The organism is Gimesia aquarii (assembly GCF_007748175.1).
Classification (GTDB): Bacteria; Planctomycetota; Planctomycetia; order Planctomycetales; family Planctomycetaceae; genus Gimesia; species Gimesia aquarii_A.
Genome location: NZ_CP037422.1, coordinates 4,764,362 through 4,822,032, shown reverse-complemented (window position 1 = coordinate 4,822,032; position 57,671 = coordinate 4,764,362). Strand labels below are relative to the sequence as shown.

The 57,671-nt window shown below is 45.3% G+C and carries 39 protein-coding genes (2 of these 39 running past the window's edge); 29 read left to right on the top strand and 10 right to left on the bottom strand.

What is annotated here, in order from left to right; translation table 11 throughout:
- The 5 genes from V202x_RS18385 to V202x_RS18365 all read left to right on the top strand — a co-directional run.
- On the top strand, positions 1 to 2,460 hold the 3' portion of the coding sequence (locus tag V202x_RS18385; RefSeq protein WP_145178048.1) for a neutral/alkaline non-lysosomal ceramidase N-terminal domain-containing protein. It extends 36 nt beyond the left edge of the window; only the last 2,460 of its 2,496 coding nucleotides appear in the window; its start codon lies beyond the left edge, outside the window; the stop codon is at positions 2,458 to 2,460.
- Positions 2,461 to 2,463: 3 nt separating this feature from the next.
- Complete coding sequence (locus tag V202x_RS18380; protein WP_145178046.1) at positions 2,464 to 3,519, top strand: sialidase family protein; 1,056 nt, start codon at positions 2,464 to 2,466, stop codon at positions 3,517 to 3,519.
- Positions 3,520 to 3,755: 236 nt separating this feature from the next.
- Complete coding sequence (locus V202x_RS18375; RefSeq protein WP_145178044.1) at positions 3,756 to 4,250, top strand: hypothetical protein; 495 nt, start codon at positions 3,756 to 3,758, stop codon at positions 4,248 to 4,250.
- Positions 4,251 to 4,321: 71 nt separating this feature from the next.
- Positions 4,322 to 4,960 carry a hypothetical protein gene (locus V202x_RS18370; RefSeq protein WP_145178042.1) on the top strand — a complete coding sequence of 213 codons (639 nt, stop codon included), beginning with the start codon at positions 4,322 to 4,324 and terminating at the stop codon, positions 4,958 to 4,960.
- A gap of 283 nt (positions 4,961 to 5,243) precedes the next feature.
- The gene (locus V202x_RS18365) at positions 5,244 to 6,554 is read left to right on the top strand and encodes a DUF1501 domain-containing protein (protein ID WP_145178040.1); all 1,311 of its coding nucleotides are present in this window, start codon (positions 5,244 to 5,246) and stop codon (positions 6,552 to 6,554) included.
- A gap of 67 nt (positions 6,555 to 6,621) precedes the next feature.
- On the opposite strand, the gene V202x_RS18360 is transcribed toward V202x_RS18365, so the two are convergent.
- Entirely contained in the window at positions 6,622 to 7,683 is a 1,062-nt protein-coding gene (locus V202x_RS18360; RefSeq protein ID WP_197992952.1) for a prenyltransferase/squalene oxidase repeat-containing protein, read from the bottom strand.
- Positions 7,684 to 7,913: 230 nt separating this feature from the next.
- Entirely contained in the window at positions 7,914 to 9,491 is a 1,578-nt protein-coding gene (locus V202x_RS18355; RefSeq protein WP_145178036.1) for a sulfatase, read from the bottom strand.
- A 591-nt stretch (positions 9,492 to 10,082) separates the two neighbouring features.
- Here V202x_RS18355 and V202x_RS18350 point away from each other — a divergent pair.
- The 8 genes from V202x_RS18350 to V202x_RS18315 all read left to right on the top strand — a co-directional run bounded on the left by V202x_RS18350 (position 10,083) and on the right by V202x_RS18315 (position 23,682).
- Positions 10,083 to 14,912: a beta strand repeat-containing protein gene (locus tag V202x_RS18350; RefSeq protein ID WP_145178034.1), complete on the top strand. Its 4,830-nt coding sequence runs from the start codon at positions 10,083 to 10,085 to the stop codon at positions 14,910 to 14,912.
- A gap of 241 nt (positions 14,913 to 15,153) precedes the next feature.
- On the top strand, positions 15,154 to 15,972 hold the full coding sequence (locus tag V202x_RS18345; protein ID WP_145178032.1) for a class II glutamine amidotransferase: 819 nt from the start codon (positions 15,154 to 15,156) through the stop codon (positions 15,970 to 15,972).
- A gap of 100 nt (positions 15,973 to 16,072) precedes the next feature.
- Positions 16,073 to 16,465 carry a BlaI/MecI/CopY family transcriptional regulator gene (locus V202x_RS18340; protein ID WP_145178030.1) on the top strand — a complete coding sequence of 131 codons (393 nt, stop codon included), beginning with the start codon at positions 16,073 to 16,075 and terminating at the stop codon, positions 16,463 to 16,465.
- 17 nt (positions 16,466 to 16,482) lie between these two features.
- Positions 16,483 to 19,437: a M56 family metallopeptidase gene (locus tag V202x_RS18335; RefSeq protein WP_197992951.1), complete on the top strand. Its 2,955-nt coding sequence runs from the start codon at positions 16,483 to 16,485 to the stop codon at positions 19,435 to 19,437.
- A 70-nt stretch (positions 19,438 to 19,507) separates the two neighbouring features.
- A complete protein-coding gene (locus V202x_RS18330) occupies positions 19,508 to 20,095 on the top strand; it encodes a DUF1990 family protein (protein ID WP_145178026.1) in 588 nt (195 codons plus the stop codon).
- A 431-nt stretch (positions 20,096 to 20,526) separates the two neighbouring features.
- Complete coding sequence (locus tag V202x_RS18325; protein ID WP_145178024.1) at positions 20,527 to 21,171, top strand: EF-hand domain-containing protein; 645 nt, start codon at positions 20,527 to 20,529, stop codon at positions 21,169 to 21,171.
- Between the two features lie 568 nt (positions 21,172 to 21,739).
- Positions 21,740 to 22,273 carry a cupin domain-containing protein gene (locus V202x_RS18320; protein ID WP_145178022.1) on the top strand — a complete coding sequence of 178 codons (534 nt, stop codon included), beginning with the start codon at positions 21,740 to 21,742 and terminating at the stop codon, positions 22,271 to 22,273.
- A 47-nt stretch (positions 22,274 to 22,320) separates the two neighbouring features.
- Positions 22,321 to 23,682 carry a DNA-3-methyladenine glycosylase 2 family protein gene (locus tag V202x_RS18315; protein ID WP_145178020.1) on the top strand — a complete coding sequence of 454 codons (1,362 nt, stop codon included), beginning with the start codon at positions 22,321 to 22,323 and terminating at the stop codon, positions 23,680 to 23,682.
- A 71-nt stretch (positions 23,683 to 23,753) separates the two neighbouring features.
- Here the strand turns inward: V202x_RS18315 and V202x_RS18310 are convergent, their stop codons facing one another.
- Positions 23,754 to 25,409: an FAD-dependent monooxygenase gene (locus tag V202x_RS18310; protein ID WP_145178018.1), complete on the bottom strand. Its 1,656-nt coding sequence runs from the start codon at positions 25,407 to 25,409 to the stop codon at positions 23,754 to 23,756.
- Positions 25,410 to 25,658: 249 nt separating this feature from the next.
- Between V202x_RS18310 and V202x_RS18305 the strand changes: the two genes are divergently transcribed.
- Both V202x_RS18305 and V202x_RS18300 read left to right on the top strand, forming a co-directional pair.
- Positions 25,659 to 28,934 (top strand): DUF6797 domain-containing protein, encoded by a 3,276-nt coding sequence (locus V202x_RS18305; protein ID WP_145178016.1) that lies wholly within the window; start codon positions 25,659 to 25,661, stop codon positions 28,932 to 28,934.
- Between the two features lie 233 nt (positions 28,935 to 29,167).
- Entirely contained in the window at positions 29,168 to 30,187 is a 1,020-nt protein-coding gene (locus tag V202x_RS18300) for a hypothetical protein (protein ID WP_145178014.1), read from the top strand.
- Between the two features lie 17 nt (positions 30,188 to 30,204).
- Here the strand turns inward: V202x_RS18300 and V202x_RS18295 are convergent, their stop codons facing one another.
- The 3 genes from V202x_RS18295 to V202x_RS18285 form a co-directional block, all read right to left on the bottom strand.
- A complete protein-coding gene (locus V202x_RS18295; RefSeq protein ID WP_145178012.1) occupies positions 30,205 to 31,383 on the bottom strand; it encodes an acyltransferase family protein in 1,179 nt (392 codons plus the stop codon).
- A gap of 244 nt (positions 31,384 to 31,627) precedes the next feature.
- Entirely contained in the window at positions 31,628 to 32,191 is a 564-nt protein-coding gene (locus V202x_RS18290) for a DUF2007 domain-containing protein (RefSeq protein WP_145178010.1), read from the bottom strand.
- A gap of 256 nt (positions 32,192 to 32,447) precedes the next feature.
- Positions 32,448 to 33,872 (bottom strand): arylsulfatase, encoded by a 1,425-nt coding sequence (locus tag V202x_RS18285; RefSeq protein ID WP_232098561.1) that lies wholly within the window; start codon positions 33,870 to 33,872, stop codon positions 32,448 to 32,450.
- A 377-nt stretch (positions 33,873 to 34,249) separates the two neighbouring features.
- Here V202x_RS18285 and V202x_RS18280 point away from each other — a divergent pair, with 377 nt between their 5' ends.
- From V202x_RS18280 to V202x_RS27875, 4 genes are all read left to right on the top strand, one after another.
- Positions 34,250 to 34,951, top strand: coding sequence for a hypothetical protein (locus V202x_RS18280; RefSeq protein ID WP_145178006.1), 702 nt, complete (start codon positions 34,250 to 34,252; stop codon positions 34,949 to 34,951).
- A 54-nt stretch (positions 34,952 to 35,005) separates the two neighbouring features.
- Entirely contained in the window at positions 35,006 to 35,743 is a 738-nt protein-coding gene (locus V202x_RS18275; RefSeq protein WP_145178004.1) for an NAD(P)-dependent oxidoreductase, read from the top strand.
- A gap of 170 nt (positions 35,744 to 35,913) precedes the next feature.
- Entirely contained in the window at positions 35,914 to 36,783 is an 870-nt protein-coding gene (locus tag V202x_RS18270) for a DUF3472 domain-containing protein (protein ID WP_145178002.1), read from the top strand.
- A gap of 39 nt (positions 36,784 to 36,822) precedes the next feature.
- Positions 36,823 to 38,874, top strand: a complete 2,052-nt coding sequence (locus tag V202x_RS27875; protein WP_232098560.1) for a GDSL-type esterase/lipase family protein — start codon at positions 36,823 to 36,825, stop codon at positions 38,872 to 38,874.
- A gap of 253 nt (positions 38,875 to 39,127) precedes the next feature.
- On the opposite strand, the gene V202x_RS18260 is transcribed toward V202x_RS27875, so the two are convergent.
- The gene (locus V202x_RS18260; protein ID WP_145178000.1) at positions 39,128 to 40,321 is read right to left on the bottom strand and encodes an acetate/propionate family kinase; all 1,194 of its coding nucleotides are present in this window, start codon (positions 40,319 to 40,321) and stop codon (positions 39,128 to 39,130) included.
- 9 nt (positions 40,322 to 40,330) lie between these two features.
- Complete coding sequence (locus tag V202x_RS18255) at positions 40,331 to 42,700, bottom strand: phosphoketolase (RefSeq protein ID WP_145177998.1); 2,370 nt, start codon at positions 42,698 to 42,700, stop codon at positions 40,331 to 40,333.
- Positions 42,701 to 43,855: 1,155 nt separating this feature from the next.
- On the opposite strand from V202x_RS18255, the gene V202x_RS18250 reads away from it, so the two are divergent.
- Positions 43,856 to 44,761, top strand: coding sequence for an SMP-30/gluconolactonase/LRE family protein (locus tag V202x_RS18250; protein WP_145177996.1), 906 nt, complete (start codon positions 43,856 to 43,858; stop codon positions 44,759 to 44,761).
- A 167-nt stretch (positions 44,762 to 44,928) separates the two neighbouring features.
- On the opposite strand, the gene V202x_RS18245 is transcribed toward V202x_RS18250, so the two are convergent.
- Positions 44,929 to 45,648: a class I SAM-dependent methyltransferase gene (locus V202x_RS18245; RefSeq protein WP_197992950.1), complete on the bottom strand. Its 720-nt coding sequence runs from the start codon at positions 45,646 to 45,648 to the stop codon at positions 44,929 to 44,931.
- 182 nt (positions 45,649 to 45,830) lie between these two features.
- On the opposite strand from V202x_RS18245, the gene V202x_RS18240 reads away from it, so the two are divergent.
- Both V202x_RS18240 and V202x_RS18235 read left to right on the top strand, forming a co-directional pair.
- A complete protein-coding gene (locus V202x_RS18240) occupies positions 45,831 to 46,424 on the top strand; it encodes a hypothetical protein (RefSeq protein WP_145177992.1) in 594 nt (197 codons plus the stop codon).
- Between the two features lie 455 nt (positions 46,425 to 46,879).
- Entirely contained in the window at positions 46,880 to 47,227 is a 348-nt protein-coding gene (locus V202x_RS18235) for a hypothetical protein (protein WP_145177990.1), read from the top strand.
- Between the two features lie 80 nt (positions 47,228 to 47,307).
- Here the strand turns inward: V202x_RS18235 and V202x_RS18230 are convergent, their stop codons facing one another.
- Positions 47,308 to 48,618, bottom strand: a complete 1,311-nt coding sequence (locus V202x_RS18230; protein WP_145177988.1) for a hypothetical protein — start codon at positions 48,616 to 48,618, stop codon at positions 47,308 to 47,310.
- A gap of 233 nt (positions 48,619 to 48,851) precedes the next feature.
- Between V202x_RS18230 and V202x_RS18225 the strand changes: the two genes are divergently transcribed.
- The 7 genes from V202x_RS18225 to V202x_RS18195 all read left to right on the top strand — a co-directional run.
- Positions 48,852 to 49,307, top strand: coding sequence for a nuclear transport factor 2 family protein (locus tag V202x_RS18225; RefSeq protein WP_197992949.1), 456 nt, complete (start codon positions 48,852 to 48,854; stop codon positions 49,305 to 49,307).
- An 87-nt stretch (positions 49,308 to 49,394) separates the two neighbouring features.
- Positions 49,395 to 50,177, top strand: coding sequence for an alpha/beta fold hydrolase (locus V202x_RS18220; protein ID WP_145177984.1), 783 nt, complete (start codon positions 49,395 to 49,397; stop codon positions 50,175 to 50,177).
- Between the two features lie 192 nt (positions 50,178 to 50,369).
- Positions 50,370 to 54,092 (top strand): HEAT repeat domain-containing protein, encoded by a 3,723-nt coding sequence (locus V202x_RS18215; protein ID WP_145177982.1) that lies wholly within the window; start codon positions 50,370 to 50,372, stop codon positions 54,090 to 54,092.
- Between the two features lie 667 nt (positions 54,093 to 54,759).
- Positions 54,760 to 55,419 (top strand): MarR family winged helix-turn-helix transcriptional regulator, encoded by a 660-nt coding sequence (locus V202x_RS18210; RefSeq protein ID WP_145177980.1) that lies wholly within the window; start codon positions 54,760 to 54,762, stop codon positions 55,417 to 55,419.
- Between the two features lie 58 nt (positions 55,420 to 55,477).
- Positions 55,478 to 56,221, top strand: a complete 744-nt coding sequence (locus tag V202x_RS18205) for a hypothetical protein (protein WP_145177978.1) — start codon at positions 55,478 to 55,480, stop codon at positions 56,219 to 56,221.
- A gap of 209 nt (positions 56,222 to 56,430) precedes the next feature.
- Positions 56,431 to 56,721 (top strand): DUF1330 domain-containing protein, encoded by a 291-nt coding sequence (locus tag V202x_RS18200; RefSeq protein ID WP_145177976.1) that lies wholly within the window; start codon positions 56,431 to 56,433, stop codon positions 56,719 to 56,721.
- A gap of 200 nt (positions 56,722 to 56,921) precedes the next feature.
- A protein-coding gene (locus V202x_RS18195; protein WP_197992948.1) for a right-handed parallel beta-helix repeat-containing protein crosses the window boundary here: on the top strand, positions 56,922 to 57,671 show its 5' portion. Its footprint extends 456 nt past the window's final position; only the first 750 of its 1,206 coding nucleotides appear in the window; its start codon is at positions 56,922 to 56,924; its stop codon lies beyond the right edge, outside the window.

Sequence of the window (57,671 nt, the reverse complement as noted above, 5' to 3'; positions counted from 1 at the left end):
TTATTCCTGATGTCATCTGTTACCGCCTCTGGGGCAGATCCCTTAGAGATTGAGTCCCCGAAAACCTCACAGGTCATTCAACGAACGGGCGTTGCACCCAGAGTCGGATTTGCTGATGTTAAGGTCTCAGGTAGATTACCCGATGTAATAGACAATGTCACGTGGGAATATCGTGTTGTGCCGCTCGCTGACAAACCAGCAATGAGCACTGCCTGGACGATCTTTAAGCCGAACAGGAAAGGTAAAAAGTTTGAGGGGACAGCGAGGATCAAAGCTGGTGGCTGGTATCGTCTGGAAGTTCGCTGCCGCAAGAAAGACAATGTTTTAAATGTTGGTGCGGTGGAACCAATGGGAGTTGGTGAAGTCTTTCTCGTAGCTGGCCAATCGTATGCGACCAACTGCAACGATGAACGGCTGAAGGTCACAGATCCACAACAGCGCGTGGTTGCTTTCAATGGGGCGAAGCAAACTTGGACTGTCGCCAATGATCCCCAGCCTGCCCCCGATGGAAGCAACGGTGGTTCCATCTGGCCCCCCCTTGGAGATGCACTGGCAGCTGAACTACAAGTACCAGTTGGTTTCGCGAATGTCGGCGTGGCTTCGACTTCATCGAAGCAATGGATGCCTGATGGAAATCTGCATCCTCGATTGGTCTCAACAGGTAAGGCTCTGGGAGGATTTCGAGCCGTCTTGTGGCAGCAGGGAGAATCAGACGTCCTGGGAAAGACTTCAACCGCGCAATATGTCAAGAACCTGCAGTCGATCCGCAACACTGCAATAGAGGTGTGGGGATTTGAACCTCCGTGGCTGCTGGCAAAATCGACTATTCATCCAACAGTTTACAATGATCCTGCTGGAGAAAAACGTATTCGTGACGCCATCGATAGCTTGGTTAAGCAGCCCGGCTTTTTTTCCGGACCAGATACGGATACCCTCAAAGGAGAAAACCGGGGTGATGTTAAATCACGCCGTCACTTTTCCGGAATTGGTCAGCGCAATGCAGGCAAAATGTGGTTAACCGCAATTCGACGTGAAGCGATTCCCGATAAGAAAGCACATAGCGGCTTGCGAGTCGGCGTTGCGGAAGTCGACATCACACCCCCCAGGGGTTTCCCAATGGCAGGTTACTACCATGAACGACTGGCAGAAGGGAGCATTGATCCTCTCAAAGCCAAAGCCATCGTGTTTCGTGACGATGATACATCAGCGGCACTCGTCGTCTGCGATTTAGTTGGGATCGCCACAGATTTCTCAAAAGAAGTTCGTCAAATTGCTTCCGCGAAAACGGGTATTCCAGTGAACAATATTGTGATTGCAGCAACGCACTCACACACTGCCCCTGACTACATGAAAGAACTCTATTTGTATCTCGGTAAAGAGAAACAGCAGGATCTGCGGCTGAAGTATATTGAAAAACTGATTCACGGCCCGGTAAGTGCAATCATGCAAGCTAATCAAAGTGCGAAACCTTCAATACTGCAAGCTGGTTCTGCACAGCAAAAGACTAAAGTTGCATTTAACCGACGATTTGTAATGCGCGATGGAAGTGTGCGCACCTGGCAATCTTTCAGTAATCCTGATGTCGTCCGCGCTGCTGGCCCCATTGATGACGAAATTGGTTTGCTCTCAATACGGAATCCGGAGGACGGAACGCATCGATGTGTACTCAGCAACTTTGCCCTACATCTCGACACAGTTGGTGGGACGAAGTGGAGTGCAGACTATCCTTATTTCATCGAACGTATGTTGCGTGATGAACTAGGTTCCGAACTGATTTCGATTTTTGGAACCGGATGTTGTGGCGATATCAATCATGCCAATCCTGCAACGCCGGTTAGAAATAAGGCGGACTTTATCGGGCATTCTCTTGGCGAATCGATCAGCAAGCAACTCTCAAAATTGAAACTGGTTGAAAACACTAATCTGACAGTTCATTCGAAGGTTGTAAAATTACCGTTACAGGATGCGACGCGTGAAGAAGTCGATCGTTCTATAAAACTTCTCAAGATTGCCAATCAAGGTGGAAAGGTGGATTTTTTTGACCATGTCACCGCTTACAAAAAATTAATACTCGATCAACTTCGTCATCATCAACCACTAGCCAAAACAACCGATCATATCACGTGGGGGCTGAGTCGTTCGTTATCCGGTATCGGGGAGACACTACCAGTTGACGTAACCGTGATGACGGTTGGGACTGACGTCGCGATTGTCTGTCTTCCCGGTGAGGTCTTCGTCGAATTGGGCCTGGCAATCAAGCAGGCTTCGCCGTTCCCGACAACAATCATTGTCGAATTATCGAATGCTGTTGAGACAATCTATATCCCACACCGGGCAGCTTATGCAGGTGGCAGCTATGAAGTGACTAACTCGGCAGTTCAACCCGGTAGTGGTGAAATACTGGTTGAAACCGCTCTGACACTCCTGCGACAAGCGGCAACAGAAAACAAGGCGCATTAAGAAATGTTATACAATCACAAATTCGCTTCTATCCTCACAATCACACTGCTTTTGATAAATCTCTGCGCCCAGGCAGATGAAAAACCAGTCTCCATCATTTCTAAACCGATCAAAGGCCACATCCATCCGTCTATCTGCCGTGCCAGGAACGGAGCATTGATCGTCGTTTTTAAAGGGGACAATGTGTTGATGTGTTCTCATTCAACAGATGCAGGCGAGACCTGGTCAGCCCCTAAGCAGATTCCCACTTCTGCAAAACGTCCCCCAGTTATTCGTAAAGTAAAGAAGTTTGAAGTCTATCCTGGCACAGCCGATACCCTGCCAGACGGCCGCATTCTTGTTACCTGGAACTATATTGCCGACGACAAATCCAATGACGGGTATTACGAACGTGCATTACTTTACACGCTCAGTGAAGATCAGGGACAAACCTGGAACGAACAACAATTGATTGGCCCTATCGATGGCAAGCATCTCGGAGCCGTTCGCCACAACGTACTACCATGGAGCGACGAACGATGGCTATTACCGCTACGTGTTGGTCCGCCACGACTGTTCGAACCACAGACTGAAACGCTCGCTACATACCCCTTAGTTGGACCAGATAAAATCCAACATGAATTCCAACAAATTGTACGGACGTCGACAGAGTCGCTACTGGCTATGGGACCGGTTCTGCTGCGTTCCACAGACAATGGTCAACATTGGTCAGTGGTGAATGGTTTTCCCGCCATTCCCGATAAGCGGGACAATGCCGAAGGTCGATATCTCACCATTCTCTCAAATGGACGTGTCCTTGTCACATGGGGAATCGGCAACAAGAATTATGGTCTGAGATATAATTTATCGATGGACGATGGACAAACATGGGATTCAACTCGAACGATTGTTCTGCTCCCCAAAACACCTGTAACAGCCCGTTACTATTCAGCACGCACAGTTCAGATAAATGACTCTCATATAGGCACGGTGTTTATGAATCGGAATGGGGTTCATTTTCTAAAAGTGCCACTCAAACGCTTGAATGAACCACGTTCAGCAGACAACGAGTCACACTGAATTTTAAGCAATAATATTTAAACTAACTTTTTCAGATCACATAGAGAACTGCGCCAAACCATCACAAATCAATTGCCATTTTAAAAACGATACTTAGATATAAAGACTATGTGAGCTTACACGTCATTCTATTTTCTTGACATTCTTTATGAGGATTGTTCAAATGAATTCGCACATTGATCGTAGTATTAAATTAAAAACGATACGATCCTGGATCATCTCAAAGAGGTTCTCTCATGAACAACAACGATATCAATGATTGGTTTGACGACCACGGTTTGTCTAGTGAAGTACAAAGCCAATTCATTCCCCCTTCCGGCCACTGGCAACTTAACATAGGACAATTTCCGGTTCGAATCCAAACACAGGAGTCAGCAAATCGCATGCGGATTGTTGCTTATATCACCGGAGCGGAAGGCATCAGTATCGCTGAATATCAACTTATGATGGAGGCAAACAGCCATTCCGCTCTGGATGCGCGATATGCTATTGATAACGGGTATATTGTGTCGCTGTTCCTGCACCCTTTCAAAGAACTCGATCTAGTTCAATTCATGCTTGGGTTTTATCAGGTTATTAGTTGTGCTGAAACGTATGGGAGAGATTATACAGGTGGCACACTCTTCTACGGTGCCTCGCAGGAGACAGGTAATGCATCAGCCATGGAGCAAGGCGCAGATAGTTTCCTGGAATCTCTCACATCGAAAATACGTAATATTCGCAACAACTGAATATGTTCTGAGAGGAAGGTATGATCCTTGAAGTTGCTCAAAAGTAATACCCATGCCAGATTTGAATTTCTATGACTGCAAAAAACGCTTTTTTAACAGTGCTGCTGAGTATTGTTGGTTGTGCTTTTCTTGGTGGTCTGGGGAGTCTGATTGTCGACTCTGCCCTGCCGAATTATTACGCAACAGTGTTTCGTCCCAAAGAATCAGCAACAATTGATCCTTTAATTCTGGGAATTCACCTGGGACTCTCACAAGGTGCAACAGTGGGAATCATGTTTGCTTTAGGTGTGCTGGCATTGGCTGCCTATCGGGAAAGTCATTCGCAAGATCAAGAAGATATGAATCAACCCATACAAACTAGTCCAACAACGCGATCCTGGAAAGGAATTTTGCTATGGATCTCTACAACGATCATGTTGGTTCTTTTCTTTTGCACAATCACTTTCGTTTTAGGTGCAATCATTGCGGAACAGCAAAATTATCAAAGACAGACATTAGAAAAACTAGAAAAGCTCGATACCATTCTAGAAACAAGAATGTACCCTGATCTAGAGACAGATTTCTCATCTGCAGCCCAGGTATACCTGACAGGAACGGTTCCAAACCAGGAAACACATTCTGCTTTATTTCAACAACTAGTACAGATTTTTGGCACTGAAGAAGCCGAAAAAATAATCCGCCTAGTCGACGTGAAAGAAACACCAAAGTAATAGAAGTCTTTTTAGAACAAGTTAAACCTTCTTGCAAAACAGATCATGCCATTTCAGGCAGGTCAGAATAACTATTGAAATTCTGATGTTGTTCTCCAAATCGTATGACGCATACGCCATTCTGGACATCTTCATCTTCAATCACTCTGCTAAAATTGTGGTAGAATACATAAACTCCTATTGATTTGTCGGATGAATCATCACACAATTCAAGCTGCATTAGGAACTCCATAACTTGGAATTCATCCCAGCATGCAAAACGCACAATTTGGAAAGAGAACTCATGTTGATACTCCCCGGTCATCAATATCAGTGTTGTGACGGAATTTCTCGTCGTGGTTTTCTTCAAATTGGCGCACTCGCCTTTGGTGGCCTCACGCTGCCACAACTTCTGAGGGCGGAATCGCAATCAGGCGGTAAGGCAACAGGAAAATCGGTCATCAACATTTTCCTGAACGGTGGCCCCACTCACATGGACACCTTCGATCTCAAGCCACAGGCTCCCTCAGAATTCCGGGGGGAATTTCTGCCCATCAAAACTAGCTCGCCTGGCTTGGAAATTTGTGAGTTAATGCCTGAGCTGGCAACAGTTGGCAATCAGTTTTCGATTATTCGTTCTGTGGAAAACTTTAAGAATGAACACAACGCACGTCAGTCGGATTCGGGTTGGTCTGTGAACTCACTGAAAAATATCGGTGGTCGCCCCGGCATAGGTTCAGTCATGTCGAAAATCTTGGGACCAGCTCAAGTAACACCGGAAGGAGCTGCCCCCACAAATCTCGATTTAAGCGGTAGTACGCGGTCTGGTTTCCTCGGCCCGATGCACTCCGCATTTCGTCCCAATTCCCGTGCGCGTGGTAATTTGATACTTGATCGCAGAGTGACACGCGAGCGGCTGGATGACCGTGCCCAATTGCTGAAAAACCTTGACGGAATCAAGCAGGCAATGGACGCCAGTGGGCGGATGATAGCGATTGACAGTTTCACAGAACGGGCAATGGGAATTATTACTTCGGGAAAACTCGCAGACGCTCTCGACACGAAAAATGAAGACCCCAAAACCAAAGAAATGTATGGCATCGGAAAAGACCGCTATTCACGTTCCAATGAATCATTTTTGAAAGCACGACGTTTGCTAGAAGCAGGTGTGCGTTGTGTGTCATTAAATTTTGGTAGCTGGGATACTCACGGCAAGAATTTTGATAGTATGAGAAAACAGCTCCCTCCATTGAGTAAAGCGCTTTCTGCCTTGATCATTGATCTGGATCGTACTGGGCGTCTAGACGACACGATCATTATGATGTCGGGGGAGTTTGGTCGCACGCCACGCGTCAATCGAAATGCGGGGCGTGATCACTGGAACCGAGCCGGGTTCTTCTTCATCGCCGGTGGTGGCATGCGGCATGGTCAGGCAATTGGTAAAACCAACCGCCTCGGTGAATTCCCACAGGAACGGCCTGTGAAGCTGCAGCATATCTTCCATACTGTCTATCACCAACTTGGAATTGACGCAAACAACATCACATTCACTGACCCGAATGGGCGCCCCCAGTATATTGTCGAAGAACGTGAGTTAATTCACGAATTGATTTGAGATAGGCTCGATTGATTTCCAAAATTAGCTAAACCGTCTCTGATAATGAGCAGAAAATATCTAGTGTCTATTTTGGTTCTTCCGGAAGACTTTCGACCAACCCGATGACAGCCCACGTTGTGCCCCAGAAAACAGCCGTCTCCTGCACACGATCTTTTTTCTTCTCTTTCGTACCGCGTACCGGCCATGAACCATCTTTGCGTTGTGTGCTGATAAGAAACTGTTGAGCACGTTTGATTGCATTATCTTGACGCTTCAGTCCTGCGCGGAGTAATGCATAGAGAGCCATTCCTGTTCCCAATGCATCACTTTCTTCATCTACAATCCAACCCCAGCCGCCATCGGGTTTCTGTTGACTGAGTAGTTTGTTCAGAGTCTGATCTCGCAAGCCGGTTTCTTTTCTTTCTTCTGCGAGTAACAACCTCAGTGCATACCATTCAACGCTTTTTCCCGAAGAACTTGCTGCGATATATTTCAGAGCCCGTTCAACAACTTGAGTGTCCTTATTGTTCTCTTCCACAAGCAATGCCAATGTCAGCCACATTGTTGTAACACTCATTGTTTCAGACTTTGATCGCTTTTGAGATGGGAGTTGTCCACCAGGCTTCCATGAACCTTCAGACTGCTGTCCCTCATTCAATAAGGCAATCAACTTTTTCCGAGTTTCACTTTGACCAGGGTCAAGATTATTTGGATCGAAGCTAAATAGAATCTGAACCACACCTTCCCTGTTACCCAGGCCCACCAGTTTTCCTTTGTCATTTTTGGAGAGAGAGGCATCAGTCGCCCAATTGAACCATTCATCCAGTTTCTCGCTCACCTTAAAACCGTTTCGTTTCGCTTCACGAAGACTCCAGAGCATCGTGCCAACTCGGTGACAGGAGACACACTTTTTCTTCTCGATCCACCAGAGTCCCTTTTCTTCAATGTAGGGAATACTACGTTGAATCGCTTCTCGAACTTGTGTCGTCTTTGGTTTGTCTTCAGCAAACACGACACTCGATGTAATGCCAGAATCTGGATTCGACGAAGTTGCTTCTCCATCATCCGCGCGCAGACCAAGTTTGGGATAAAGTATCACGAGCATCATAACAATGAGCCAGTTAATCCTGGAAATTCGAAAAGCCATGATCTTCACCACATCATTCATTTATCGAAGACTTCAAAGAAATTGAGGACCTACCAGTTATATTAACGGAAAACCGTTACAGGAGTAGTCCTCATGGCTGGAGACCGAGGTGAAATTGAGATGAAATATAACGCTTACGCACTCAACTTTTGCTACAAAATACTTTATGACAAGAGTTTACTTAAATCGAATTTTCAGAGTTTCACCGAAATCATTAACTCACTTCATAATCAGGGCAGTTTCGGTTTTAAAGGCTTATTGCTCGCCTTTTCCACAGGATAGAGTGCCTGATGCTCTTCCATACTCGCTATCAATTCTTGCATCATTTTTCGAAGTTGTTTAGGTTTTACGGTAGCCAAGTTATCCTGTTCGAAAGGATCTTCTGCGAGATGATAAAGCTGATAATGAGAACCTTCGGAATCTTTAGAAGGAATATAATGATAGATCACTTTCCAGTCACCATTACGATAAGTGGTGAAGTAATTACTGCGATGTGGCGAATGAGGGTAATGCATCAGAAAGATCTCTTCCCGTGAGCTATCAGGCTTGCCCGTCAATAGTGTATCGAGCTGTACTCCGTCAACGATATGGTTATCCGGTACATCAACTCCTATAAATTTAAGGATCGTTGGGAATAGGTCCTGAACAGCCGCAGTTTGCGTCTGGATTATATCTGCGGGAATCTGCAGTCGCTTCTGATTTGCATTGTCTGGATTCGGCTTTGCCCAGGCTGCAATGAAAGGCACGCGCATCCCCCCTTCATAATGTGCGCCTTTTTTACCACGTAACGGGGCAGCACAAGCAACAGCGTGCTGATGTCCCAGTGGTGCATCCGAGCCATTATCTCCCAGGAAAAAGACGAGCGTGTTTTCAGAAACGCCAAGTGCATCGAGTTGATCCAAAATGTCCCCCAATGATTTATCCATGCCCTCAATCAAGGTGGCAAACGCTTGTGCGCGGGCTGGCTTGCCCGATTTTTTATAATGGTCAGCGAAACGCGGATCAGAATCGAAGGGTGCATGGACTGCGTAATGTGCCATATAGAGAAAGAACGGCTTATCCGTCTTCACAACATCAGCCAGTGCTGACTTAGTTTCCAATGTGAGTGCTTCGGTGAGGAAGGTCTCGGTACCATGGTATTTATCCAAATGAGGAACCGCATGATGTGCTCTTTTCGTGCCAAGGCCATAATTCTTTGTCCCGTAATAACTGCCAGGTGCACCGAAAGAGGCGCCGGCAATATTCACATCGAAACCCAGATTACTAGGATTCGCCCCCGGAAAATCACGCGCTCCAAAGTGGCCTTTTCCCACGTGTATCGTATGATAGCCCTTTTTTTGTAGCAGCTGAGCCAATGTAATATCGTTTTTCTTTAGCCCTTCCCATTTCCACTCAGGCGGTCCCTGTGGGCCCCGGTTATTCTTGGAAGGATTGATCCAGTTCGTTGCATGATGTCGGGCCGCGTTCTGCCCCGTCATAATGGAAATCCGAGTCGGCGAACAGACACTCATCGCATAGAAATTATTGAACCGAATCCCCTGCTTTGCCAGACGTTCCATGCTGGGAGTAATATAGTAGTCGTTGAGCGGATATCGTTTAGGTTTGCCCTTTGCATCAGTCAGAAAAGGAACCGAAGTGTCCATCACGCCCATATCATCCACGAGGAACACCACGATATTGGGTGGCTTTATTTTTTCATTTTGAATATTCGCGGCTTCAGCTTCCGTAATCACGGATAAAGAAAACAGAACTAGAAAAAGGCAACTGGCTGCATACAGCAGTTTAGAGTATGAAAAACGAGAACTCATCGTATGTAAACTTTCTATGACTGAACTCACCTGGGAGATAGAGGACTAAATTCGCCACAAGTCCATTGTAAATCGAATATAACAGACCGTGCTTATGAACGTCTAATAGAGTCTTATATTACTAATCAAAATGAGGATTTTCAGGATCACTTGATAAAATTATTTTCATATTAATCAAAGTTGCAAAGCAACTTAATACATTTTGTGATTGCTATGGAATCGATTCGAATACAGTTTGTAATCACTCAAATACATTATCTGACCTTCACAAAGAAGAGCACAAGAAAAAAAGTGCTCATATCAATTGTAACTTACACTGCTGGTTTAGAAATTAGCTTGGACTCAAGAGTAGTCATTTGGTTAAACCTTCAATAGCCATAACATTTAATGTTAACCAAGTGTGAATAAAAATTTATTTTGTGCATATTCTTCCAAATACATATGGACAAACACACAAAATATATTTAGAACAAGAATCACATGTGATAATCTATCTCCTATTTAAAACTAAACATGTAACTCCATCTCATCAGTTTATCACAGTTACAAAAAGCACCCAACTTACACTAAAACACTTTTCTGGAGTTACAAATGATTATCACCAACTGGTTAAATGCGCTACTTTACCGTTTAAAACATCGTCCCCGCTATAATTCCAGAACACGACGAGCAATTCGAAACCGTAGGCACATTGCCTATGCAAACCAACCCGCCTTAGTAGAACTATTAGAAGACCGTACCCTTTTAACTGCTCTGATCATCGACGATGGTGATATTGGCTTCAGCACCTCTGGTTCAGATTGGGTACAAAATACCGGGGTTGAATATTACCAAAATGACACTTACACAATTTTGAGTGGAGGCAGTACCGCTAGCGGATTAAACACAGCTGATTGGTCTTTCTCTACATTGGATGCAGGGACCTATCGTCTTTCCACACATTGGAATGATGGAGTTGGCAGGGCAGATAATGTTCCATTTTCTGTATCAGGAATTATCGGAGGAACTATAAACAGCACCTTCGACATGATCACATTAGACACAGACTTGACTGACGATGGAGTAAACTGGGAAGACTTGGGATTCTATGACGTCGCACAAAATGGTACGTTGACCGTTTCGCTCAGCGACAACCTGGTCAACGGAACAATCTATGCAAACGCCATGCGACTCGAAAAAGTAGACAGTTTTTTGTCAGTCAGTGATGTCAGCGTGAATGAAGATGCGGGAACCGCCACATTTTCCGTTTCTTCTAGTCTCGCAGTGGGAAGTGCCTTTTCAGTTGATTATGCAACTTCAGATGGGACCGCGATTGCTGGTTCAGATTATACGACATCCAGTGGCACGTTGAATTTCGCTGGTAATCTCGTTGGAGAAACTCAAAATATAACAGTTACGATCAATAATGATTCAACTGTTGAGTTTGATGAAAACTACTTAGTTACTTTATCAAACATTCAGGCTACTGGCTTGAATGTTCTCTTTGCAGATTCTCAGGCAACAGGCACGATTGTTGATAATGACAATATCGCTCCTGTTGCAATAAACGAGAGCATTGCGGCAACTGAAGATGGGCTAAATGTTACTACCAGTGTGCTTGCCTCTGATATAAACATTGACGATGATGCCACCACTTTAATCTATGCAATTGTTACACCACCGACTGAAGGTACGGCAACTTCTAATGGCAACGGCACCTTCACCTTCGACCCTGGAGTCGACTTTCAGAATCTAGCAGCGGGTGAAACACGTCAGGTTACTTTTACATTTACTGCTACCGATTCCCATAATGCAATCAGTAATTTAGGAACTGTGACTGTCACCGTCACCGGCGCTAATGACGCACCGGTCGTGACGAATGAAAGCATCGCCGCGACCGAAGATGGATTAGCAGTCAATACCAGCATTCTCGCATCTGACATCGACAGCGATAACAATGCCAACACCTTAACCTACGCCATCACAACTCCTCCCACTGAAGGGACGGCCACTTCAAACGGCGATGGCACATTCACATTCGACCCCGGAAGTGATTTTCAGGATCTGGCTTTAGGAGAAACACGCCAGGTCACCTTCAGCTATACCGCGACTGATACGCATACCACCCTTAGTAATATCGGCACCGTCACAGTCACCGTCACTGGCGTTAATGACGCACCCGTCGTGACGAATGAAAGCATCGCCGCGACCGAAGATGGATTAGCGGTCAATACCAGCATTCTCGCATCTGATATCGACAGCGATAACAATGCCAGCACTTTAACCTACGCCATCACAACTCCTCCCACTGAAGGGACGGCCACTTCAAACGGCGATGGCACATTCATATTCGACCCCGGAAGTGATTTTCAGGATCTGGCTTTAGGAGAAACACGCCAGGTCACCTTCAGCTATACTGCGACTGATACACATACCACCCTTAGTAATATCGGAACCGTCACCGTCACCGTCACTGGCGTTAATGACGCACCCGTCGTGAATGGGACTGTCACGTCTATGGTGACTGAAGATGACAGCCTTTATAACTTGAGTTTACTAACCAACGCGAGTGATATTGATACTAGTAATATTCTTAGTATTGCAAGTCTGACTCTTACAGGTGGAGATAACTCAGGAATAACAGTAATTGGTGATTCCCTCGATATTGATCCCAGTTTCTACACGAGTCTAGCTCAAGGTCAGTTTGAGATTATAACCTATACATATAACGTCATTGATGGAGATGGGGGTTCTGTTGCTCACTCTGTGACAATCACAATTGCTGGAACTAATGTAGAATTATCAGCCAGTAATGTAAGTACTAATGAAATCAATGGTGTAGTGACTTTTACAGTGACTGCAAATAAAGCAGTGGGATCTGCTTACACGATTGACTTTGCAACAGTTGATGGAACGGCACTCGCTGGTATAGATTATACTGCTGTTAATGGAACTTTAAATTTTGCTGGCAATCTTGCCGGAGAAACGCAAACGATCACCGTCAATATTAGCAACGAGACTTCTGTAGAACCTGACGAAACGCTCTTTGTCAATCTGTCTAATATCGTATCTTCTGATCCCAATATTGATCTGATAACTCCTCAACTCACAGGTACGATTCTCAATGACGATTACCTGAAAATCATTGATGATGGTGATGCTGAGTTTAGTCAGACTGGTATCTGGACCCCATTCAATCATTCTAGCTTGTATCAAGGAGATACTTCATATGTTGCCGGTGGTGGTACAGGATTAAATACATCGTCGTGGGAATTTTCGAATCTCCCTGCGGGCACATACCGTGTTTCAGGAAACTGGTCGATTGAGCCAAATCGAGCAACGAATATGCCGCTCACGATCTCAGGCATCATAGGAGGTAGCATTACCAAAACTGTCAATCAGCAAATGCTCTCACAAGATGTTTTTGATGATGGTTTTTACTGGCAGGATATTGGATACTTCGAAGTTGCCGACAATGGTACCATAACGGTTTCAATTTCTGATGATCAGACAGATGGCTTCATTCTAGCTGACGCTTATCGAGTAGAGAGAGTTGACAGTCTACTTTCTATAAATGATGTAAGTGTCAATGAAGAAACAGGCACAGCCACGTTTACAGTAACATCGAATAACGCTGTGGGAACTGCGTTTTCTGTAGACTTTGCGACCGCTGACGGGACTGCGCTTGCTGGTTCCGATTATACCGCCACCAGCGGGACTCTAAATTTTTCTGGTAACCTTGCCGGAGAAACACAAACAATCACTGTCACACTAAGCAGTGATGACACGACGGTTGAGCCAGATAAAGATTTCTTCGTCAATCTATCTAACATTCAGGCAAATAACGTGAAAGTTGAATTATTAACCACGCAAGTAACAGGAACAATCCTCAATGACGACTACCTGAAAATCATCGACAATGGTGATGCCGACTTCAGCCAGGTAGGATCTTGGATAACAAAGACCAACTTTTCTTATTACCAAGATGATTATTCATATACAGATGATGGTGGCACCGGATTAAACACTTCCTCATGGGAGTTCACAAATCTTTATGCGGGTACCTATCACATCTGGGGGTATTGGTTACCCGAACTACACCAACCAACCAATCTACCGGTGACAGTCTCTGGGATCGTAGGGGGAGATATTTCCATGACGGTCAATCAGAGAAGACTGGAACAAGACCTGTTTGATGATGGTGTTCACTGGCAAAGTTTGGGATTCGTAGAAGTTACCAGTAATGGGACAATTACGATTACAATTTCCGATGACCAGATCGATGGTTATGCTCTAGCTGAGGCGTTTCGGGTAGAAAAAGTTAGTTTTGACAGTGCACTTTCCATCGATTCCATAAGTATCAATGAAGATGCGGGAACAGCCACATTTACAGTCACATCGAGCCATGCAGTCGGTTCTGCTTTTTCTGTAGACTATGCCACTGCCAATGATACTGCCACTGCAGGTTCTGACTATACTGCCACCAGTGGTACCCTGAATTTCGCAGGTAACCTTGCCGGGGAAACACAGACCATTACCGTTCCGATTAGCACCGATAATGTTGTTGAAGCTGATGAATATTTCCTGGTTAATTTGACCAACGTTTTTACTTCGGGACCAAACATTGCCCTGTCAGCAGCGCAAGTAACAGGCACGATACTCAAAGACAGCTCTTTGAAAATTATTGATAATAGTGATCCTGGATTTAGTCAAACAGGCACATGGCTTAAAGAACCAGGTTCAGGAAATTATCAATTTGATATCTCAAGTGTGGTTGGTATAGGTGGCACAGGCTTGAATACGTCTTCTTGGTCCTTCACAAATCTTGCTGCGGGAACATATCGTATTTCTGGACACTGGCTTGCTGATCCGATTAATGCGACGAATACTTCTGTCACAATCTCAGGAATCGCAGGCGGCAATGTCAACAAGACTGTTAACCAGCAGACTCTTTCACAAGATGTTTTTACTGACGATGTGTACTGGCAAGACTTGGGATACTTTGAAGTAGACGGTAATGGTACCATTACAATCACGATTACTGATGATCAAGCAAATGGAACTGTTCTCGCTGATGCGTTTCGAGTAGAAAGATTCGATAGTGTGCTTTCCATTGATAACGTCAGTGTCAATGAAGATACGGGTACAGCCACCTTTATAGTCACATCCAGTCTGGCAGTAGGCAGTGCTTTTTCAGTAGATTATTCAACGATCGATGGTACTGCGCTGTCTGCCTCTGACTACACTGCTACCAGTGGAACACTGAATTTTGCTGGCAACCTTGCCGGTGAAACACAAAATATTATTGTCTCAATAGGTATTGATAGTACGGTTGAAATAGATGAATATTTCTCAGTAGAATTATCAAATCTTCAAGCGACAGGTCTCAAAATTGCGTTACTAACGACGCAAGTAACAGGAACAATTCTCAATGATGATTAACCATTAAAAAAGATAAAGAGTTTAATTAAAATGAGATAATCTGACTGGCCGTATCACGGAATCTGAACTTGAGACGTTTTACAATTACATATCAATCCGTAATACTAATCTCAAGTTCGTTTACCGTAAGGCAGTAATTATAATTGATATCTGACGTGTAGCTTGGCTCATTTTGTTGCATGTCTTCTTCGAATATGATTAGCTCATAATCTTTTGATCATAATAATGGGACGTGTACCCTATGTGTCGTTGGCTTGCGTATTCTGGGTCGCCGCTGAAGTTGAGTGTCTTGCTAACGCGTCCGAATCATTCGCTGATTGACCAAAGCCGCCACGCAACTCAAAATGTTGAGAGCTTGAATGGTGATGGATTTGGGGTCGGCTGGTACGGAGAAGATCCCACACCGGGCGTTTATCGTGATACCCATCCCGCCTGGAATGACACAAACTTTCTGCATTTGGCAGAGCATGTTCGTTCGGGGCTCTTTCTGGCACATATTCGTGCTGCGACCGGAACCCCGGTACAGAAAACCAACTGCCATCCCTTTTCGTTCGAAAACTGGTTGTTTCAGCATAACGGTTCCGTACCCGATTTTCGTTCTCTTAAGCGCCGACTACTATTTGATATTGATCCTGAATTGTTTCCTTATCTGGAAGGATCAACGGATTCAGAGATTTTATTCTTTTTGGCGATCACATTCGGGCTGAGAGACGATCCCCCAACGGCCCTAGCCAGGATGATCGGGCATGTCGAACAAGCCCGCACAGCCGCTGGCATTCAGCAGCCCATTTTCTTCAGTGCCTGTACGACGAATGGAGAACGATTGTGGGCCGTGCGGTACTCCAGCAACCAACGATCTCGGACACTGTATCACAGTTGCCATCTGGGTGCCTTACACGATATTGATGGGTCGTATGATGCTTTGCCGAGTGATGCAATTATTGTGGTATCTGAGCCATTGGATGATCTCACTAAACATTGGCAGGCTGTGCCTGAGTCTTCCTTGCTCATCGTCGAAAACGGCACAGCAAGTGTAACACCTTTTTCACCAGCATCCTGATCAATAAGTCAGAAAAAATTTAGATGCCGTCTTGACTCCTGAGACATAATGTCCTACCTTACCTGCGACAGCTCGTCCTATGTATTCCAAGAGGGACTTCATGGTAAGAAAATCGCGCGATGTGACTGAAGCAGAACTCAGTGTTTTGCAGGTGCTATGGCAACAAGGTCCGATGACAATCCGAGAGATTGCAGAGATTTTGGAACCGAAACGTGTTGACGCTTACTACTCAACCGTCAAAAAACTACTCGAACGTCTCGAAGCAAAAGGCTTTGTATTACGCGAAGCCGCAGGCATTGCTTTTATTTACGAGGCAACTGTCGCACGGGACGAGTTGGTGGGACGGCGACTGCGAGAGGTTGCAGAAACGCTTTGTGAAGGTTCTCTCACACCACTGCTGACCCAGCTCGCTCAGCACCATGACTTGACCAAGAAACAACAGAAAACCTTAATGGATCTCATTAATGATCTTGCCAAACAGGAAAAACGTTAAACCAAATGGAGTTGGAAATGAACACCTTCCTGAATCTTGTAGCCAGTAACACTATAGTAGCAGCATTGTTGTTCGGAGTATTAATGTTGCTACGCCGCCGCATTAAAAACCCGGCCGTGTATCACGTAATTCTCACATTAATCCTCGTGAAACTGATTACTCCAACGTACTGGCAACCAAGATTCGATCTACTTCCCTCAGGTCGCGTTGCGACGTCAGTCGTTCGCAAACAAGAGGTTTCATCAGAAACGAATACCACAAACAAGGTACTTCCAAAGCTGAAGTCTATTTCTCAAAATAATTATCCACGTATACCACAAGTGACATTGAAATCTCCTCACACTCAAGCCCCAACGAGTGCAGCATCCACTTCCGTCGATCTATCAATAAATAAATTCGATACGGGAAGTGAAGAAGCTGGTCGAGCCTGGTTCGCTCGGCTCACGACGGATTCAGAAATTCGGCCGGTTGCGTTGATAGGGCTCATCACCATTGTCTGGATTATTGGCATAATAGGTTGGTGTCTACTTGCTATCTGGCGAATAGTCCGTTTTCAATGGTTTCTACGACAGGCGCAGCCCGCGTCTGATAATCTGAATCAGATGGCGCAGGTTCTTGCAGCACAGATCGGTTTGAAATCAGTTCCCCGACTCCAAATGGTGAAAGGCAACTTATCACCGTTGTTGTGGTTCTGTTTTTCACGAGCGCGTATTATTTTACCAACAGATTTAATAAAGCAGCTTGACGATGCAGAGTGTGAGACACTGTTGCTTCACGAATTGGTACATTACCGTCGCGGTGATCATTGGGTGCGTCTGATCGAATTACTGGCAACCGGCATTTATTGGTGGAATCCGATCCTATGGTTAGTCCGTCGAGAAATCCGTGTTACTGAAGAACAATGCTGTGATGCCTGGGTCATCCAGACACTTCCCGAAAAACGTCGTTCGTATGCTGAAGTGCTGGTCAAAGCAATCAGCTATGTTTCACAGTCCTCTCAAATCACGGGAGCTACCGGAATCGGTTCAGCGAACATATTGGAACAGAGATTAAAACGCATCATGTGTGAATCTCTAAACGGTGTTATTTCGCGACGAGCAAAATTTGTGGTTGCAGTGATTGCTGTTGCCTTGTTGCCATTTGCTCCTACCTTGGGAGAACCATTAACTCAAACAAATGCCACTGAAAATAATGATGCGCTACCGACTCCCGAGGATATTCTTTCTGCCTATCATGACAATTTCAAAAAACTGATGCCAATCGAGATTAAATATAAGGTTCTGACATCAGAATCTGAGGCCTGTTTTAACGAAGATCGAAGAAGCCTGAAAGACGCCAAGTTTATGCTCACTCTTAACAGAACGGACCTCAAAGTGGATGGCAAGATTATGTATAACGAAGAAATGTTTCAAATGCTGATGCATGATACCATGGAGCGAGTTGAACGACTGAATCAGGCTTTGAAGCCGGATAATATCAAAAAACGGATGGCAGAGAGAATCATCGAGAACGGTTACTTTTGGTCAGATGGAAAGTCGTTTCATCGGCGTTGGCCTAAGCAGATGACCGATAAAGAAGTGGAATTAGATCCGGTTCCTGTTGTTCCTCCTGAGAATTTGAAAACACACTATCATTCAATGAACCTGGCTGCATGGTCAAAGGATAATCAACCGCCGATGCGATGCTGGTTTGGCGGTGGTAATAATCAAGCGGTTGGGCAAGGAATCATTGGAAATAATTTTAATAAAGCAGCTTCATTGAAAACAATTGCGCCATTAGGTCAAGTGAAGCTGGTTTGGAATGAGCCATTCGATTTACACAATCTAGATGCCTTCATGTCAAAATATTCCAGTTCCTATCGGGTTGTTGGACGTGCAGACTTACAGGGACGACCTACGATTCTGGTGGATGGATACTTAACCCCGCCTGGAAAAACGGGGGTTCGTGAACGAATTCGTGCCTGGGTTGACCCAAATCAAGGCTATCTGCCTCTACGAATGGAATGGGCTTATATAGACGTGGATGGAAATGTGACAAACGGGATCCATCGTCATATTGAAGTATTGGAAGTTCAACAAATCGCCGAGGCACACTATCCAATGCGAATCAAACTGCAAGAATATGTTTACGATACGAGAGTGATTGAAAAACAACACCAGGAAATACAAAAAGGTAAACCAGCTGAGGAATTATCTCCCACTCCGATGATTCCCGGCCGCACCAAAATTTGGGAAGTTACTGAATTCACACCAAACAAAGTTATTGAAGCTGCAACGATGGCACTGAAATTTCCTCAAAATACGCCATATAAAAATAACATTGATGGCAGACAATATATTTCAGGACATTCTGAACCGCTTCCTCTGCCTAAGAAGTCAATACAAGTTGGCGAGTTCGCTCCGCCATTGCAGGTCGCTAGTTGGCTTGATGGTCAATCGAGGAATTTGATTGATTTTCGCGGTAAAGTTGTGTTTCTGCTCTTCATAGATATCTCAGGCCTCTCAAATCCTTTAGATGATGAAGAACGACAGCAGGTTGACTCAATGATGAAGTATCTGAGAAAATTCCACGCAAAATATAGCGCAAAAGGAGTTGTGTTTCTGGAAATTCATCCTGCAGGAACAAATCCTGATCAGATTCGTGCATATCAGAAGGATCGACAGTGTGAGACATTGGCGGCAATTGACTCAGGAACCAAATTCGAGGATAGCCTCACTGGAAAGCAATATAATGGGACTAATATCGAGTTGGGACTTTTTTTGATCGGTCGCAATGGACGTATTGCTTTCAATCAAGATGCGTTAGAAGGAGGTGCTGGAATGAATTACTATCGATATGCAGCAAGGAATCTTTCGATCCCTTTAACGTTTGGATCAGACGTTAGTGAAGAAGAGGCGATGCGTCGGGGTATGCAGATTCTCGAGTTCATGATCAGTGAGCAAATTGATAAAGCACTCTCTGTAAAATTCTGATAAAGTACGTTCAATTTAATGAACTAAATGTTTCGGAACTGTTTTTAATTTTCTATCATAATTTAAGCGAATGTACCTTTTTAATAAGCCAAGCTCTCAACAGATCAATGAATTCATTGTATCACAAGCTCGGCTCGACTTTACTTATTCGATGGTTGGGGCCACAAAGCATGAAGACTCTCCCTCCGGATTTGTAGTCGATCATAACCGTGTTTGCCTGGGAAAAGGCAAAGCAATTTTTGAGATCGCTAAACAGTCAGTGTCTGACTGGAATCAGTTCCGATTTGACTGGATTGAACTTCATCGATTAGACACCATCACAGAGACCGATCAAACGGTCGGCGTTCTGGCACATGCATTGGGACTCTGGGTTCTCAATGCGTGTCGTGTAGTTTATGTCATTGAGGAAACAGAACCAGTTCACCGATTTGCTGTTGGCTATGGAACGCTGCCAGAACATGCTGAATCAGGTGAAGAACGATTTCAAGTGGAATGGCATCCTGAAGATGATTCCGTTTGGTATGACATCCTGGCATTCTCTCGCCCTAACCAGTTGCTGTCAAAATTGGCTTATCCTTATGTACGTAGAAAGCAGAAGCAGTTTGCGGTAGATTCGAAGCAAGCCATGAAAGATGCGATCGCCAAAGCACAAAAATAAAATTGAAAGCAATTGCGATTTCTTTTATCGATATTCTTCTTTTTTGAGCCGAAAGTTTGTAAAAGGACGCTCAGATTTACCATCTGACGTAGATTCATGAATTAGTATTCAAATGCGTATGTCATTTTGTCTGATTGATATGTTTATCAAGCCCCTTTTTATTCAAATAATCTGTAGCAATCTGATGGAGGTATACGTTTCTAATAAGAGACATATCCGTGATTGATATTGCTGCATTTCATAACGCTTGATTCAGCAAAGACATACAGATCGATCATCCTGTTGTTATTATTGCATTCAGACCTTCTTAACTCTCAGTAACAAAGTTCAGGTTGCCAGTAAACGACATCGTTTCAAAGGCACTCTTTAACTCAACCGGGCCAACTGTACTTTTTTAAAACAATTGTTGTCCGAAAAGGGGGAACCTACCGATGCGAAAAACTGGTTTTTTGCTGACATTGTTTGCGCTGACGATTTTTGCCAGTGATGCTTATGCCCAACGTGGAGGAGGCCGAGGTCCTAGAGGTGGCGGAGCCCAGCAAGGTGCCGGAGGTGGTCAACGTGGAGGTGGACAATGCCAACGGGGGCAACAGGGAGCCGGTGGTGGGAACCAAATGCGGCGTGGTGGCGGAAACCAGAACGGAGATAATGGAGTCGATGCTATCGAAGAACTCACTGAATTGATGGCTCGAATCGATCAAAACCGTGATGGTGTAATCGCACGGAATGAAGTACCCTCTCAGCTGATTCCTCGCATGACGAGTGCTGATATCAATGGAGATGGGATTCTGAATCGTCAGGAGCAATTAGCAATCGTCGATCGAGCCAGAATATTAAGTGGTCGTCCCAACGTCACTGGTTTGGGACTGACTGCAGATATCTTCACAATGTTAGATCAAAATAAAGATACTGCCGTCAGTCGTACAGAGGTTCCCAGACAACTCCAACGCCTCTTTCTAACTCTTGACTCCAATAAAGATGGTGTCGTCGATGCAGAAGAACAAAAGGCGGCCCTCTATCGCATCAAAGGCAGACTCAATCCAGAAAAACCCAAAGTTCGGGTTCCTGCGACATAAAATTGTTGTGCGTTAAAAAATAGTGCCAGGAGCCGATTTAAGACTTTCATGGTGTACTTCCTTGGGGCGACCGATCTTCGTTTTCCGAGAGCGATAATCCAGGTCGCTTCACCGGTCAACAAGAAGTTCCTGGCACTTTTTTTGGCAATCGTTTCGGTCGAAAATTCATATGGATCGATTTCGGGAAAATCAGTCGATTATGTGAATTATCTTTTAAAAGTGAGCTTTAACGCATTTCATTTTGTAGACCAACAATTACAAAATTTTTCCTGTTCGCAATGAATTCCAGGTCTTCTCAAACCAAGTCCTCTCAAACATGAACAGTAAGTGTCTTATGTGGCTTTATTACGCTAGTAGGACACATGGCCTCTCTATCGAAACCAAAAATTTGACTTCTTTCTGATCATTCGAATCGCAACTCAAAAGTGAATGAAAATATCTATAAAATCTATTTTCATTTTCAACTTACCTCACTTTGATGTCCGAATTCTGCCAGTCTCCTGTTTGTATGAAGCATATAGTTAGCATTAACTAACCAACAAATTCGTACTAAGTAAAGGAGCTCAAAATGCGAATGAATTCAAGTCTGATTACGGTAACTGTTCTCGCTGGCCTAGTGGCTTTACCATTGCTGAAGGGAGATGAACCAGCATCTAAAAGCAACTTAGCGACAACGAAAGCAGGTTTGAAATATCAACCTGTGGGTAAAGGTATTCGCTGGCTGGTAAAAAAAGATGCATTTCTGAAAACTTTGGTTGAACGCGATAACTATGGTAATGCTGATGTGGAAGTTGCAGAACTATACCTTCCTAAAGTTCCTCAATCAGAGCAGGCTGTACAGGGTCTGGAACATGTCCATAAAAGTACTGAAATTTTTTATGTCATTTCTGGTAAACTCGGCCATACTGTCAATGGAAAAGAATACGTGATCGAACCCGGTCAAGTAGGAATTGTTCACGCCGGAGAGAAAATCATACACTCGGTAGTCGGCGATGAGCCAGTGAAAGCTATCGTGATTTGGGTACCCGGTGGTGAAGCTGATAATTTAAAGTATAATATGGGTTTTAAAGAACAACCAATTGGCAGTCTCCTGAATGATTGAGCCAGACAAGCCGGACAATCCAATCGGGCGACACTGAGGTTAGACCGATGAACGAGGAAGATATTTGGTATTTAGCCTACCAAAGTCGTGACCAACGATTTGACGGTGTATTCTTCCTCGGTGTGAAGTCGACTTCGATTTATTGTCGTCCGATTTGTCCTGCTAAAACGCCAAAACGAGAGAATGTTCGATTCTTTTTGACAGCCACAGCTGCGGAACGCGAGGGATTTCGTGCCTGTAAGCGCTGTAAACCCGAGTTGGCTCCACTCCATTTTCAATCCGCTGATATTCCAGAGCAAATCCGGCGCGCTCTCCATTTGATAGAAAACGGATTTCTTGACGAAGCATGCATTGATTCACTCGCGCAACAACTGGGAATTACAGCGCGACATCTCAGGCGGCAATTCACTCGTCATCTGGGAATCTCACCAAAGTCATGGGCACAAACTCGAAGGTTACACCTGGCGAAACAATTAATTGAGCAGACTTCACTCCCACTCACGCGAATCGCCTTTGATGCGGGATTTCAAAGTATCAGAACTTTCAATGCTCATATTAAAAAAGATTTTGGCTCCACTCCCACTCAAATTCGCAACAAGGCAAGCAAAGAATCTGGTATCTGGTCAAACATTCGATTGAAAATCACCTATCGCCCGCCCTATCCCTGGCATCAAGTCTGCCAACTTCTCAAAAATGAGTTATTAGAGAATGTCGAAACACTTGAGGATCATGTTTATTCAAAACTAATGAAAATTGAAGATGAAATACTGCTTCTGAAGGTTCGACATCTTACGCTGGAGCACTGTTTTGAATTATCAGTCTCTTATCAATCATTACCTGGTTGCAACATCCGTGATTTAGTCACTCAAACTCGACTGTTTACAGATGTAGCTGCAAATCCATTACTTCTTCAACAGCATTTTACCAATTCCACTTTCGAAAAGCGTTTTCAAGAAGGAGTACGTTTGGTAGGAACACTTTCTCCTTTTCAGATGTCAGTCCGATCCATTTTACAACAGTCAATGAAAGCCGAATTGGCAACGAAATTGATGCGCGCGATGTGTGAAAAGATTGAGTTGAACTCTCTACCTTGTTCCCGTTTGTCTTTTGTCTTTCCCCACGCAGAGCACTTGTTGGAACGAATCAGAGATCTGGATATACCTCCTGAGCAATTTGGACAAATTCAAAATCTTTGTCTTGCAATAATTAATCAAAAAATGAATCTTTCACCCGTCTCGGATCCTTTCAGGCTACAAAATGATTTGATCTCTCTAGTCGGATTGAGCCCCAAAATCGCAACCTATATCGCAATACGCTCGACCGGTTATCCTGACCTCTCATTCAATCGATCGGATTCTTTCCGTCCCTGGAGTTCCTATGCATTTTTGGCTCAACATGGATTTCTATAAGAACCAGTTCTCACACAATGAACGCCAAAATAAAGGTGCTTGAATACAATGACCGGGAGTTGATTCTCTCATTAAGAGAGCCGACCTTGAGTCAGAAGCTCATCAATAAAGGAGGAAACATTCGCTAAATCAGGTGGCTCAGAGCGAAACGCAACATGACCGTCAGGCCGAATCACAAACAGTGTCGGATCAATGACACCAAGCCGCGCGTGTACGTCACCATCAATGTCGTACAACCAGTGATCCATCATAGGTGATAGTGAAAGTGTATCGGGTGGTAGTGTCGTTGAGATAATCCAAAATGAACCGCCTATTGGCTGCATGGCCATTTCGAATTCGCCTCTCTCGGGAATATCTGATTGATCAGCACTCATCCATAACAGGACATGCCCTTCAGTCTGGCTAAGCTGATTCAGTCTAAGCTCAGTCTTGTCTCCTCTCATTTCAAGAGGGCCGGCGTCAGGCATACGATCACCTGGGAGAACCCCGAGCCACTTTTGTCGTGCTTCGCGACCCGCAGAATGATATCCACTCACTATGGGACTGTCACGGTAATGAAATTCTAATTCGGATTCATCAAGGGCAATCTGATTTTGACCACGTGACGAACAGAGTATGGCGCAAAAGGTCCGTTTCACACGCTCGACAGCTGCTGGATCATTGGGAACATCTCTCAGTTCTTCTGCAGCGTCTCCTGTTGCAGCCACTGCAGCAGCAACAGGTCTGCGTTCAAGTTCATAGCTATCGAGTAAATTCTCGTTGGCTTTCCCATTTGCGACAAGTGCTAATTTCCATCCCAAGTTAAAAGAGTCCTGGATTCCCGTATTCATCCCATGCCCTTCAATAGGACTGCATGCATGGGCGGCATCACCGGCAAGCAATACACGATTAGAACGGTAATGGCCACTCAATTGACAATGCGCGTGGTATAACATCGGCTGATCAGGTTCGACCAGTGATGCACCGGGAGAGAGTTGATCAAGGCCCTGATTAATACTTTCAAGAATCTCTGCTGACTCTGTATTATCTTCAGCACGAAAATAAACCCGCCATCGCCCCTCGGGAAGTGGGACCGGATTTAGTGCAGGATTTTCCAGTTGAATCGCCGCCAAATCAGGTTCATGCTGCCAATTCTTCAGATGACCATCGATGACTCCCCATTGGACCGGATAACGGTGCCCGGCGATTTCGATACCAATCGCTTCGCGCACTCTGCTATGAATGCCATCTGCGCCCACTAACCAATCAGAAGTCACAGTATGTTCTATTCCATCTGTGGACCGCAAAGAAGCTTTTACCTCTGTTTCAGTTTGTTCTATTTTACTCAGTTCCCATCCTCGGGTAACGGCTCCCCCCAGTTCAATTAAATGATTTGTTAGAATGTCCTCGGTTTCATTCTCAGAGAGGTTAAGGTCATAGGGATGGCGGCAATCTAAACTATCAAACTTGACTGTCGCAATTTTCTGCCCGTAAGCAAAAAGATTGAAGCCACGCATAATGTGTCCACGTTCCAGGAACGACCCAAGAACACCCATCGATTCCAAGACCTCTAACGAACGACTGTGAATAACGGTAGCACGATCCAAAGGTAGCGGTTCTGGCCGACGGTCAACCAACAGGCAATCGATCTGCCTTCTGGCCAATTCGACTGCCAGTGATAAACCAGTTGGTCCTGCTCCTACAATGAGCACGCGATTTTTCTGAGGAAGTGATATTTCTGTATTCACAGTTCGGAATTCCGATTCAAAGGCTTAACAAGCTTAATTTATAGCGTGAGTCTAATTTCATATTCAAAGTATTCAATTATCTGTATTGTTAAGACTATGTCGTATGTTCACAATAGAGGACTCATAATTTTATATGCCCCTGTTTCCATAAAGCATCGATTCTTGCATGCAAGAAAAGAGCCTTTTAAGATAAATTTATCATAAATCATTACAAACACATTGCGAAACTCCTCTGATGAAAGTCTTTCAATGAAATTTATTCTGTTTTCTGTCTGCGTAATATTTATTCTACTTGGATCATTGATAAAGCCTGCCGAAGCACAACAACGAACGAATCAGTTGGAACAACAACTCAAACAGGCTGATCTCGGACAATTGGCAAAGGAAGCGCGACGTCGTGGAAATCCCAAGCGGGGTGCTTTGGTGTTTTATAAGTCGGTCGCCGCTTGTATTAAATGTCATGAAAGCGGAAAGGATTCGTCTCCCCTGGGACCTGACCTGACAAAGACTGACAAAGAACTGACCGATGAATATCTGATCGAATCCATTCTCTTTCCTTCAAAAAAGATCAAAAAGGGATTCGAAACGGTCACAATTATCACAGATGAGGGAAAACTAGTCTCCGGGCTGGTTGCCCAGGATCGAAAAGATTCGCTGGTATTACGCGATGCCGCAAATCTGGAAAAAGAAATCATCGTTCCTAAGAACGAGATCGATGAAAAAACAATCGGCAAGAAATCCATGATGCCCGAAGGGTTAGTTGGAACGCTGAAAAATCAGGGAGAGTTTTACGATTTAGCCAGCTATGTCTTCAACGTGGCCCGTGGTGGTGCAAAACGCGCTGCTGAACTGAAACCATCGGCTGAAGAATTGATCGTCAAAGATGACACTAAAAATCTGGACCATGCAGGTATCCTGCGTCGCATGAAGGAACGTGATTTTGAAGCAGGAGAACGCATCTATCACGGTTTGTGTAAAAACTGTCATGGGGTGGATGGTAATAAACCCTCGCTGCCTACAGCACGTGCATTTGGTACTCAGCCACTGAAATTTGGTGCAGACCCGTACAGAATGTTTCTTACACTCTCCAAAGGCAATGGCTTGATGGGGCCGATGCAGCATCTCAGCCCCAAAGAACGCTATCAGGTTGTGCATTTTATTCGTGAAGAGTTTATGGAACCAGACAACCCGGCTTACAAGGAAGTGACTCCCGAATATCTGAAGAGTCTGCCCAAAGGAGCGGGATCGGGTGAATTTGATCTCAATATTGAACGCGACTTTGGGCCGGCGCTCGCCTCTCAACTGGGGCGCATCACAACCAGTGCCTTGACAGTAAAACTGGACGATGAAACGACCATTTCATACGATCTGCATTCAATGAATCAAACGGGCATCTGGAAAGGTGGCTTTCTCAATTTAAAAGCGACACAACATATCCGAGGCCGCGGTGAAGGTGTTCCACACCCAGAGGGTGATGTTTTGGATGAATTAGCTGGCTGGCAGTGGGGCCATGGTGGCTCTCTAGATTACTCTAAAAAAAATCTGCTACCGCGTGGGCCGCTACCTCAAAAATGGCTTGACTACCGGGGACATTATCTGCACGGCAATCAACTGGTGCTCTCTTACAAAATTGATGATCGTGAAATTCTCGAATTGCCCCATGCGGTTGCCGAAGAAACAGCAATACGTCATACGTTACGCATCGGACCAGGAAAGGCATTAGTTCTGGCAACAGCTACACCAGAGAATAGCGAATCACGTTTCTCTGGTATATTGGCCGGTAATGTAAAACGTCCCAATCTGAAACAGGGCTCTGCTGCAAAGACGATCGCCATCAGCGGTGGTTCACAAGGGAATCAACTCGGTCACTTTACCGCATCTGCTGTGATGGGTGATGCGGGTGGGATTACCTGGAACGTCGATCAAAAACAACGGTTAGTATTGAATATTCCTGCTGATAATAAGTCGCGCATCGTCGATATCATTTGCTTTGCCGGAACAGGCGTTGACGATTTAGAATCTCTACAAGAATTTGTGGAACAAACCGACGATCCAGTCGATCCAAAATCATTGATCAGTGGAGGGCCAGCCAACTGGTCTAAAGTTTTAAACACAGTCGGTTATCCTGGTTTAGAACGCGGCGCTTATGCGCTTGACACGCTCAGTATTCCTGAATCGACCCCCTGGAACACGTGGTTTCGTACTTCGGCACTCGATTTCTTTCCTGATGGCCGCATGGTCATTTCTACTCATGGTGGTGATATCTGGATTGTTTCCGGAATTGATCAGGATTTATTAAACCTCAAATGGAAACGTTTTGCTGGCGGCCTGTATGAACCGTTTGGTGTGAAAGTGGTAGACGGCACTATCTATGTCACCTGTAAAGATCGGCTAACACGTCTGCACGATCTGAACAACGATGGTGAAGCCGACTTCTATGAAAGTTTTTCAGCTGATACCGATGTCTCTCGATTTTTCCATGCTTTCAATTTCGATTTACACACCGATACTGAAGGTAATTTTTATTACGCGAAATGCGGCCAGTATACTAGCTATGCATTGCCGGGTGCGGTGATCAAGGTCTCTCCGGACGGAAAACAGCGAGAAGTATATTGCACAGGATTTCGCACACCAAACGGAATGGGAATTTTACCTGACAATCGCATGACCGTCAGCGACAATCAGGGAAGTTGGATGCCTGCTTCCAAAATCAGCCTGGTGAAACCGGGTGGTTTTTATGGTTATGTGCAAACTCACTCGGGTGGAAAGAATTGGGCACCGGATGGGGGGCGGATTGATCATCGCAAAGTGGTTCCGCCGAAAACATTCGACCAACCGATCATCTGGATGCCTCAAAGTTTTGACAATTCCTCAGGCGGTCAGTTGTGGATCGATGACCCGCGGTGGGGGCCACTCTCGGGTCGGTTACTCCATACCAGCTTCGGCAAAGGCTGGCTCTATTATTTAATGTTACAAGATTTGAAGGATGTCAGTCAGGCGGCAATCATCAAATTACCTTTTGATTTTAGCACTGGTATTCACAGGGCACGTGTGAATCCAGCAGACGGACAAGTTTATGCGGTCGGGCTGGATGGCTGGAACGGTGGCGGCCGACGAGGGCTACTCGACCAGGGTGTGCAACGTCTGCGCTATACAGGCAAACCACTTTCGATGGTGACAGACTGCCAGGTTGAACCTGATGGATTGCGGATTCATTTCAATTTTCCGCTCGACCCTCAATCGGCAGCCAATCTCGAGTCTTATCTCGCCGAACATTGGAATTACCACTGGCGTCCTGCCTATGGATCGGATATGTTTTCTCCCACAACAGATCGACCAGGCAAAGAAAAGATGAACTTGACAAAAGCAACACTTTCCGAGGATGGCAAAAGTGTGAAATTAACAGTGCCCAATCTCAAACCCGTGAATCAGGTTCATTTAAAACTCAATTTGAAAGATGATCAGGGTGATCCATTTCGTGAAGAAATCTACTGGACGATCAACAGCATTCCGAAAGGTGAATGAGTTTACGTTTCGATTACTCTCACTTTTCCCTCACCACATTAACTTTAAGACTTTTTTACTACCACGAAATACGCGAAACTCACGAACTTTTTAAATAGCTAAGTCCGCTAGCGAGTCTTTGATATTTTTCCAATGAAATTTGTTTTTTGTGATCCCTATATTCACTGTTTGCGTTTCAGACTCAAGAACATACATCGCCATCGATACTATTCTGAATGAGGTACTGAGCTACAGTGAAAAGCAACGAACCTATTGCAGCTGAAATCACTAAAAACGAAGGAGGGTTCAGAGTATTTCGACTGAAGAAAAGTTATCGCAATCAGGGAGTTTGTTTTCTGACCTTCTTCGTATTCGCTGGTATTGGCTCTGCATACGGCATATGGATTGATGCACCACTTGACCGAAGATTATACGGTGCTGCTTTTATGTTAATATTTTTTTCATTCTTGTCCGTTGCTTCTCTCTGGATGATTCTCGCTTACAAATACGAATCTCTGACAATTCAACATAAAAAGATTACTCATCAGGGTATGATCTTTAAAAAAGAGATCGACCTATCCAATGTCAAACAGGTCCACTGGAAATTGGGCAATAAAGGAGGTATTACACTAAAGAGCCTAACGGATAAAATTTCAATCAATCTCGATAACTTTGAGCACGACGAACGGCTCTGGCTGATTCGCTACTTTCAGAGTACTTTACCTGAACCTGTTCAACAAAATTGGAATCTGTTCTGTTCGAAAATTGCACTACCACTTCGGGACCACAATCCTGATAAAATTCCAACACCCGGACCCGATGAACTATTAATTACACGCAAAAGATGGGCTAAGATCTTGGTCCCTATCATTTTAGTCACTACTATTTTGGGACTTATCACAGCCTGGAAGTTACAATCGCCTCGTTTTCTGCTTGCGCCAGCTACATCAATTATGATCTCACTGATATTCTGTTTTATGGTTCCGAAGCAGGGTTTCGTCGTCCGTTCTGATAAACACGACAGACAATTGGTTCATTTTCTTGGTTGGTGGTTTACAGTAGGAGCAATCGTTTTTTTTATCTTCAAACTGACTGAATTTCCCGAACCACAGAATAAAATAGCTGTTTATTGCTCGTTGTTCGTCTGGACGATGGTTTATCTCGTACAATTATATCGCTCAAGTCAAGCTATCCGGCAAAGAGACTTGGAAATTGCAAAAGTAGCGGTTCATAAGTGGAAGGAAGAGAAAGGTCGTGACCCAACTTCAATTTAACGTTGTGATGGACGACCCTACTTCTGAATCAGCCCTACATGCTCATGCGATTTCTTTGCAAAGCCTGCTATTTTTTCTGCTGTGACAGCACCATATTTGATCATGGGGCGTTCTACTCCAAAGTAGGAAAGCATGGCAACGTAATAGCTGATGGTAACGGAAATGATCGCCAAAATGACTCCCAATAATAGCGGATAGTTGGATGTAATCTCCGGACTCACAAATAAGAGCAGGCTATAGGCGAGCCAATACAAAATGATGAAGTGATAGATATAAAAAGAATAGGAGAATCGCCCGAGCTTTCTGACGATCTCGAAGTCTAAAATACGGCTCAGAAAGAGGTTTGTTTTTTCATCAGCAAGAATGGCAACGATCAACGCGGCAAATATTGTCTCGATTAGTACGGCACAAAACAGATTGCTGCTGGAAAATAACGATCGGGAACATAACAAGCAAGCAACGCTCATAATAAACATGGTGCTCCTGGCACCCTGCTTCACATATAAATTTAGCTTTTCAATAACGATTGGTATCAACAGCCCGACATAGAATACAAAACCATATAGAAAATACAAATTTCCAAAAGGCATTATACCAGCCATGAAACCGACTATGACTAGGAGGAAGAGGAATATCAGATTTAACTTTGTCCCCACATTACGATTAACCAAATACGCAAAAGGAAAAAGTAAGGACATGATTAGTTCGACTTTTAAAGTCCATGCGACCTGATTGAGATTGGTTTCCAGTAATGCGTAATTTGCCATCGCGTTTTCAAATGTAATATCAGTTTGATACCACGCCTGAAACCAGACCGAGGTATTGGGAAACTTGATGTAAGTATGAAACAAAGCGATCGAAAAAATGATAAATGTAAGGCAGACGATATATGCTGGGTAGATTCGAAATATCCGTTTAATATAAAACGCAACATTTGATCTGATATTGTTGGATTTACGATCAAGAGACAAACCTAACACATAGCCACTCAAAACAAAAAAAATCGTGACAGCCGCCCCGCCGTTGAATGGTACTAATAACAGCCTTGTGAGAAATGCCTGTGAACCCTGCGTCTCCAAAAGGTTGGTAGTCCAGATCATCCCATTTTGATCGACTGCAAACACAATCAAACAATGGCTGACAGCAACCATCAGAGCGGCGATACCACGCAGTGATTCCAGTTTTGTGATAAACATCAACTAATACCTGTCACAGTAGCTGTCACATCAAAAGGGTTCGTCAAAAATAGCAGGTGTGTACTCAAGAGTGTAAACGGTCGTTAGGGGCATTTACAAACAGAAAAAATGTTTACGAATCGGTTTCCAGGTACATTATCTGCATATTAATACCCGTTTTCATAAGCAAAGTCTCACAGCAAATGAATATAGATCATCTTTGCCCGGGCTTTTTCCCCATTCACCATTTGAATCGAATCAACAGCTAAGGACTTGATTCAACGAATACGAGAAACAGAAATATAAGCATCACAGAACATAATATATAGCCGATAGTCATTTTCTTTCGCTGCTCAGAGTTCAGATCATAGGAGCCCATTAGAATCTTAGTCAGCAGAGCCAGTGAATAGAATTGCAATGGAAAAAAGAGCACTCCCAAGAAAGCCGACTTATAAGCACGATTTACCATTGCATCTATCTCTGAAGTGGATTCTACTTCAAGCACATCAAGGTTGTGCTCCTCTTCATCATCCCCCCATTCGTCTTTCTCATCTTTGCTTTCTCCTTCGAAGCCCTCTGCAATTTTCCAATCTTCTTCGGTAATCGTCACTGGCTCGTGATCATCGAGAACTTCAAACGCACGTTCTACATCAGACTCGGCCACCTGCACTTTGATTCCACCCAGCGCGTTTCCAAGATACCAGGCCATGCCCACCGCTTCCGTATCCGATAGAAACACAGGAATTCCTTCGGCATCTAGCAAGTTGCGAACCAAGCTCGCTTCTGTCGGCGTATTCAACGTGGCGACTGTGACTAAATCATCTGACATGACAGGTTCCCTGGCTGCTTCATCAGAAGCGGAGAGATTCACAATAGACTTTTGTTATACTTTATTATTCGCATCACTGACACTTTTATTAATACAGAATTACGTTTTCTTAATGATGTGACTATTTAGGTGTAACAAATCAATTTTGTCTTTCCTTCTGTGGGTGATACCTTCGGCCATAATGAGCTAACAGTCTTGCCTTCGATGATTCTTTTTTCTCTTGCGGTAAATAGAAACTTGAAAAAACCAGATTTAATCAGTCACTGGCTTTTTTTAAACGGTCGCGGGTGGCTTTCCAGGCGGCTTTGCTGCTTCGTTTTCGAAAGTCAGGGATTTCTGTCAGTGGCCAGTTCTTGTCTGGGGTATGTGCCTGTTTCATAATCTGAACTGCTTGTTGAACTTTTTCGGGATGCTTGGCTGAAAGATCTGTTGATTCCCCTGGGTCACTTTTCAGGTCGTAAAGTTCTACTTTGGCGTTTGGTCCGTTTTTGACTGCTTTCCATTTTCCAAACCGACAGGCCTGAATCGGTTTTTGCTCATGCAATTCCCAATAGAAATAATCTCGCTGCGGTGCCTCGCCCCCTTTCAAGAAGGCAACCAGAGATTTTCCATCAGTTCGTTCATTTTCTTTCAACTCGAATCCGGCCAGCTCAGCTGCTGTAGGCAATATATCCCAAAATGCCCATGGCTGATCAGACACACGGCCTGCAGGAACGGTACCAGGCCACCATGCTATGGCTGCCTGACGCAGAGCCCCTTCATAAAGCCCCCGCTTGAAGCCTCGTAATCCATTACTGGCTTGATTGAATAGAGAGCCCATTTTGCTTTTGGTGCTGAAGGATGAGCCGTTGTCACCACTAAACAAAACCAGTGTGTTTTCTGCAATGCCTAACTCTTTTAACGTTGACATCAGTTCGCCCATGTCGCTATCCATGCGAGTGACCTGAGCGGCATATGCTTTTTGAGAGTTGGACCAGGGTTTGTTAACATATTGCCCTAAATCATTAATCTCATGCCGACCGTGTGGCAGCGTCAACGCATAAAACAGAAAAAACGGCTGGGAACGATGCTTGCGTATCCAATTGATCGCATCTTCTTGGATGAGCTCTTGTGAATACGTCTTACCGATACTCTTACCATCGTTACCTGCAAGGAGTATTTTTTCATGGTCATTGTATAGATAGCGGGGAAAGTACGAATGTGCTTCACGTTGGCAATTATATCCAAAGAAGTGATCAAAACCTTGTTTTAACGGATCACCGGTGGTATCGAAAAAACCCATGCCCCATTTGCCAACGCAAGCGGTTTGATAACCGGCTGACTTGAGCACTTCAGCAATCGTTGTCGCTTCCGCAGGAAGTGGCAATTGACCTTCTGGCGGGACTTCAAAATTGCCTCGAATCGGACAGTGACCACTGTGCAACCCGGTAATCAACGAACTCCGACTGGGGGCACAAACAGTGGTACCACAATACGCACTCAGATAGCGTGTTCCCTGCTCTGCCATTCGATCCAAATTTGGCGTCGCAATTAGTTTTTGTCCATAACAGCCCAAATCGCCTTGCGCCACATCATCGCTGAGCACAAAGATGATATTTGGTGGCGCTGCCTTAACAGGACCGAGCATCAATAGTGGGATACATGAGAATAGGAGTCGAAACAACCATTTGTTAGCAGACATCAACATGACCTTTTGACTTAAAAGAAAATAGATAGAAATCCTTTATTCTATTCCATTCTTTCAAAAATCAATCGCAATGTCGAGCAATAAATGTTACGAAGTATTTAAGGGACCCTTACTATCTGAGTTCCTACAAGAACCGAATTACAGATCACTATGAAAGCCACTTAATGTTCGAAAAAGAATGAAGCTGTTGACTTCACTATTGACGTGTAAATTCCGACTCCTTACTTTGCATATTCTGACGTTCTCAAGCTTTTTTGTTTACATCTGGTAACTCAATTGACTCTTTTGTTCTCTGATCTGGAAGCTGCATTGGACCAAATTCCTACTTCCCTCAAAAGGTTGGCAAGACAGCCGTGAAGTCAGGCTCCAATATGAAAAAGAATTATACTGAAAACTTTCATAATGGTCCCGGGGGTTGGCATGGCTTTCAAGATAACTTTGTGGGACCGAAAGCACTTGAGTACAAAGATCGAAGCATCACTTCATATGGACCGTGGTGGATTGACTATAATCACGCACCACCTCATGGGGCCGGTTATCTGTCACTTTTATGTGGCATCATGACACGTGGTCCACTCAATGAAGCATTAAAAGAAAGTGGAGGCTCCAATCGTTTCATTGAACAGAACTTCTCTACTGATTTCACAAACGCTGAATTCAGAATTCGACTCCGCGGGGAATTACTGTCGCGTGGCTCACAAGTTGTCCTGCTCATACAGAGTCAACAAAAGGAAATCTGCTCTGGTTGGATGCTTACAGGCCAGCCCATTAAAGTGCAAAAAACATGGACAGAACATTCACTTAGACTGACTCCTGATGCTTCGCAATGGACAAGTCTCGGCACGCGGCCAGATCGAGCGGACATGTATGGCGAATTACCATTAGAAGATGTACTGGCGAACGTAAACGTGAATCTGTTTCTCGTTTTATTCCCGCTTGATGTGCGTCCTATGGGAGATCCAGGCGGTGACCCTGATCTACTTCGCCCGGGTCGTGACTATCGCGTCTGGCAAGCTTATCTACCCGAAGGGTATGTCGTTGTGGATTCAGTCAGTCTTGCTTTGACCTCTTGAACATCAAACTTTGATTTGTTTTATCTCTTTATTTCATCCTAAGGCAGAAATCAAATGACGACCCTTGTTGTTGGCGCCACAGGTGCGACCGGACGACTCCTTGTTGAACAGTTACTTCAACGAGGAGAGAACGTGAAAGCCATTGTACGAACAACTGATTTACTCAAAGATGTTGTCAAGAATCAGGACGGTTTTTCAGAAGTACAGGCAAGTATTCTCGAACTGACAGACGCTGAAATTGTAGAACATGTTAAAGACTGTCGTGCCGTTGTTTCCTGTCTGGGTCATAATTTGACATTCAAGGGGATTTACGGACAACCACGTTTGTTGGTGACAGAAGCGACACGCCGTTTGTGCGAAGCCATTCAAGCTACACACCCGGAAAAACCGGTCAAATTTGTACTCATGAATACAACGGGAAACATTAACCGAGATCTCGCTGAATCTGTTTCATTAGCTCAACATTGTGTGTTGTGGCTTTTACGCCTACTCCTGCCTCCCCATGTCGATAACGAAAAGGCCGCAGACTATTTACGTACAAAGATTGGCCAGAACTGTGAGGCTATCGAATGGACAGCGGTTCGACCAGACAATTTAACGAATGAAGCTGCAGTGACCGAATACGAGCTTCACCCATCACCAACGCGAAGCGCTATCTTCAATGCTGGCAAAACCAGCAGAATTAACGTCGGGCATTTTATGACTGAACTGGTGACAGACAACGAAGTATGGAACAAATGGAAGGGACAAATGCCCGTCATCTATAATCAGGAAAATGAGAATATGAAATAGATCATCCTGTTCCAGATCACCTCGACATTTCGAATTGAACTCCCTAAAACGCATCAATCTTCGCTGTTCTCGAGTCGCCTTTCAATGTAGCATGATTTAAGTCAAGCAAGAATAGATCTAGTACATTCACGCCCCAATGAATTGAAAATTCAAGTAACAAGGTTGATATAATGTCTCGAAACAGAACGATTCGTTTTAGTCTTTTCATGATGAGTGTATGCCTGATCGCTTCACCCGTTGTGGCTCAGGAAAAGCAGTATGCCCGGATGCCCTGGCATCTTGTTGACCTGTGGTGGGATGTTGGAGACAACGTTCCCTTCGAAAGTTACAGTATCGATGTTTCGATCAGCGATGATATTTCCCCTACGAAGAATGTCTACATCGCTCCGATTGGTCTCGGTCATCTCAACAAGACACCCTTTTATGGTGGAATCCAGACACAGTCCGACGGCTATACGAAACACAATCAGCAACTTCGCAAGATTGGACCTGGTTTTCTGATGTCTATGTGGGGTGAGCGAAGCATTGACGCAATTCGTCCCTCACTTGGTGGGTACTACCAAAGCTCCGGTCACGAGGGCGATTTTGTAAGCATTCGCCGTCCCTTCAAATGGACCAAGGGAACCTTTACCTACAAAATCGTTCGTATGGACAAGGAGATCATCAACAACAAGCCTTATACATGGGTTGGTGCATTTGTTTATTCTCACGAGAAAGATGAGAATATTTTTATTGGTGCACTCCGATTCCATGGTCATGACCTGATGCTCTCACCCAAAATTGCAAGCTTTGTTGAAGTCTATGGTCAACGCAAACCTGTTGCCGAAATCCCCAAGCTCACAGTCACGTTTGGCAATCTTCGCGTGAACGGAAAGAGTGCCACCGTCAAATCTGTCGAAGCGATCTACCCACCCAATGTACCAGATTACGCAGATGCGGAAAGCAATGACGGTTCAGTGGTGATTGAAGTAGGCCATCCAGTTGAAGGACGCACGACACGTCGTGAGAAACTAGAGCTGAATCGCAAACAATCCATATAAACAAACAGGACTAGTCCACTTATTTTCACGGAGAGAGTTGTGAAACGACATCCTCTGATCAGTAAGCGACCTTTGATTCAAAGCAACTCAACGAATGAGATTGTGAAGAAACTCATCATAAACGTTTTGAGTACTGGATTTTTCATTCTATCTAGTGCAGCAACGCTCTCGGCTACTGACCCAAAACCTGAGTGGAAGTATGAAGCAAAACTTCTGAAACCATTTTGGCAGGGAGACACAATTGAAGGCGAATCGTTGCTGTTTATCCGAGATCCAAAAACAGGTGAAGCAAACGCATCTGTTCTGTTTCCCATGAAGAAAGTTCTCAAAATCAGTAATTCGACGGGAGACATCACATACGAAGAGGGCAAAGACTATCTTTGGAATCCGGGACAACGAGAAATCAGACTTCCCAAGAATTCGAGAATTAACTCACAGACACCAGACGACCTGCGCCGGCCTGCCGGAACGCAGAAATATAAATTGACGCATCGCGATGGCAACGGGGAAATCTTTTTTGGCGGGAAGCTTGAATATCACAACATGCAGACGTGTATTACATACACACACGATCCCATCGATTGGAAAGGGATTGTACCCCATTTTAATGAGAAGGCACTCTCGCGCACGATTCAAAAGCTACGCGATCGTCAGCCCGTTTCCATCGTCGTAATTGGGGACAGTATTTCTGCCGGTTGTAATGCTTCGGGCTGGGCTGGTGAGGCACCGTTTCAGCCGTCGTACCCTGGCCTGTTAGAAAAGAACCTGAGCGAGCAATTCCAAACCAAGGTTCGAGTTACAAATCCCTCTGTCAGTGGCAAAGACACACGTTGGGTCTTAAGTGCCATCGATAAGGTTGTTGAGCCTGATCCCGACTTAGTCATCATTGCATTTGGCATGAACGATTCTGCGGGTCGATCTGCGAAAGATTATCAATCCAATACCAAAGCGGTGATCGAAAAGATTCGTGAAAAACGCCCTCAGGCCGAGTTTATTCTTGTAGCTTCCATGCTCGGTAATAAGGATTGGATTCGACTGAAACATGAACTCTTTCCTCAGTATCGCGAGGCGCTCGCAGAGCTTTGTCAACCAGGAATTGCACTGGCTGATATGACTTCGATTTGGACAGAATTTCTAAAACGAAAACAGGACTGGGATTTGACCGGGAACGGTGTGAATCATCCCAACGATTTCGGCCATCGTGTCTACGCTCAAGTGATATCGACGTTGCTCGTACCGCCAGAAAGTTCTACACCCGAAACGAAGACAAGCCATCAACCCAAAGCCATTCCACTTTGGAAAGACCGTGCTCCCATTGGAAATGATCAATTCGAAAAATCAGGTGCAAAAATCACCGTGCATCAACCGGTCAATGGAAATGGTGCTGCGATCATCATCTGCCCCGGCGGTGGTTATGGTGGATTAGTCACGGGTGCAGAAGGTCACGGCATCGCCAAATGGCTTAATCGTCAAGGTATCACAGGAGTCGTACTGGAATATCGTCTGCCAGCAGGTCGACCTTTTGTACCACTTCTGGATGCACAACAGGCGATCCGCATGGTCCGTGCAAATGCAAAAAACTGGAACATCGATCCTGCGCGCGTGGGAATTATGGGCTTCTCTGCGGGTGGACATCTGGCTTCGACAGCAGGAACTCATTTTGACTCTGGTAATCCACAGGCAGCACAACTTGTTGATCGCGAAAGCAGTCGGCCTGACTTTGTGATCCTGGTCTATCCCGTCGTCACGATGGGAGAGCATACTCACAAAGGATCTCGCAAGAATCTACTAGGTTTAGATCCCTCGCCGCAACTGATCGAATTATTCTCCAATGAAAGACAAGTCACTGCACAGACTCCGCCCATGTTTTTAGCCCATGCACTCGACGACAAACCAGTGCCACCCAAGAATAGTCAGATGCTCTTTCAAATGTTACAAACGAAAAAAGTGCCCTCAAAATATCTTGAACTGCCTTCAGGCGGTCATGGTCTGAACGGTTACAAAGGACCAATGTGGGATGCCTGGCAGACACAGTCGCTGGACTGGTTAGCAAAACTGAAATTTATACCAACTCAAAAGTCACAAAATTGAACGAGGCATTCTGTCATAGTCAAATTGAAAACGGTTAATATTTCGATAAAAAGTGTGGAATTTTTTCTACCACGAAAGACACAAAATTCACGAATATTTATGGCAACCATTAGGGTAAAAAGAATATACAGTCTGCTCTAATCGAGTTCTGTATAGTTTAATCCTGATTTACAAGTGTTTCTTTAGTAGGGATTTTTCGTGCTTTTCGTGTATTTCGTGGTCCATAAATTTGTCTCATACAAAAAACACTTTTTCATTTTGATTTCATGATAAATCGTTGAGCTGCGCGTGCGATCATTTGTTCTTCTCGTGTTTGAATGAGGAGAATGCGGCCTGCTGACTGTTTCGTTGCGAGATCAGAATCAGTATGAGCGTTTTGATTTTTGACTTCATTGAGTTCAAGACCCAGAAACGAAAGTTTCTCACAAACGCTGCTGCGCAACAGGGGAGAATGCTCGCCAATGCCAGCGGTAAAGATTAAAGCATCAATGCCACCCAGTAAAACCGAAAGCGAACCAATGGTGGATTGAATTCGTTCTACGAACATCTTGATTGCGAGTTGAGCGCGTTCGTTTTTGTCTTGAGCTGCTTGTTCAATTTGGCGAAAGTCAGAGGAAACATCCGAGACACCCAGCAAACCAGATTGATGATTCAAACTTTGATCAAGCTGTTCTGGATTGAAGCCCTGCTGTTTCATCAGGTAAATTAAGATGCCAGGGTCAATCGACCCACTGCGGGTTCCCATCATTAACCCTTCCAACGGTGTGAAACCCATTGTTGTAGCCAGTGGACTACCACCAAGCACGGCTGTCGCAGAGCAACCGTTACCGAGATGGCAGATCACCAGTTTAAGTGAATCGTCGTTTTGACGATCCAGCAGTTCGGCAGCGCGAGTCGAACAGTATTCGTGACTGATCCCGTGAAAACCAAATCGACGAATGCCGTATTGTTCATACCATTCGTAAGGGACCGGGTAGAGATAAGCACTTCGCGGCAAAGTCGAAAAAAACGCAGTATCAAATACAGCGACATGTGCCGCCTCTGGAAGAATTGTTTTCACTGCTCCAATTGTAGTCAGAGCAGGTGGATTGTGTAGCGGCGCGAGTTCGGAGATCTCTCCTAAAGACTGGATAACTTTCTCGTTAATCAGAGTGGGCTGGCAGAATTTGGTACCACCGTGAACGACGCGATGGCCGACAGCTCTTATTGATTTTCCCAAATTGATCTCGGCCAACACATGCAGAATCCATTCGACGGCATCACGATTATTGGAAATATCTAAACGAGACTCTGTTTTACTGATCTTCTGAAATCCGTAAGCCATCGTGACTCCCTCAGATTGACTATACCAATCAAGGGTACCTCGGACCAGTTCTTCTTCAGCCAGTTCGTCGAATAGCGCAAATTTGAGCGTACTGGATCCGGAATTCAGAACAAGAATCGACATCAAAAAACCTTACTCTTCCCTTCCCGACCACGTCCAATTGAGAACTTCGGGCATATCTTCGCCATACTCTCTTATGTACTGCTTGTGTTCGATCAGTTTGTCGCGCATCGCTTGCTTTAAATAGGCAGCTTTAGCCCCAAGGTTGGGAACACGGTCAATCACATCTTGCACAAGATGAAAGCGATCGAGATCATTCAGCACAACCATGTCAAAGGGCGTTGTTGTCGTTCCCTCTTCCTTATAACCACGGACATGAAGATTTTTATGATTTGTTCTGCGATACGTTAATCGATGGATTAACCAGGGATAGCCATGGAACGCAAAAATGATTGGCTTATTCGTTGTGAACAGGCTATCGAAATCTGTATCCGACAGAGCGTGGGGATGTTCACGGGGAGATTGGAGTTTCATCAAGTTGACAACATTGATGACGCGGACCTTCAACTCAGGCAACTCTTGCCGAATGATATCGACGGCCGCCAGCGTTTCAAGCGTCGGCACATCACCACAACATCCCAGAACGACATCGGGTTCACTTCCCTGATCACTGCTCGCCCAGTCCCAAATGCTAATTCCTGCTGCAGTGTGCTTGATGGCTTGTTCCATAGACAGCCATTGGGGCGAAGGTTGTTTGCCGGCCACGACAACGTTTACATAATCCCGGCTGCGCAGACAATGGTCGGTAATCGAAAGCAGACAATTCGCATCGGGTGGCAGATAGACACGAATGATCTCAGCCTTCTTGTTAACGACATGGTCAATAAATCCGGGATCTTGATGACTGAATCCATTATGGTCCTGCCGCCAGACATGTGATGACAAGAGATAATTTAACGAAGCGATAGGACGTCGCCAGGGAATTTCTTTCGAAACCTTGAGCCATTTAGCGTGTTGATTAAACATCGAGTCGATAATATGAATAAATGCTTCATAGCAATTAAAAAAGCCATGGCGTCCCGTTAGTAGATAACCTTCCAACCAACCCTGACACTGGTGCTCCGAAAGCATTTCCATCACACGGCCCTCAGGCGAAAGGTGGTCATCAGTCGGTAAGATTTCACCCACAAAACCACGGCCCGCCACCTCAAATACGTTGGCCCAGCGATTCGAAGCGTTCTCGTCTGGACTGAAGATGCGAAAATTTCGTGATTCAAGATTGAGCTGCATCACATCGCGAATGAACTTACCTTGGACGCGTGTTGCTTCCCCTTTCACACTTCCTGGATAAGGAACTTCAACGGCATAATCCCGGAAGTCTGGTAACCTCAATCGTTTTAAAAGAGTCCCCCCATTCGCATGTGGGTTGGCTCCCATTCGCAGTTCGCCACTCGGCGCAAGATCGGCAATCTCTTTTCTGAGACAACCCTGCTCGTCAAACAGTTCTTCGGGCTTGTAACTCTGCATCCACTGTTCGAGCAACTTCAAGTGTTCTGGATTCTCATGCATCTGCCCCAGGGGCACCTGATGGCTTCGCCAGCTGTCTTCGACCGGCAAACCATCGACTTCCTTAGGACAAGTCCAGCCTTTAGGTGTTCGGAGAACAATCATGGGCCAGCGGGGACGTATAAAACCGGGGTCCTGTCGGGCTTTTGAGACAATGTCTCGAATCTCCTGAGTGACATGATCCATGCTCGCAGCCATGAGCTGGTGCATTTTCTCAGGGTCTCGGCCTTCGACATAATAGGGATTATAGCCATAGCCACGCAAAAGGTGATCCAGTTCCTCATGACTGATGCGCGCCAGAACGGTCGGATTGGCAATTTTATATCCATTCAAATGCAGGATCGGCAAAACGACTCCGTCGCGCTCGGGATTCAAAAATTTGTTCGAGTGCCAGCTGGTAGCCAGCGGACCTGTTTCTGCTTCACCATCCCCAATCACACAGGCAACAATCAGACCTGGATTATCAAATGCAGCGCCATACGCGTGCGACAACGCGTAACCTAATTCACCCCCTTCATGAATACTCCCCGGTGTCTCGGGAGCGACATGGCTGGGAATACCACCGGGAAAACTGAACTGTTTAAACAGTCGCTTCATTCCGGCTTCATCTTGTGTAATATTGGGATAATGTTCGGTATAGGTACCCTCTAAATAGGTATTCGCCACAAGTCCAGGTCCGCCATGCCCGGGTCCGGTAACAAACATAACATTAAGCTCATGTTGTTTGATAATACGATTGAGATGTGCATAGATAAAATTCAACCCCGGTGTTGTTCCCCAATGACCGAGCAAACGAGGTTTTACATGTTCCTTGTGTAACGGTTCTTTCAGTAGCGGATTTTTGAAAAGATAAATCTGGCCGATTGACAAATAATTTGCGGCCCGCCAGTATGCATTGATGAGGTCTAGTTCTTCGGGAGAGAGGGGATCTGACATGTTATTTCCTCAAATATTGCTACTCTGTCATTTTCACCACACACAGAGATTGGCACACATGATTCAACAAAGAAATCAGGAACCGATTTTAGTCTTCCCTGACTTCAACATACTTTCATACTTTAACAACCAATCACTTATTCTGTCCACGAATAGCTGCCTGATCTTTGAACTCATAAACAGCACGATTTCTATTGGTTCATTACCTCTAAACAATCCTACCTATAAGTTTGGATTCTTTTCTATTAAGTTATGCGCCAATGGTACTGAAAGAGTTTATTGACTTAACGGTATTGAGATCAAATTATTTTTTCTTGGCGGGAGGATCGCTAGTATTGGCGAGTTTCGCATGTGATTTTGATGAAGATTTCATGAATCGCAAATTATGATCCATCTTGCCAGCAGTATTACAACCAGAGTGAGTCGGTCAAGTAGTTTTTAAACGAAAAACATGATGAGTCCTTATTCATCAATCCCTAGAGTTTTGATACAGATCCAGACATTCACTTAGACATGTTGATCAACCAATCATTTTTAGCTGAATGACTTATTTAAGGACCGATATTGACAGCCTAAGCCACTTTGATACGATTTTTTACAATTTATCATCTGGTGGGATTATCATCTGGTGGGATCTATTGCTATATGGTGTTTCTGAATGTCCTATTTCTGCTAGTTTTGTTTGTAATCACCTTCGCCGGAATCGCTGCGCTTGTTACCTGCGTACTCACACTGTTTGGTAAACAAAGGAAAGCTAGATGGATCATCGCAACGTTTGTTGTTTATTGCTGTTGTCTGGTTGCCTTTTTCTTTGTTAGTTCACGCCCATCAGCAGTGTTCGAAAGACAACTCGGATTTCCTCCACCTTCAATTGTCCATAACCTGAAATCGTCACAATGGATTCTTGGTGATTATGGAAAGGTTACCCTGTCATTCATAGCCAATCAGAAAACTCTTGACCAGATAGTCAAACATAAAATAAAACGAATGCCCGACATTGGAAAAACACAACATTTTCACCGCAAATTTTCAAAGCAATTTGCTACCGAAACCGAAGATGTTTATTTTAACAAATCTACAGGACGTATCTCGTATACTTGGATTGGTGTCGACTAGATTGTCATTGAAATGACTCCCTCACAGAGTGATAACCAAATGTCAGTTAAATCTGTTTTCGATTCACAGGATGTCGTAGGCGAAAGCATTATCTGGGATGACCGTAACGGAAATCTCATCTGGATCGACATCGTCGGTAAATGTATTCACAGGCTCCAATTGACGACAGGCCAACACAAAGTCTGGCCAACTCCTGACTTCATCACATCGCTGGGACTACGGGAAGACAAAGGCGCCATTGTTAGTTTATCGAAAGAAATTTGCTGGTGGGATTTTGACAAACATTTCACCACTTTTTTGGAAGTAGAACCCGACCAACCCGACAATCGGATCAACGAATGCATGGTTGCCCCGGATGGCTCATATTGGGTAGGAACAATGCAGAACAATTTACATTTAAACGGTAGTCCCAAGGAGGTCACCGCGAGCCTTGGTGCTTATTATCGAGTCACTCCCAATGGCGAGTTACAAAGGCTGACCGAAAATATTTATGGTATCACCAACACCATGGCGTGGGCCGACAACGGTCGTTTTTTAACTGCTGACTCCCTGGCCAATAAGATCTACACGTTTCGATACGATGATAAAACAAAGACACTTTCCGACCGGAACCTGTTTGCTCCCGCCTTTGAACGAGGCAGCCCCGATGGTTCCTGTCTGGATGACGAAGGATTCTTGTGGAACTGCCGTGTTGCTGGCGGAGGCTGTCTTGTTCGCTATGCCCCCGATGGGAGTATTGATCGGATCGTTGATTTGCCCTGCACCTGGCCCACAAGCTGCACGTTCGGCGGAGACAATTTAGAAACGCTGTTTGTCACTTCAGCACGCTTCACAATGAGCCCGGATTATCTCAACAATAACCCACACGAAGGCAACCTCTGGGCATTGAAACCCGGAGTCCGCGGTCAGCTATGCAATCGATTGGGAAGCAACTCCACAATTTAGCGTGGAGTTTTTGTAAATTCAGCTACTTTTAAGGATTCTGGAATCAAAAAAGACGTTGTGTTTTCTCTCGTGAGACGCTTTCGCTTTTGGAATCGAGCGTTTTAATACTTGTTGTGATAAAGGTCATCCCACGCCGGTAGAAGAATTTCAGATACCAATTTATACTCCTATAGCACTCTGTACAACGCAGTACATCCATAGATTCCATAGAATTCGAACTTGGCGGGATCTAACCCCTCGGTCACCGCCTGATAGACCCCATAGTCACGGTTATCCGATTCGCGATTTCGAGGATCGTTGAAATCATGAAACAGACAAAACCCCCCTGGTTGCATCACGGTGTCTAACTCACGACACACACTATATACCGGGTCATAGGCATGTGAATGATCTATGAAAGCAAATTCAAACTGCCGTCCTTCAGCCTTGAAATTTCTGACGGCATTGGTCCCCTCATCACAGATCGTTGTGACCCCTTGCTGCAATCCTTTCCTACGCAGATTACTGCGAGTTCGTTTGACACATTTTAGACTCATGTCAACGCTATAAATGTGCTTGGGCGATGGTGAATGCTGCGCAGCCTCAGCTAAAATTGTTGTGCTTAACCCGCGATACGATCCAAGCTCCAAAATGTCCCCCCGGACAAAATAAGCTAGTTCATACAATTTCAACGCATCAGCTCGATGTAACCATCCTGGTATGAATTTCCGCAAACGCCATCCACTATTTTTTACTTGAATCAGTGTGCCATTTTTAACAGGACAATTTGCGAAAAACTCATGGGATGAGTCAATATAAGTTGTAGAAAAATCAAATGTAGGATGATAATCAGGACAGCTCGCCCCTAACTCCTCTATAGTCATATAGGTTTCTTGATGCTTATTCATCGTCTTGATATTCATCCCTTGCTAATACCAAAATACGCTGTCCCAATTTTTTATTCTGCAATAATTAGGAAGAATCGTACCAAAGTGAAATAACCTGTCAAGAACCTCACATGAATGGTTGTGATTCAGAATCATTTTATGATAATAAAGAGTGAGTAGGTAAGAACGAGAGGATATTCTCAATGTCAATGCGTGATCACTTCTTCTCTGTAACGTCAATCGAACCGATTCGGACGTGTATTGCGTCTGGAGATCGAGCCGTCGTCGAGGGTGTAATAAAGTCGTACCTGCGTGGTGATCTTGATTACGAAGATGAAGACGAAGATGATCCCGAGTTCCGGGAAGCTGTCGAAGAAATGATCACCTGCGTGTCACCACCCAAAAAAGAACCCGGCTGCTGGATTCATGTGCTCGAACACCTCGCTCAATATCTAGAACTTTCCCCCGATTTTGATTTGCCATTCAATGAAGGGTGGAAACATTCACATGTTTGGCCCCCCTATCGCAAACTGGTCAAACGACACATTTCACGACAGTCTCGGAAAAGCCTGGGATACCTTGACGATGGCCGTCCTTTCCGTGGCAGAGGAATTGATTACGACGGTTGTGTCTTTTCGTGGTTGTCTGCAGATGAAGTGAAAGAATTAAGCAACTCTTTGTCCAACGTCGATGCTTCAGTTATTACCGACCCCGACTTAATAGACTTTCACGAAACTCTAACCGAATCACTTCAGATTGTTGCAGGTCAATCGCGTGATCTCATTGCTGGTGCCTGAATCGTCAGTTGAGACACATCTGCTAACAAATAAATGCGGTCGACGTTATGGGCCTTGAAACTAGTACTTTGGCAAGCTCGAAATTGAGGGTTGGAAGTGTTGTTTACATGCTCCGTTGTCGCACTTCCATGATCTCTATCACCCCATAATTCAAAAATGGCACTCCACTAGACAACTCCCTATATTCTCCTGGGAATGCATGGTGATGGTTCGAATTTTATGTTGACAGACAGATCCCGTTTGGTACGATTTTTTTATCTGATATTCTATGATGGAGTACTTCCACAAAGTAATAAGTTCGTCATGTTGAGGCAATTAAAAACACCTTGGTTGTTATGTCGCATTTCGCCACCTTCATTACTGCGCTCTCACAGATGACTAACCATCGTGGTATACTTGGCGATGAATGCATCGAGTATCCACCAAGTGAATCCTACGATTACCGGGCGACACCCATGAACGCTGTTGTTTTTGCCTGCATGGGATGCGATGGAGTTCATTATGCGATTCTCAAGATTGATGGAGAGATTCGCGATCATTCACCTGTGATTCAGATTGGTCCCATGGACTTTGATGAACCGTATTCACTCTTAGCACCTACATTCATCGAATATCTTGCCATCGGCTGTGGAGCACTGACCGAAAAAATCGAAGATGTTCTAAAACGGGAACGCGAAGGGGAAATCGTCTTGATCGATTATCTTCGGTCACAATTTGATCAATCGCGATTTTGGTCCGACTCTGTTGATCACAACATTGAGCCTTACCTCTCCCTAATCCAAACCAACAACCTTGACCTCTAATGTCTACTACAGAACTTAATCTGGCGATTTCGTAGTTTCAAAGTCGTGCGCCCGCACTTGGCTTGATGTCAGTTTATGAGTCATTTTCGGATCTGAAGTTCTTTCATGATTTCGTCATGCAATGACTCTCCGAATTGGGTAGCTGGTTGGTCCCTACTCCATTTGTATTTGTAACGTTCGAGTGATTCGCAAGCCCGTAACATCATCGCAGCCGATTCCGGACTTTGATCCTGCTTGAAATACATGAGTGCCCGCTCGATCCAAGTCATCACCATCAGTGATAATCCTGGACTGAGTTGTCGCCCCGGCTCACCCATGATCGCAATGGAAGCAGGTGCCAAATCCGCAATTCCCTGCTGAGGATTCGCGTTCATTTTATCAACCACTTTGCTGACATCTCCATCGCGCAGCAAGCTATCTGTCCATTTGCGATTCCGATTTACAAACAAGTTAACAGATGCAATCTCGACATCCTTCATCTTGCTCGATCCCAAAAATTTGATGAGCTTGTCGTCGGCATTGCCATAGGAGAGCATCAAAGCAAAGATTCGTTCGACCATTGAATGAGACGAGAGGCTCTCGGATTCACGTTGCAGGTCATGTACTATCTGTGAAGTCAGCCAACCTTTCCAACGACCGGCGATCAATAGAATTAAGCTTGCTACGGGTGTCGTCAGCAACAACTCCTGTGACTTGATGGAACCTCGTGCGGTATCAAGCAGAAGAGAAATGGATTGCTGCCATAACACCATAAACCCGGTTTTGATCTTTTCGATGTCGACTTTGTATTTATTGGGAAAGGCACAAATCATCTCGAATTTTGAAATGACATTCTGGCACAGCGGTCGATAGAGCTCAAAGCCTGGCGACAATATCGCTAAGGTGGCTTCAGGAGTTTTCTCCTCGCACGCAATCACTAATGCTCCAGCCAATCCCCAATCCGTGGCCGCCTGTATGAGTTTGGTCACTCTCGCCCGTGAAATGGGAGGTCGGCGCGTGCGCCCATACTGTGCCTGCCCCATCCCACCCCGCACTGCAAAAAAACATTTCTTCTGTTTTGCCGTCGCAAAGCGTTGTACGGCATTATCAATCATTTCGGTGATCAAGTGAGAAGACGCGGTGGGAAACGGGTTCAATTCAATCTGATTGACATTGACTACGTTCAAGTTGCGTTTGTTGGATGTGCGTGTCGCGTGCGCTTCCCTGCGATAACTTAAAATATATTCGCGTAATGCTATCGCCTCGCTTTCGGGACCACCATTTTCCAGCAGACGTGCCGCCTCCGATTTGAGCATCCGCAACATATCGGTATCCTCAATTCCGTGGTAAGCAATGCGACTTGATGATGTATTGATAAACCTTGATATAAACGTCTGAATTTGAGTATCCATTTCCCTGGTTTCATCCGTGTCTATAACTTGTCGTACAAGCCATCAGTGCACCGACTCTCAAAAAACATATGCACTTAATTCATTTACTTGTTTGCTGTTACGCCGCCAGAAATAGCCACAGTGTGTTAACAGGGTAGCCACGAACGCTTCCCAAAACGGCGTAGGAAGTATAGGAGGCAGTCATAGTCAAATCTATGACTTACAACAACATTCTCGGAAACAGGATTTCTATAATGACACACCAGCTCAATGAGATGCTCGACACACTTTCAAAAATTGATATTTCCAATTTGGACGCATGTAAGGAATGCTTTTCGCCTGACTTGATTTGGCATTATGAGAACGCCGAGTTGCCAGAGCAACGAGGTGAAGTACACGGCGTCGAAGGTCTCAATCTTTTCTTTCAGCGCATACTCAATACGCAGAACTACTCGTTAAACGTTGAAGTGATACACGCACACCCCGTAGGCGATGAACTGCTATTAATGCATACGCGAAACCGAACTACCTGGTGTAGACGTGAGGTGGAGTTTGACGTCGCGCTGATCTGGCGATTTGAGGGCAGTCGTGTTGTCGAAGTCTGGGACGTGCCTGCTGTGACATCTGGCATGCGGATTTTATCAGACGATTCATCAGAGAAATCGCTTACGAATACGCTAGGCACGAACGCTTCCAAACACTGTAAATAAGAAAGCTCCAAAATTAATTGAGACGATTCTCATATTTATTCAAAACATTCTCAATATTGAGAGAACACCAACGATAGAGGTACACCGATGCTATACATTCATAATCATGGTAACACAGGAGATGTTCCCATTCTCTTTCTGCACGGCGGAGGATACGCCGGAGATATGTGGAACGACATCATCAATGCGATGCCGGGATTCAATTCAATTGTCGTTGATCTCCCCGGTCATGGGAAAAGTCGCGAAGTCCCTCTGACCACACTTGCCGACGCTGCTGATGCTGTCGTTGAAACACTATCCACTAATTGGAATGGTTTAGGGCCCATTAATATGGTTGGCTTATCGTTTGGAAGCTATGTGGGGATTAATTTGATTATACGATTTCCACACCTGGTAAGCTCCGCGTTGTTAAGCGGCTTTGCTGTAGATCAGATTCCCAACGGCTGGTGGCTGAGAGTGATGGGAACTGTGATCTCTCCGATTGCGACTCAGCGTTGGTTTCGTCGTCTGTCAGAGCAATCCATGAACATCCCCAAAGGAAATGCCATGGATTGCTGGCGAGATGGTCCCAAAACAACGCCCTCTACCCTGCGTCGCATTCTACAGGAGGTGACTCGTTTTGAATTGTCAGAAGAAATACTCAAATCGATTTCAACTCGAATCCTTGCTGTGGCGGGAAGCCAAGAACACCCCGCCATTCTTCAGTCGCTCTCAACACTCCAATCCTCTTTGCCAAATGGGATGTCTGGTGTCGCTCCGAAACTCGGACATGCATGGCCGGCAGAAGCCCCTGATCTCTTTGTCTTGTGTGTTCGTTCATGGATTCTCCGACAAGAATTTCCAACGGGACTCACAAGATTAGAAACTTAAGAAAGTTAAGAGGGCAATTCTGTTATAGGAATCTGCACATTTTAGTGTGTTTACAAGCCTCTGACGGACCTGTATAATTTTTTAAATGCCCAATCCATCAAGGAGTTTCGGGCTTCTGGAGAGGTGGCAAACCAACTTAAGACCCCTTCTCTGCTTCGTCTTTCCCTTTGCTCTGATTGAGGCTGATTCTGCATGCGATTTCACACCTGCGTTCTCTGTTTTCTCTGTGGTATTTCATTATCGATATCAATGGTTTCAGCTGCCTCGACGAATGGCCCTCTGGAACTTCGCAAAAACGAACGGGTTGCTGTAGTTGGAAACTCACTGGCAGAGCGAATGAACCTCTGGGGACACTTTGAAACGCTACTGCATACACGATTGCCTGAGAAACAAATTGTCTTTCGTAATTTCGGCTGGCCGGCGGATGAAGTAGGTAATCAACAACGGCCAAGTAACTACACTAAGATCGATGATCCTCTCGAAGTCTTTTCCCCACAAACATTCATCTGTTTCTTCGGCTTTAACGAATCATTCGCCGGCAGTTCTCAGGAAAGCCTGGATGCGTTTGTGGCCAATTATCGTAAGTACATTACGACACAAACGGAACGATTCACCAAAGAGGGCCGTAAGCCGAGGTTCGTACTAATCAGCCCGATTGCCTTTGAATCCACGGGAAATTCTCTTCAGCCCTCCGGCGTCGAGCATAACAAGAATCTGGCCGCGTATACGGCTGCGATCAAGAAACTGGCCGCAGAAGATGGACATCAATTTGTTGACCTGTTTGCAGAAACAAAGCAAGCCTTTGCGAAGGATGCCGGGAAGCAATTTACGATCAATGGTGCGCATGCCAACGAAACAGGTGATCGACTGATTGGCGAGTTACTGGATGCGAAACTGTTTCAATCAAGCCATCCGATTGGCACAGGCGGTTCAAAATTCGAAAAAGTACGGCACTGGGTCAACGATAAATCCTGGTTCCACGCGCAGGACTATCGAATGTTGAATGGCTGGTACGTGTATGGCGGCCGTCGGACTTGGGATTTGAAAACGTTTCCCGGTGAGTATCAGAAAATTCGCAAGATGGTCGCCGTACGTGACAATTATGTATGGGATCTGGCCGCAGACCGTAAAGTTCCTGAAAAACCAGACGATTCGAAGACGGGGGAAGTATTTATCCCCGAGACCATGTTTGGCAGTCGTGACGAACGCTTCCGCGAAATGCGCGAGCCTAAAGAACTCAAGTACCCGACTCCGGAAGAGTCAATCAAGATGATGAAAGTTCCTGAAGGCTTCAAAGTCGAACTGTTCGCTTCCGAACGTGAATACCCCGAACTGGCGAATCCCAACCAGATTGCCTTCGATAATAAGGGACGATTATGGGTTTCCTGCATGACCAATTATCCGCAGTGGCTGCCAGGCTCCGCAAAACCGGGCGACAAGTTACTGATCTTTGAAGATACTAACAGTGACGGTCGCGCGGACAAATGCATCACGTTCTACGATAAACTCATTTGCCCGACCGGATTCGAATTCTGGAACGGTGGTGTGCTGGTGGTGGATGAACCCCGTATCCTGTTCCTGAAAGATACCGACGGCGACGACAAGGCTGATCTCGTCGAAGAACTGATTGATGGAATTGCAACAGACGACACGCACCATACAGTAGGCGCGTGGGAGTATTCAAATGGTGGACTGCTCCATATGCTTGAAGGAGTTTCACTATCCACTACATTGGAAACTCCGTATGGAGCTTTCCGCAACAAAGGCACTGCCGGCTGTTACACACTCGATCCACGCACGCTGAAGTTTCGTCATTTTCGTACGCCAGGTTACGGGAATCCGTGGTGTCTGGTATTCGACAAATGGGGCAATGGTATGGTGGGGGATGGAACGAATGCCAAACAGCACTGGACTAGCCCGCTTTCAGGATTGGAAGTCAGCACACGACGAACACTGGAACCCAACTTCGACAACCAGGGCATGCGACCTGCAGTTGGGAATGAATTTCTGATCTCACGACACCTGCCTGATGACGTTCAGAATCAATTCATCTATGCCTGTGTGATTAATATGCATGGTCTACCGCGTTTCAACTTACGTGACCAGAAAGAGGGCGCCGGTTTTGAAGGTGAACGCGTCGACGACCTGCTTTCGTCGACCGACATGATCTTTCGCCCCGTCGATCCTAAAATTGGCCCCGATGGTGCTGTCTGGTTTGGCGACTGGTGTAATGCCTTGATTGGCCATATGCAATACTCGCAGCGTGACCCCAACCGTGACCACAAACATGGCCGCGTCTATCGACTGGTGAATACCAAGAAGCCACTCCTGGAGCCAGTTACCCAGGCTGGCAAGTCAATCGAAGAACTGCTGGAACAGTTGAATGCATACGAATTGCGAACACGTTATCGCGCACGACGAGAACTCTGGGATCGTGATCAGACACAGGTTCTGTCGGCCGTCAATCAATGGATCGATGGCGTTAACGATCCCAGACAGTTGTGTGAAGCGATGTGGCTACAGGAAGCGTTTCGATCGGTTGATACCAAACTGATTGATCGAATCCTCGCGACGGACGAGTATCGTGCCCGGGCTGCTGCGATACACACATTAACCAATGAAATGGAACGTCAGCCAAATCTGAAAGACTATCTGGCTAACGCCATCAAAGATCCCCATCCACGTGTTCGTCTGGAAGCGATTCGTGGCTTGAGCTTCTTTGGCACAGTTGAAGCCACCGAACTGGCCCTCTCTGCGACGAATCAGAAAATGGATTACTGGATTGATTATACACTGGAGCACACACTCCACGCTTTGAAGCCGGCATGGGAAGTAGCCGAAACGAAACCAGAATTCCTTTCCAAGTCATCGGAAGCTGCGAAAAAATACCTCAGCCGGTACAAAAAAATGATGGGACCGGGAGGAGCGGCAGTGAAGCCACTTGAAATCGCAGAGACTGAAGACGCTCCCGAAAGCAAACGCAAAGCGGCCATCAGACAACTGGCATCGATGCGCGGTGGTAATGTCAAACGGGGCGAGGGCGTGTTCAAGCAGGTCTGTTCGGCATGCCACATGGTTGGCGATCTGGGAAAGAAGTTCGGACCTGATCTCAGCAACATTGGTCAGAAGATGAAAAAGACCGAACTGATGACATCTATTTTGATGCCAAATGATAAGATCGCCAAGGGCTTTGAGACAGTCGCTATCGTTACCGACGAAGGCATTGTTCATACAGGTTTTATTCTAAGCGAAAACGAGGACATGATTTCACTTGGTATCGCCAAAGGAAAAAAAGTCGAAGTCCCCAAGGATCAGATTGAGCTTCGTAAGCCGATCAAGGCCAGCTCGATGCCTGAAGGCCTGATCAAGACCATTGCCCCCATCGAGTTTCTCGATCTGGTTGCCTATCTTTCACAGCAAAGACAGATTCGCGCTGTTCGAGAAAAAGATGGCTGGATCAGCACAAAACAAAAGACAGTCAAATTGCGAAAACTGAATGGCTTCCCGGAAATCTCACGCGACGCTGCGATCAAGACCAGTGGACGCTATTCTAATTCCGGCTGGAATGAGGACATCCACCTGTTCCTGACCGACGTACCACGTGAGACATTCGATTTTGCGTTTCACTCAGATCTGGATACGGACTCTCCGCACGTCACCATTCGGTTGGCGAAAGACTCCGAAATCCGATACCTATGGTTGCGAAATCGTAAAGGGCTGCCACAACGTGCCAAAGGCTTAACGGTCTGGATTTCCAGCGACGGCAACAACTTTGAAAAAGTTTGGACTGCTGAAAAAGTTCAATCAGACTGGACTATCGAACTGCCAGAAGGAACACGAGCCCAATATGTACGCGTTGGCCTGGAAGGCAAGGGAACACTACACCTGCATCAAGGGGCGATCTACGGAAAGTGAGACTTGGTTTCGTAATTTATTCAGAGTATGAGCAATAAAGGGAGCCGATCTGCCTAAAAATCTCATATTTCATGAAGGCGAATCCTAGCTGTCGGGATTGTTCCCTTTGAACAACTTATCGAGGCATCGTTGCGTTTCTTCATGTAAAACATTTTCAAAGCGCGAACAAAAGGATCGAGCACGTTGGAGGATTGCTCGTCTTAAAACTGGTCTCGTGGTTCCATGACAATTGTGGCACCGGAGTCTGTAGCTTGCTGCGTTAAACTTCAGCTTGGCATGTCCAATACGCCTAACTAGTTCTGTCGATCAAAAATCTTCAACAGCCCCGAAAGCGTGATTAAAGAATTTAATGGTGGCGTTGCAGTCCCGGGTCTTAAGCTAAACATACGATGAATACCAGTTGGTCGAATTTCAATTCTTATATCCAATGGTGTATTGTTCGAAGAACTTGTTTATAGACTGATCGGCGTATTCACTGTAGATGTCACCCTAACTCGCGCGTAGTAAGCTATTTCTGTCCAACGGCCTTAGGTGGCCAGAGTACCTGGAGAGCCACCCCTGTTCTCACTCCTTCTGATCTACAAATGATGTCTGACCTATTGGGAAAAATTTTTTTTAAGGTCTCTTGACTCACTCTTGGTCAGAGGATATTATTTAGGAGTCCTAAATGAAAGATGCCATCATGAACATATTAGAAAAATCAGACCGATCACTTCCACAAAAGCTGGGACATGTTCTTTCTCGATTGAATGTCGCAATGCGCGCTGAAAATTGGCATACATTGAGTGAGGATGGGCTCAATCCAACTCAAGGGCAGGTATTGTTGCTATTGGAGCATCGAAGTGTGCCGCTAAGATTGTCAGAAATCGCTGCCGAACTCGCAGTGACCGCGCCCACGGTGAGCGACTCAGTTAGTTCCCTCGTTGAAAAGGGTCTGGTAAAAAAGCGTCGGGCAGCCGATGATCAACGTGCCTTGGCAGTCACGTTGACCGCCCAGGGTAAAAAACTCGTGCGCCGACTCGATAACTCTAACGATGCAGTCGTCTCAGCGATCACCCACCTCGACCCGACAGACCAGACCCAGCTTTATCGGACCCTTTTGCAAATTCTTCGAGAGTTGCAGCAACTTGGACGGATTCCGGTTGCCAAGATGTGTGTAACCTGCCGTTACTTCCGTCCGAATCATCACGATGACCCCACCCGTCCACATCACTGTGCTTTAGTGGATGCTGCGTTCGGAGACCAGACAATTCGATCTGACTGTCCAGATCATGAAGAAGCTGATGTGACTCTGGCGGAACAGAATTGGAAAACCTTTACCTCGTAAATAGAACGTTTGTGCTTTCAAATTTTTTTCACCACACTTTTATTTAGGAGTCCTAATCATGAAAACGACACTCTGCCTGATTGCTATTATTCTTATTACAGGAGTTGCGAATGCCCAAGAAAAGGCACCTGAAATCTTGCCAGTTACAAAGTCGAAGGACCTTATTATCCGTGATGCCAAGGTCAGTCTCCTGGAAGATCTTGATCTTCTGGTTTTTGAAATTGCGACCCAGGGGAAACCTGGAAATACTGTTCCCACACCCAGAGGGACGATGGCTGGAGCACCCGTGCTCGGTTACGTATTTCCAACGACTCTCAAAGCAAGTGACGTTGGACTTAGTGAGACCGATGGAACGGTGGCGTTAGCGGTGACAAGTCATCCGGATTTCGACGACACACCTTTATGGGATGAAAATAACGACCGTCAATTTAAGAATGACGGCGTCGTCTTTCATACACACTGGGTTGTGCTGAAACAGGATACCCGTGTGAAGGGTGGGCTTGCCGTCAAACAAATTACAGGCTCAGAGAAAAAAAGGGTCAAACTTCCGCCTACAAATCCAGGCATGCCCATGTACATGGACTCGCCAGGACTAACAGTGGTGATTAAGGACGATACATTACGTGTGCTTGTTCCTCTGTGGCGAGTCAATCATCAGAAAGACTTCAAATTCGATGCGGTTGCAGCTTATATGCAGGTCATGCCTTCGGGTGACTATCCGCTTTTAGGTGTCTATGAAGTCTATTCTGTCTGGTCAGGCAACCTGTCACTACCCGGAAGAGTTCAACAAGTGTGTCGCTAGGCGTCATATTCGCTTTCCTCAACGTATCGTCAACAGCGATGATGGTAAGCGAATCTCTATTTTATTTAAGCGGGATGCCCTCAATACGAAGCGTGCGAGGGCGTCCTCACCAATCCTTGGAGTTCTGGTACTTGATATACCATTTATCTGGTTTGGCATTTGCTGAAACCACCAGACTGAACCACAACTTTTTTCATAGGAGTCTACCCATGTCTGCTTTCTGTTTTTTTGATAATCTTGAAGTGATTGATCCCGAGAAATTGGAGGAATACAAGATGCGTACCGCGCCCATTGTAAAGAAGTTTGGCGGTCGTTACATCGTTCTCGGTGGAACATGCGACGTCGTCGAAGGTTCCTGGTCTCCTACATTTCCCGTCATCATTGAGTTTCCCAATCTCGCAAAGGCGTACTCCTGGTACAATTCAGAAGAATACAAAGAACTCAAGTCGCTACGATTTTCGGCAGTGAAGACAAACGCGGTATTCATAGAAGGAACTTGATCCAAAACTGCCAAAAGATATCTTTAAAAAACTGGACTTTGAAGCTGGAACCCGTGTAAATATATTTTAGGACGATAAAATGACCAGGAGTTTTATACAGAAATAACGTGTTTGAACGTGATATCTTAATCGTAAACAAACCCCAGACTCTGCAGCTTTTTTACGATATAACCAGTGTAAAGATTGAATCGGAGGCTCAAGTGATTCGAGTGCGTCGATGTCAGTGTCAGTTACTCAGTGTTGTGTTATTTTTCTCCTGCTTCGAGGCACAATTGCATGCTTGGCAGGAGGGTTTGAGGGTACAAGTTGCCGATCGTGCAAAACTGATTGCGGCGGTTAATGAGGCAGAGCCCGGAACTCGTATTCTGATCGCCCCAGGTGAGTATCGTGGTGGGTTGACGTTTGACAATCTCCGAGGAACCAAAGAAAAGCCGATCGTTTTGCAGGCTCAAGATCCGCGTCAGCTTCCGAAGATTGTTGCGGGTACTTCGGGAATCCACCTGCGCGGTCCCGCATACATCGAACTACGTAATCTCGTACTGACTGGTGCGACGGGCAACGGGCTCAACATCGACGACGGTGGAAATCCACATAATCCTGCTCGAAATATCATCATGCATGGACTTCAGGTGCGAGACATTGGACCGAAGGGAAATCGTGACGGCATCAAGCTGTCTGGTGTTGACGACTTCGTAATCGAAGACTGTCAAGTGGAACGCTGGGGAGACGGGGGTTCGGCAATCGACATGGTCGGTTGCCACAAGGGTGAGATTAAAGACTGCAGGTTTCGGTATCGCGGAGATATCTTCGGTAGTGGAGTCCAAATAAAAGGGGGCAGTGCCGACATCACCGTCAGCCGCTGCCGTTTTGAAAATGCAGGTGGGCGTGCGATCAACATTGGCGGCAGCACTGGTCATGACTACTTCCGTCCTGCGAATGCCACGTACGAA

What these genes read in the sequence shown, in the direction of transcription:
- V202x_RS18275 (WP_145178004.1), top strand. Translation starts at nt 35,006, where the DNA reads ATGACGACCCTTGTTGTTGGCGCCACAGGTGCGACCGGACGACTCCTT.
- V202x_RS18380 (WP_145178046.1), top strand. Translation starts at nt 2,464, where the DNA reads ATGTTATACAATCACAAATTCGCTTCTATCCTCACAATCACACTGCTT.
- V202x_RS18260 (WP_145178000.1), bottom strand. Translation starts at nt 40,321, where the DNA reads ATGTCGATTCTTGTTCTGAATTCCGGATCCAGTACGCTCAAATTTGCG.
- V202x_RS18235 (WP_145177990.1), top strand. Translation starts at nt 46,880, where the DNA reads ATGAACGCTGTTGTTTTTGCCTGCATGGGATGCGATGGAGTTCATTAT.
- V202x_RS18230 (WP_145177988.1), bottom strand. Translation starts at nt 48,618, where the DNA reads ATGGATACTCAAATTCAGACGTTTATATCAAGGTTTATCAATACATCA.
- V202x_RS18240 (WP_145177992.1), top strand. Translation starts at nt 45,831, where the DNA reads ATGTCAATGCGTGATCACTTCTTCTCTGTAACGTCAATCGAACCGATT.
- V202x_RS18365 (WP_145178040.1), top strand. Translation starts at nt 5,244, where the DNA reads ATGTTGATACTCCCCGGTCATCAATATCAGTGTTGTGACGGAATTTCT.
- V202x_RS18255 (WP_145177998.1), bottom strand. Translation starts at nt 42,700, where the DNA reads ATGTCAGATCCCCTCTCTCCCGAAGAACTAGACCTCATCAATGCATAC.
- V202x_RS18200 (WP_145177976.1), top strand. Translation starts at nt 56,431, where the DNA reads ATGTCTGCTTTCTGTTTTTTTGATAATCTTGAAGTGATTGATCCCGAG.
- V202x_RS18350 (WP_145178034.1), top strand. Translation starts at nt 10,083, where the DNA reads ATGATTATCACCAACTGGTTAAATGCGCTACTTTACCGTTTAAAACAT.
- V202x_RS18205 (WP_145177978.1), top strand. Translation starts at nt 55,478, where the DNA reads ATGAAAACGACACTCTGCCTGATTGCTATTATTCTTATTACAGGAGTT.
- V202x_RS18210 (WP_145177980.1), top strand. Translation starts at nt 54,760, where the DNA reads ATGAAAGATGCCATCATGAACATATTAGAAAAATCAGACCGATCACTT.
- V202x_RS18220 (WP_145177984.1), top strand. Translation starts at nt 49,395, where the DNA reads ATGCTATACATTCATAATCATGGTAACACAGGAGATGTTCCCATTCTC.
- V202x_RS18330 (WP_145178026.1), top strand. Translation starts at nt 19,508, where the DNA reads ATGTACCTTTTTAATAAGCCAAGCTCTCAACAGATCAATGAATTCATT.
- V202x_RS18305 (WP_145178016.1), top strand. Translation starts at nt 25,659, where the DNA reads ATGAAATTTATTCTGTTTTCTGTCTGCGTAATATTTATTCTACTTGGA.
- V202x_RS18360 (WP_197992952.1), bottom strand. Translation starts at nt 7,683, where the DNA reads ATGGCTTTTCGAATTTCCAGGATTAACTGGCTCATTGTTATGATGCTC.
- V202x_RS18375 (WP_145178044.1), top strand. Translation starts at nt 3,756, where the DNA reads ATGAACAACAACGATATCAATGATTGGTTTGACGACCACGGTTTGTCT.
- V202x_RS18320 (WP_145178022.1), top strand. Translation starts at nt 21,740, where the DNA reads ATGCGAATGAATTCAAGTCTGATTACGGTAACTGTTCTCGCTGGCCTA.
- V202x_RS18335 (WP_197992951.1), top strand. Translation starts at nt 16,483, where the DNA reads ATGAACACCTTCCTGAATCTTGTAGCCAGTAACACTATAGTAGCAGCA.
- V202x_RS18370 (WP_145178042.1), top strand. Translation starts at nt 4,322, where the DNA reads ATGACTGCAAAAAACGCTTTTTTAACAGTGCTGCTGAGTATTGTTGGT.
- V202x_RS18345 (WP_145178032.1), top strand. Translation starts at nt 15,154, where the DNA reads ATGTGTCGTTGGCTTGCGTATTCTGGGTCGCCGCTGAAGTTGAGTGTC.
- V202x_RS18355 (WP_145178036.1), bottom strand. Translation starts at nt 9,491, where the DNA reads ATGAGTTCTCGTTTTTCATACTCTAAACTGCTGTATGCAGCCAGTTGC.
- V202x_RS18340 (WP_145178030.1), top strand. Translation starts at nt 16,073, where the DNA reads ATGGTAAGAAAATCGCGCGATGTGACTGAAGCAGAACTCAGTGTTTTG.
- V202x_RS18250 (WP_145177996.1), top strand. Translation starts at nt 43,856, where the DNA reads ATGTCAGTTAAATCTGTTTTCGATTCACAGGATGTCGTAGGCGAAAGC.
- V202x_RS18280 (WP_145178006.1), top strand. Translation starts at nt 34,250, where the DNA reads ATGAAAAAGAATTATACTGAAAACTTTCATAATGGTCCCGGGGGTTGG.
- V202x_RS18215 (WP_145177982.1), top strand. Translation starts at nt 50,370, where the DNA reads ATGCGATTTCACACCTGCGTTCTCTGTTTTCTCTGTGGTATTTCATTA.
- V202x_RS18295 (WP_145178012.1), bottom strand. Translation starts at nt 31,383, where the DNA reads ATGTTTATCACAAAACTGGAATCACTGCGTGGTATCGCCGCTCTGATG.
- V202x_RS18270 (WP_145178002.1), top strand. Translation starts at nt 35,914, where the DNA reads ATGTCTCGAAACAGAACGATTCGTTTTAGTCTTTTCATGATGAGTGTA.
- V202x_RS18290 (WP_145178010.1), bottom strand. Translation starts at nt 32,191, where the DNA reads ATGTCAGATGATTTAGTCACAGTCGCCACGTTGAATACGCCGACAGAA.
- V202x_RS18225 (WP_197992949.1), top strand. Translation starts at nt 48,852, where the DNA reads ATGACACACCAGCTCAATGAGATGCTCGACACACTTTCAAAAATTGAT.
- V202x_RS18245 (WP_197992950.1), bottom strand. Translation starts at nt 45,648, where the DNA reads ATGAATAAGCATCAAGAAACCTATATGACTATAGAGGAGTTAGGGGCG.
- V202x_RS18285 (WP_232098561.1), bottom strand. Translation starts at nt 33,872, where the DNA reads ATGTCTGCTAACAAATGGTTGTTTCGACTCCTATTCTCATGTATCCCA.
- V202x_RS18315 (WP_145178020.1), top strand. Translation starts at nt 22,321, where the DNA reads ATGAACGAGGAAGATATTTGGTATTTAGCCTACCAAAGTCGTGACCAA.
- V202x_RS18325 (WP_145178024.1), top strand. Translation starts at nt 20,527, where the DNA reads ATGCGAAAAACTGGTTTTTTGCTGACATTGTTTGCGCTGACGATTTTT.